Consider the following 54575-nt stretch of genomic DNA (forward strand, 5'->3'; position numbering starts at 1 on the left):
TGCCGCGCCGGCAAGCGCGAGCGACATGGGGCTGAGACCGGAAAGGGTAGCGGAAAGCGAGTCGGTGCTTGTTGTCATGATTGCACCATAGCAAAGTCGCGTGGCATTTCCAGATCAAAACGTGAACATCGTAAATGGTCTTTCCGACGATGCGTGATGCGGCATTCGAGCGCTAGCTAACAAATAACCCGATAATTTAACGCTTAAGAAACTATATTAGGGAAAAGCTGCGCGAAAATTGCCCTTCATCAAATGAAAAAGCAGAAATATATTATGAGCAGCCAGCAGCCTGAGAACGGTCTTAAGCAACGCCTCGATTTCATCGAGCTGGATGACAGCGCACGCCAGTCGCTGCGCCAGATGCGCCCGGCGATTTCGGAGCTGCTGAGCGGCGCGCTCGAACGATTCTACGGGAAGCTGGCGCGCACCCCCTCGGTCGCAAGCTTCTTCTCCGACAAATCGCATATGAATAGCGCCAAGACCCGGCAGGAAGCCCATTGGGCCAACCTCGCCGGCGGCAATTTCGACGAAGCCTACGTCAAGGGCGTGGTCGCGGTCGGCAAGACCCATGCGCGCATCGGCCTCGAGCCACGCTGGTACATCGGCGGTTACGCGCTTCTGATGAGCGATCTGATCAAGGGGTTGATGGCAAAGGAATGGCCGTCGCGCTTCGGCCGTGGCCAGGGCAAGCTGCTCGGCGAAAAGCTCACCGCCGTCGTCAAGGCCGCGATGCTGGATATGGATTATTCGATCTCGGTCTATCTGGAAGCGCTGGAAGAAAAGCGGCTGAAGCTCGAAGAGGAACGCCAAAAGGCGGAAGCCGATCAGGCAATGGCGCTGAGCCATCTCCGTCGCGGTCTCGAAGCGCTGTCGCGCGGCGATCTCGAAGCCACCTTGCCGGCTGATCTGCCGGGCAATTTCAAGGATATGGGCGACGACTACAACCGCGCGGTCGCAGCCCTTCGCGCCTCCTTCGCATCCGTTCGCGCCACATCCGGCGAAATCCTGCGCGGCACCGATGTGATCGCCAAGGGCTCGGACGATCTCGCGCTGCGCACCGCCCAGCAGGCCGCCGGCGTCGAGGAAAGCTCGGCCGCCCTGCAACAGCTCTCCGTCAGCGTCGGCCAGACGGCATCCAACGCCGAGAAGGCATCGGCAGCTGTCCGCGAAACGCAGCAGAAGGCCAAGAACTCCGGCGAGCTGGTCACCAGCGCCGTCTCCGCCATGGCCGGCATCGAGAAGTCATCGAGCGAGATCACCAAGATCATCGGCGTCATCGACGATATCGCTTTCCAGACCAACCTTCTCGCGCTGAACGCAGGCGTCGAAGCGGCCCGCGCAGGCGAAGCCGGCAAGGGCTTTGCCGTCGTCGCCCAGGAAGTCCGCCAGCTGGCGCAGCGCTCGGCTGATGCCGCCAAGGAGATCAAGAAGCTGATCTCCGAGAGCTCCGCGCAGGTGAACCAGGGCGTCGACATCGTCAGCAGCACCGGCGAATCGCTCAGCGACATGATCAACCGCATCGACAACATCAGCAGCTTCGTTGCCGATATCGCCGCTGCCGCGCGCGATCAGGCGACCGGCGTCAACGAGGTCAGCGTCGCCATCCGCAACATGGACACCATCACCCAGCAGAATTCGGGCATGGTGGAGCGCACCTCCTCGGAAACCCGGCGCCTGCGCAACGAGGTGGAAGGTCTGGTCGGCCTGCTCGAACGCTTCCGCACCGATGGTGCCAGCCACTCCGGCTATCAGGCCTCGCGCCGCGCCGCCTGAGGCAAAAGCGTCGAAATTGCGAAGGCGGCGTAAAAAAGCGCCGCCTCCGGCTATCGGATAATTCCATCCCGCAAAAAGATGGGTTATGGGAACGCCATGACCATCAAGCCACTCATCATTCTTCCCGATCCGCTGCTCCGTCAGGTTTCCAAGCCGATCGAGCGCGTCGACAGCGATCTGCAGCGTCTCGCCGACGACATGCTGGAGACCATGTACGATGCCCCTGGCATCGGGCTGGCCGCCATCCAGATCGGCGTTGCCCGCCGCATGCTCGTCATCGACGTTGCGCGCGAGGGCGAGGAAAAGCAGCCGCTCGTCTTCATCAATCCCGAAATCGTCTCGTCCTCCGACGAGCGCTCGGTCTATGAAGAGGGCTGCCTGTCCATCCCGGATTATTATGCCGAGGTCGAACGCCCGGCCACCGTCGGCGTCAAGTATCTCGACCGCGACGGCAAGGAGCAGACGATGGAAGCAGACAGCCTGCTCGCCACCTGCCTGCAGCACGAGATCGACCACCTGAACGGCGTGCTCTTCATCGACCACATCTCCCGCCTGAAGCGCGAGATGGTCATCAAGAAGTTCACCAAGGCCGCCAAGACCACCAAGGCGCTCTGAGCGATTGCTTGAAAATACCGCCCGGCCCTTCTATGATATCAGTGATATCAAATAGGAGGTGCCGATGGGTGATCTTCTGATCCGCAATATCTCGGACGCGTTGAAGCGCGATATTTCCGCGCGCGCCGAAAAGAACGGCAACAGCCTTTCCGATGAGGCGAAGAACCTCTTGCAGAAGGCCATAATCGATACTGCAAGGGCCGATGTGCCGACGAAGTCGGCATGGGAAACCATGCGCGAAATCCTTGCACCGAAAAACGAAGCGGAAGCTCGCGAGGCCGAGGAATACGCGAAGATCATGGACGAGATCGAGGCGAAGCGAAAGAAGGACTTCGGTCGCCCGTTCGAAGGTATGGAATGATTGTCCTGGATACCAACGTCATATCCGAGACGAGCAAACCAACGCCGAGCCTTTTAGTCGAAGCTTGGTTCGCGGCGCAAAGCATGTCGGATCTCTATCTGACCGACGTGACCATCATGGAGCAATCTTACGGAGCCGAACGCTTTTGGCTTCGGTCGGGCTCGCTGCGATACAAGGACAAGCTCGACGAGGTGTTGGCCGCCTACAGCGGCCGTATCCTTGCGCTTGAGCAACACATGGCAATTGAGACAGGCAAGCTCCTCGCCCGCCGCGAATCCGTCGGTCGGCCAATCTCTGTACAGGACGCCATGATCGCCTCAATCTGCCTCATCCACGGCGCCACGCTTGCGACGCGCAACACAAAAGACTTCGAAGGGCTTGATCTCAAGCTCGTAAACCCGTTTGAAGGCGGCTGATCTTCAAGATTGGCCTCGAGCCAGGAATTGGCGGCATAGAATGTCTCTTCGCATCATCTTCATGGGTACGCCCGACTTCTCCGTTCCGACGCTGCGCGCGTTGGTCGACGCTGGCCACACGATCCTGGCGGTCTACACGCAGCCACCGCGTCCGGGCGGCCGGCGCGGGCTGGATCTGCAGAAGTCGCCGGTCCACCAAGCCGCCGAGCTCCTGGGTCTGCCCGTCTTCACGCCCGTCAATTTCAAGGACCCGGAAGAGCGCGAACGCTTCGCTGCCCACAAGGCCGATGTCGCTGTGGTCGTCGCCTATGGGCTGCTGCTCCCCGAAGCGATCCTCAACGGCACGCGATATGGCTGCTACAACGGCCACGCCTCGCTGCTGCCGCGCTGGCGCGGCGCCGCCCCCATCCAGCGCGCGATCATGGCCGGCGACGAAAAGACCGGAATGATGGTGATGAAGATGGACAAGGGGCTGGACACGGGCGCCGTCGCCATCACCAGCGAAGTCGCGATCGGCGAAAACATGACGGCAGGCGAACTGCACGACAGGCTGATGCTTGCTGGCGCCAAGGCGATGGCCGAAGCGATGGTCAAGCTCGAGATGGGCGACCTGCCGCTGACGCCGCAGCCCGAGGACGGCGTGCTCTACGCATCGAAGATCGACAAGGCCGAAACCCGCATCGATTTTTCGCGCGATGCCGCCGATGTCCACAACCACATTCGCGGCCTGGCCCCGTTCCCGGGCGCCTGGTTCGAGCTTGAGCACGGCGGCAAGCCGGAGCGCGTCAAGGTGCTGGGCTCCGAGCGCGCCGAGGGATCGGGCGCAGCCGGTGAGTTGCTGAGCGATGATCTCGTCATTGCCTGCGGCACCGGCGCCGTTAGACTGACCAAGCTGCAGAAAGCCGGCGGCAAGCCGTTGGCCGCCGCCGACTTCCTGCGCGGCACGCCGCTTGCCAAGGGCACGAGGCTCGCCTGATGTTCCGCTACCGCATGATCGTCGAATATGACGGCTCGCAATATGTCGGCTGGCAGCGGCAGGACAATGGTCCCTCGGTGCAGGGCGCGATCGAGAAGGCCATCCTGTCGGCGAGCGGCGACGTCGTCTCGATCCGCGGTGCCGGCCGCACCGATTCCGGCGTGCATGCCATGGGCCAGGTCGTCCATGCCGATCTCTCGAAGGAGTGGTCACCTTTCAAGCTGCAGAACGCGCTGAATGCGCATCTGAGGCTATCAGGCGAACGCGTCGCGATCCTCGATGTCGAGAGTGCCAGCGAATTCTTCGACGCACGCTTCTCGGCGCTACGCCGGCATTATCTTTACCGCATCATCAGCCGCCGCGCGCCGCTGGCACTGGAAGCCGGCAAGGCCTGGTTCGTGGCAAAGACGCTCGATCACGAGGTCATGCACGCCGCCGCCCAGACCTTGGTTGGCAAGCACGATTTCACCACCTTCCGCTCCGCCCATTGCCAGGCGAACAGCCCGATCCGCACGCTCGATCGTCTGGATGTGACGCGATCAGGCGATCTCATCGAAATCCGCGCCACCGCCCAGAGCTTCCTGCACAACCAGATCCGCTCCTTCGCCGGCACGCTGAAGCTCGCGGGCGAAGGGCGCTGGACGCCGGATGATGTCCGCGCGGCGCTGGACGCTAGGGATCGCAAGGCCTGCGGCCCCGTCGCCCCGCCCGACGGTCTTTATTTCATGCAGGTCGATTATCCCGACGTGATCGTCGATCGCAGACAGGAAACGGAAACACCCGATGCCGACGACGATCTATCATAATCCCGCCTGCGGCACCTCGCGCAACACGCTGGCCATGATCCGCCAGTCGGGCGAGGAACCCGTCGTCATCGAATATCTGAAGACCCCGCCAAGCCGCGAGACGCTGGTCGCGCTGATCGCCGAAATGGGCATCTCCGTCCGCGCGCTCTTGAGAGAGAAGGGCACGCCCTACGGCGACCTCGGCCTCGCCGATCCTGCTCTTAGCGACGAGCACCTCCTCGACGCCATGCTCGCCCACCCGATCCTCATCAACCGCCCCATCGTCCAGACCCCTAAAGGCACCCGCCTCTGCCGCCCGTCGGAAGTCGTTCTGGAGATACTGGAGAACCCGATCGGCGTCTTCACCAAGGAAGACGGCGAGGTCGTCGGCAGTCGTTAAACCGGATAAATCCCCAGAAACCGCTGCATGAATTCCGACAGCATCAGCGCCGGCACGAAGAGCACCAGCGTCATCGCGCCGATCAAAAGGCCGTTGCCGTTGAAGATCATTCGCAGGATCCGCGCGATGGCGAAGACCTGGGCCAGCATGAAGGCAAGCAGCAGCAGCGAGACGATGCCGATCGTGCCGGGCAGGAAGAACACCAGCGCCAGCAGCAGGCCGTTGATATAGGAGAGCGGCACGCCCAGCCAGTTGACGCTGACGACGACGGCCGAGAAGCGCTCGCCTTTCTTCATGGCAAGCAGGAGCAAGCCGGCCAGCACCAGCGGTACGAACCAGTTGGCCGCCTCCACCAGGCCTAAGCGAACATAGAAGACCAGGCCGACATCGGTGTGCGGCGGCATCGTGCGCAGGAAGGATTCGCGCCACCAGAGCCAGGAAATCCCCATGGGCGGCAGGCACCAGACGAAGGCCCAGAAGGAGCGGTTGACGCCGCGGTCCGACATGTCGAGAAACCGGAAGCCGGCCGGATCCATTCGGATCAGCAACCAGAGACCGGCCAGATAGTACTGGACTTCCCTAAACCCCGGCATTCTCGAACCAGCGCGCGATGAAGGTTTCATAGACGACCGTCAGCCGCTCGAGGTCATCCACGGCGACGCGTTCGTCGACCATGTGCATGGTCTGCCCAACGAGGCCGAACTCGACGACGGGGCAATAATCCTTGATGAAGCGCGCGTCCGACGTGCCGCCCGTGGTCGACAGCGCCGGCGATTGGCCGGTCACGCTTTCGATGGCCGACGACAGCGAGGCGATCAGCGCGTTGTTACGGGTGAGGAAGACGTGGCTCGGGCGCTCGGCCCAGACGATATCGTATTTGAACGGCGCCCGGCCGGGCCGGAGCACGCCGTCGCTCGCGGCAGCGTCGAGGCGGCGGATGATCTCCTGTTGCAGCGTCTCGGCCGTCCAGGTGTCGTTGAAGCGGATGTTGAAGCTCGCCGTCGCCTTGGCCGGCACGACATTGGTCGCCGGATTGCCGACGTCGACGGTCGTCACTTCGAGATTGGACGGCTGGAAGTTTTCCGTGCCGGCATCGAAGGGTGGGTGCATCAGCGCCTGCGTCAGTTGCAGGATACCGCGCACGGCGTTGTCGGCGAGATGCGGGTAGGCGGCATGGCCCTGCACGCCATGGGCCGTGATCTTGCCCGACAGCGAGCCGCGGCGGCCGATCTTGATCATCTCGCCCAGCGTGTTCGGGTTGGTCGGCTCGCCGACAAGGCAGGCGTCCCAGCGTTCGCCGCGCTCGGCGGCCCATTGCAGCAGCTTGATCGTGCCGTTGACAGCGGGGCCTTCCTCGTCGCCGGTGATCAGGAAGGAGACAGAGCCCTTAGGCGCTCCATGCTTTTCGATATGGCGGGCGATGGCAGCCACGAAACAGGCGACGCCGCCTTTCATGTCGACCGCGCCGCGACCGAACAATTCGCCGCCCGCGATCTCGGCGGCAAAGGGCGGATGCGTCCACGCGCCTTCGTCGCCGACTGGCACGACATCGGTATGGCCGGCAAACATCAAATGCGGGCCGTCATTGCCGAGCCGGGCATAGAGGTTCTCGATATCCGGCGTGCCAGGTTCCGTCGCCTTCACCTTGTCCACCTTGAAGCCGAGCGGCGACAGCATCGCCTCCAGCGCCGAAAGCGCGCCACCCTCGGCGGGCGTAACGGATGGGCAGCGAATCAGGGTCTGGAGATTGGCGACGGGATCGGTAGCGGTCATGACAGTGGAACTATCCGGCGGTAATGGCAAAGAAAAGGCAAGGGAGAGTTGCATCAGGCGAAATGCGCCGTTCGCTTACGGCAGCCTGATATCGGGCAAGCAAGGGTGCGGTGCCGCGCATGAGTTCTGTCATGCGCGGCACCGGATCTGGTCCGAATTAGTCGCGCAGCAGTTCGTTGATGCCGGTCTTCGAGCGGGTCTTCTCATCGACCGTCTTGACGATCACGGCGCAGTAGAGATGCGGCGCGGCAAGGCCGTTCGGCATGGTGGCGTTGCCCGATGGCATCGAGCCCGCGACGACGACCGAGTAAGGCGGTACTTCGCCGTAGAACACTTCGCCGGTGGCGCGGTTGACGATCTTGGTCGACTTGCCGATGTAGACGCCCATGCCGAGAACCGAGCCCTCGCGGATGATGCAGCCTTCGACGACTTCCGAGCGGGCGCCGATGAAGCAATTGTCTTCGATGATGGTCGGGCCGGCCTGCATCGGCTCAAGCACGCCGCCGATGCCGACGCCGCCCGAGAGGTGCACATGCTTGCCGATCTGCGCGCAGGAGCCGACGGTTGCCCAGGTATCGACCATCGTGCCCTCGTCGACGAAGGCGCCGAGATTGACGAAGGACGGCATCAGCACGACGTTCTTGGCGATGTAGGCCGAGCGGCGCACGACGCAGTTCGGCACGGCGCGGAAGCCGGCGGCGCGGTATTCGTTCTCACCCCAGTTCTCGAACTTCGACGGCACCTTGTCCCACCATGTCGAGTTGCCCGAGCCGCCCTTGACGACTTCCATGTCGTTCAGGCGGAAGGAGAGGAGAACGGCCTTCTTCAGCCACTGGTTCACCTTCCACGCACCATCGGCGCCGCGTTCTGCAACGCGCACCTTGCCACCGTCGAGAAGCTCGAGCGCGGTTTCGACCGCGTCGCGTACTTCGCCCTTGGTCGAGGTGTTGACGCTGTCGCGGTTGTCGAAGGCGGCTTCGAGTGTCTTTTCGAGGGCGGAGAGGTCGGTGGCGCTCATGAGAATTCCTTAAACTTCGATCTTTATCGTTGGAGGCGGAGGCCTCCGGGAATTGTGATTGGCGGGATGCGATCTGCTCTATCGCATGCAAGGCTAAAATGGAATGATTTTTCGGGACCGGTTGGCTCCCGATCACTGCTACAAAACGACATACCGGCTGCACTGCCGGCAGGACTGAAAGGCATTGGAATGGCAAAGGCGAAAAACGGCAGACTGCGGCGCAAGGACGGCGTCTGGGATCCGTTGAAATCAAGCGAGACCGACAAGCAGCGCGCCGAAGCCGTGCCGAAAACGCCGCAGACCCTGTCGCCGGCCTATCGCCTTGCCTATGCCGACGAGGACTTCCTGTGCCGCGAGGAGTTGCGGCCCATCCGTCTGCAGCTGGAGCTGATGAAGCCGGAAATGCTGCTCACGGAGCGCGGCATCAAATCGACGGTTGTGATGTTCGGCGGCGCCCGCATTCCTGCCCCCGGCCAGAGCGCCTGGGCGGCCCGAAACGACACGCAACGCGCCAATCTGGAAGCGGCATCCGTCTATTACGACGAGGCGCGCAAGTTCGCCCGCCTGTGCTCGAAATACGCGGCCGGCTTCGATTTCCACGAATATGTCGTCGTCACCGGTGGCGGCCCGGGCGTGATGGAGGCAGGCAACCGGGGGGCGGCCGACGAGGGCGCACCCTCGATCGGCCTCAACATCGTGCTGCCGCACGAGCAGGCGCCGAATGTCTACGTGACGCCGGAGCTCAGCTTCAACTTCCACTACTTCGCCATCCGCAAGATGCATTTCATGGTGCGCGCCAAGGCGATCGCGGTCTTCCCCGGCGGCTTCGGCACGATGGACGAGTTCTTCGAATGCCTGACGCTGATCCAGACCGGCCGCATGGAAAAGATGCCGCTCATCCTCTTCGGCGAAAAATTCTGGAAGAGCATCATCAATTTCGAGGCTTTGGCCGAATTCGGCACGATCGCGCCCGATGACGTCAACCTGATCAGCTTCGTCGACACCGCCGACGCCGCCTGGAAGATCATTCAGGAATTCTACGAACACCCTGAATAGGGTGAGCTCACGGGGCGTCGCCGGCCTTCTTCGGCCGGCCGCCCTTGGCGCCGTTCGCCCGGCTGGCGGCGGCCTTCGCGGGCGAGCGGGATTGCCCGCCACGGCGTTGCGCTTCCATGAAGCTCCTGGTGCCGAACACGCCGTTCATCAAGCCTGAAATCGTGTAGTCGGCATCAAGGCTTTCCCAGTGAAGGCCGGTCTCTCCAAGCAGTTCGACTTCCGCAAGCTCCGCCACTGTCGCCTCTTCCAATCCCTGCAACGCGCGCGCGGGGAAGACAAACGATGCGCCATTGGTGAAATCCAGGATGACGCGCTCCGAAGCGACATCGAAGCGAACCGATGCGGGTATCGGCCGCTCGGCGCGCTCCACTTCCCAGCGTTGCTTTGCCTGCGCGAGTTCGGCGTCGGTGATCTTGTTCGTGACCATGCGTAAAAAAATAACCCAACAACTTGGGTATTTCAATTGCACGAAAAAGCCCGCCGCGATGGTCGCGGCGGGCTCGGATATTGGCGCTTCCCGTTTTTACAGGAATGGACGCTGCGGCATGTCGGCGATCGAGATGACGCCGTCCTTGTTGGTGTCCATCCGCGTGAAGAGCTTGTCGAAGGCGGCCTCTGCTTCCTGCTTGGAAATCTGGCCGTTCTCGTCGGTGTCGATGCGCTGCATGATCAGGAGTTCGCGGATCATGCCTGGGCCGCGCATGCCGTGTCGGCCTGGGCCACGACCGGCTTCGTCCTGCGGCGGTGCCGGCTGGCCTGCGTCCGCGTCAGCTGGCGGCGGGGCGGGCGGGGCTTCGTCATCGGCCGCCATGTCTTCGGCGGGCGCCTTCATCTTGGCCATCTGCGCTTCGTGATATTTGCGGATTTCGCCCGGTGTCAGCGAGCCGTCATTGTTGGTGTCGATCGCCGCGAAGATCGTCTCCATGCCCTTCTGGGCTTCGTCCTTGGAGATCTGTCCGTCCTTGTTCGTGTCGAACTGCTGCAGCATGCGCACGAAGACGACCTCACGCATGATCGGCCCGCGCATTCCGCCGCCCATCATCGCGTGGTGTGGCCTTGGCGGATGCTTGTGCTTGTCGCCGGGCGCGGCAAAACTGCTGCCGGCTGCGGCACCGACAATCAAGACGGAGGAAAGTGCGGCCAGTATCAGCTTGTTCCGAGACATTTGGGTTCCTTTCAGTGTGCAATCTCATTGGGGATCACAGACGAAAAGGTAGGGCGGACAAGCCCGATTACCCAGTTAAACATCGGTAAGCTGGATGAAACTTTCGTAACTTAGCCGGTAATCTTTCCAAGGAAATCAGTGAGATCGTCGGTCACGAAGTCGATGTGGTCGTCCTCGCCGCTGGTCTTTTCCCACCACTCGACAACCGTGTCCTCGAGATTGTTGGGCACCAGCAGAACGGTCTGCATGCCAAGTGCCTTCGGCGCGATCAGGTTACGCGGCAGGTCCTCGAACATCGCAGCCTTCTGCGTCTCGACGCGCTTCAGCTGGGTGAACTTGTCGTATGTCTGCTGCGCCGGCTTGGGCACGAACTCGGCGGCCACGATATCGAAGATGTCGTCGAAATGGTCGAGAATCCCAAGCGCGCCGGCTGCCATCTCCGCATGCTTGACGCTGCCGTTTGTGAAGATGAACTTGCGGCCGGGGAGTGCCTTGATCGCGGCCCCCAGTTCCGGTTGGGCGGTCAGGCTGGAATAATCGATCGCATGCGCCTTCTCGAGGAAGTCGTTGGGATCGACGCCATGGTGGATCATCAGCCCCTGCAGCGTCGTGCCGTGATCGTAATAATACTGCTTCTGCAGCTTGCGCGCCTCTTCCCGCTCCATCTGCAGCAGCGTCGAGACATAGGCCGTCATGTTCTTGTCGATCTGCGCGAACAGATTGACGTGATGCGGATAGAGTGTGTTGTCGAGGTCGAAGACCCACTCTGTCACATGCGAGAAGTCGGAATGGGTGGGCGTGCGATCGATCTTGCTCATCCTTGCCTTATGCCACGCGGCGCCTTCGATTGAAATCCGGAATGCGACCATTCACGCCGGCCGATTGATCGCCTGATGTGATCGCACTAGTTTTCCGGCACACGAAATGAGGAGGCGAAGATGAATCAGGCTGAGAAGGCAAAGGCATTCGGCGCGCTGCACCAGAGGGGCAATCCTGTCGTTCTCTACAATGTGTGGGATGCCGGCACGGCAAAGGCCGTGACCGAGGCCGGCGCCAAGGCGCTGGCGACGGGCAGCTGGTCGGTCGCCGCAGCACAGGGTTATGGCGATGGCGAGAAGATTCCGATGGAAGCGCTGGTCGCAACGACCTGCCAGATCACCGCGGTCAACGATCTGCCGCTCTCCGTCGATTTCGAGGGCGCCTATTCCACCGATCCCTTAGGCGCTGCCGCCAATGTCGAACAGCTGATCGATGCCGGCGCGATCGGTATCAATTTCGAGGATCAGGTTGTTGGCGGCGACGGGCTGCACCCGGTGGAGAAACAGGCCGTCCGCATTCGCGCCATCCGCGAGATGGCGGACCGTCGCGGCATTGCGTTCTTCATCAATGCGCGCACCGACCTGTTTTTGCGCGAAGGTGATCTTTCGAAGCATGGCGGTCTGGTCGAGGAGGCTCTGGAGCGCGGCAAGGCCTATGCTGCAGCCGGGGCGGATGGCTTTTTTGTGCCGTGGCTGATCGATGAGGGCTTGATCGAGAAGGTCTGCGCGGCGTCGCCGCTGCCGGTCAATATCATGATGCGGCCCGGCGCGCCTGATGTGAAGACGCTGGCGAAGCTTGGTGTCAGCCGTGTCAGCTATGGACCGGGACCCTATCGGGCGATGATGGAGAAGCTGAAGGAAGCGGCTGCGGCGGTTTACGGAGCGCTGTGAGGTAGACCCCTCCCCAACCCCTCCCCACAAGGGGGAGGGGCTTGCTGGGCGGACCCTCTCCGGGAAGCCGAAGCCTTTCAACCGATGCTGATGGCATGAAGTGGCACGGAGGGCGCAACGACTTAGCCCCTCCCCCTTGTGGGGAGGGGGTGGGGAGGGGACTTCACCCGTCTGAGAATGAAAAAGACCGCCCTTAAGGAACGATCAGCGTACCCGCGCCACGCTCGGTGAAGATCTCGAGCAGCACGGAATGCGCGGTCTTGCCGTTCAAGATGACGACGCCCTGGACGCCGGCCTTGATCGCGTCGATGCAGGTCTCGACCTTCGGGATCATGCCGCCGGAGATCGTGCCATCGGCGATCAGCTGGTGGGCCTGCGAGACCGAGAGTTCCTTGATCAGGTTGCCCTGCTTGTCGAGAACGCCGGGAACGTCGGTGAGGAACAGCAGACGTGTCGCGTTGAGCGCGCCGGCAATGGCGCCGGCGAATGTGTCGGCGTTGATGTTGTAAGTCGCGCCGTCGCGGCCCGGAGCAACCGGAGCGATGACGGGGATCATTTCCGAGCGGGCCAGAAGGTCGATCAGCGTGCGGTCGACTTCAACCACTTCGCCGACGAAGCCGAGGTCGAGAACGCGCTCGATGTTGCTGTCCGGGTCCTTGATCTTCTTCTGCGCCTTTTCGGCGAAGACCATGTTGCCGTCCTTGCCGCAAAGGCCGATCGCCCATTCGCCCGTCTGGTTGATCAGCGCGACGATTTCCTTGTTGATCGAGCCGGCGAGAACCATTTCGACGATCTCGACGGTCTTGGCGTCGGTGACGCGCAGGCCGCCTTCGAATTTCGATTCGATGCCCATCTTCGTCAGCATGGCGCCGATCTGCGGGCCGCCGCCGTGCACGACGATCGGGTTGACGCCCGACTGCTTCAGAAGCGCGATATCGCTGGCAAAGGCCTTGCCGAGCTCGGGATTGCCCATGGCATGGCCGCCGTATTTCACGACGATCGTCTTGTTTTCGTAACGCTGCATGAAGGGCAGCGCCTGTGCCAGCAGCCGTGCCTGGATTTCGCTTTCGGTCTCGGTCATCGGATACCCCGCAGAAAAATGGTTGCGGCCTTTTATCCCAAGTTTTTGACAGATGGAATAATCAATGACCCGATAGTTCGCGCAATTTGCCCACACGCCGCCGTCTTGCCAAGCGTGAGCGAACACCCATAGTTAGGGAAGGACATTGGGGAAGAGACACGGCATGACGAGCGAGGAAATCGCCGAACTGATCGGCCGGGTTGCAATGCGCGACCGCAAGGCTTTCGTGGCTCTGTACCGTGAAACAAGCCCGAAACTTTTTGCCATCTGCCTGCGTATCTTGAAGGACAAGACGGAGGGGGAGGAAGCATTGCAGGAGGTCTACATCAAGATCTGGCAGCGCGCTTCCGCCTTTGCGATCTCTTCGGGAACACCTTCGTCCTGGCTTGCGGCGATCGCGCGCAACCAGGCGATCGATACCCTGAGAAGCCGCAAGCCGGTAGCCGACGAATTGGACAGTGCCTATGATCTCGCAGACAGCCAACTTGATCCGGAAGCGACAACTGTGATCCGCGATGAAGGAAGGCGGATTGACACCTGCATGGAACAGTTGGAAGCTGATCGTGCGGTGGCGGTCAGACGGGCTTATGTCGAAGGGCTGAGCTATCAGGAACTGGCCGGTGAGTTCGGCGTGCCCCTGAACACGATGCGCACATGGCTGCGGCGCAGCCTATTGAAGCTGAGAGAGTGCCTGGAACGATGACATCGTCCGATCAAAGCAAGGGAGGTCGCTCCCGCGATGAGGTACTCGCCGGTGAGTATGTTCTCGGTGTTCTCTCTTTCCAGGATCGGCGTGTCGTAGAGGACCGCATGCGCGTCGACCGGCAGTTCGCGGCGATCGTTAGCCGCTGGGAGGCAAACCTCTCCACTTTCAACGACGATTATGACGCCGTTACCCCCGGCCAGGAAACCTTCAAGCAGGTCGAAGCCCGCCTGTTCGGCACCCCGCAGCAGGCAGCCGTGCCGGGCAGGGGCGTCTGGAATTCCCTTTTCTTCTGGCGCTGTCTCGCCGCCGTCTCGCTCGTCATCACGTCGGCTGCCCTGTCGCTGACGGTCGCGACGGTATCGCCGCTGAAGCCGACTGTCCCGCCGCTTGTCGCGCAATTGTCGGGACCCGCGAGCCAGGTCAATCTGCTGGCCTCTTATGAGGCGCAGACCGGCCGGATGCGGATCATTCCGGTGGCCGCGGGCAAGCCGGAGGAGAAGTCGCTCGAGCTGTGGCTGTTGCCCGAAGGCGGCACGCCGAAGTCGCTCGGCATCTTCGCGGCGGGAGAGGGCGGCGATGGCGAACTGGTGATCCCGGTCGACATGCGCTCCGCCATCGGCGAGGGCACGAGCTTCGCGGTCAGCCTCGAGCCCTTCGGTGGCTCGCCGACGGGCGCCCCGACCGGCCCCGTGGTTGCAAGCGGCGCCGCGCATCGGCCGTAAGATCGGCTGAAACTTTTTCCAGCCACCTTCCGTAGATCCTCATGTCCCAGCGACGCTGATGCATTCAGCCGGCGACCCGCGAGCGGACGGATGAGGAGAACAGTCATGATCAAGTCCGCACTGCGCACGACAGCCCTTGCAGTCGCCGTATCCGCAATCGCCTTTGCCGCGCAGGCCAAGAACCCGATGGTCGGTGGCGCCGCCATGTATCCGACCAAGAACATCGTCCAGAATGCCATGAAGTCGAAGGATCACACGACGCTGGTCGCCGCCGTCAAGGCAGCCGGTCTGGTCTCGACGCTCGAAGGCAAGGGCCCTTTCACGGTCTTCGCGCCGACCAACGAAGCCTTCGCGGCACTCCCCGCCGGCACCGTCGACACGCTGCTGAAACCTGAGAACAAGGCCAAGCTCACCAAGATCCTCACCTGCCACGTGGTGGCTGCCGATGCCATGGCCAAGACCGTCGCCAAGATGATCAAGGACGATGGCGGCGAGCATGACATCAAGACGGTCGGCGGCTGCGTGCTGAAGGCCAAGGAAGACATGGGCAAGATCACGCTGACCGACGAAAGCGGCGGCGTTGCCCATGTCACGATCGCCGACGTCAAGCAGTCGAACGGCGTTATTCACGTCATCGACAAGGTCTTGCTGCCGAAGATGTAATCTTGAGTTCAGGCAGCAAACGGGGGCGCCCTGTCAACACCACTGGGGCGCCTCCACTTCACTTCCAGTGATCGGCGCCCACGGTGAGCGCGATTGCCTCGCGCAGATCGTCCAGCCCTTCGCTCTTTTCCGAGGAAGTGGCGATGATTCCAGGATAAGCGGCGGGGCGCTTCTTGATCTTCTCGGCCGTCTCGGCGAGCAGCTTCACCACCGCCGGCGGCTTGATCTTGTCGGTCTTGGTCAGCACCACCTGATAGGAGACGGCGGCCTTGTCGAGCAGGTCGAGAACCTCGTCGTCGTTCTTCTTGATGCCGTGGCGGCTGTCGATCAGCACATAGACGCGCTTCAGCGTCGCGCGGCCGCGCAGATAATCGAATACCAGCTTGGTCCAGGCATCGACATGCTCCTTCGGCGCCTTGGCGTAGCCGTAGCCCGGCATGTCGACCAGCGCCATCGGCGGCAGATCGCCGGCCTCGCCGGAATAGCCATCGGGCACGAAATAGTTCAGCTCCTGCGTACGCCCCGGCGTGTTCGAGGTACGCGCCAGGCCATGCTGGCCGACGAGCGCGTTGATCAGCGACGACTTGCCGACATTCGAACGGCCGGCAAAGGCCACCTCGGCCGGCCCTTCCGGCGGCAGGAACTTCAGGGAAGGCACGCCACGGATGAAGATCCAGGGGCGGCCGAAGAGCGGCTTGTCTTTATTGTCGGTCATTCGGCCTTTTCCAGCGCGTCCAATTCCAGTGAACCTATGGCATTCAGGTTTCGGGCGATTTTGTCAACCGGCAGCCCCGATTGTCCTTGGAAGCATCCCGGTGCCACAAAAGAAAAAGCCCCGGCGAACCGGGGCTTTTTGCTATTTCTCTGTCGGCGCCGGCTTTCGCTTGAATAGCCCCTTCAGATTGTCGAAGAGCTCGATCTTCACGCCGTGGCGGCGCATGATCACGCCCTGCTGGATGACTGACAGCGTGTTGTTCCAGGCCCAGTAGATGACCAGACCGGCCGGGAAGCTTGCCAGCATGAAGGTGAAGACCAGCGGCATCCAGTTGAAGATCATCGCCTGCGTCGGATCCGGCGGGGTCGGGTTCATGCGCATCTGCAGGAACATCGTGACGCCCATGATCAGCGGCCAGACGCCGAGATGCAGGAAGGTCGGAGCCGCGAACGGCAGCAGGCCGAACAGGTTGATGAACGAGGTCGGATCGGGCGCCGAAAGGTCCTGGATCCAGCCGAAGAACGGCGCGTGGCGCATCTCGATGGTGATGTAGATCACCTTGTAGAGCGAGAAGAAGATCGGGATCTGCAGCGCGATCGGCCAGCAACCGGCGATCGGGTTGATCTTCTCTTCCTTGTAGAGCGCCATGGTCGCCTGCTGCAGGCCCATGCGGTCGTCGCCGAACTTCGCCTTCAGCTCTTCCATCTTCGGCTGCACGCGCTTCATGTTCGCCATCGAAGCGTACTGCTTGCTGGCGAGCGGGAAGAACAGCGCCTTGACGACGATCGTGGTCATCAGGATGGCGACACCGAAGTTGCCGAAGTAACGGAAGAAGAAGTCCATCAGTTTGAACATCGGCTTCGTCAGGAAGTAGAACCAGCCCCAGTCGATCAGGCGGTCGAAGCGCGGGATCTGGTAGGTAGCCTCATAGCCGTCGATGACGGGAACTTCCTTGGCGCCGGCAAACACGAGGTTCTTCAGTTCGAGCGACTGGCCGGGTGCGACGGTAACGGCGTTCTGCTTGTAGTCGGCCTGGAAGCGCGGCTGGCCATCCGTGAAGTGGCTGAAGCGGGCGTCGTAGGCGGTCGTCTGCGGCGGAATGATCGTCGCGGCCCAATACTTGTCGGTGATGCCGAGCCAGCCGCCGGTCGCCGTTGCCGGCGTCACGGCTTCCTTCTCGACGGAAGCATACTTGCTCTCGATCAGGCCGTCTTCGCCGATCACGCCGATGAAGCCTTCGTGCAGCACGTAGGTCGAGGCGACAGCGGGCTTGTTGTAGCGCGTCACGCGGCCGTAGGAGGAGAGGGCAGCAGGTGCCTGGCCGGCATTGGTGATCTTGTCGGTGATCGTGAACATGTAGCGTTCGTCGACCGAGATCGTGCGGGCGAATGTGATGCCCTTGTCATTGGTGTAGGTCAGCGTGACCGGGGTCTTCTCGGTCAGCTTCGCGCCTTCGGGGGCCGTCCAGAGCGTCGAGGGGCCTGGGACGTTGCCGGTCGCGGCGTCGCCGATATAGCCGAGTTCGGCGAAGTAGCCGTCCTTGGTTTCCGACGGGCTGAACAGCGTGATGATCGGGCTCGAGTCATCCACGGTCTCGTGGTAGCCCTTGAGCTTCAGGTCGTCGAGGCGGCCGCCGGCAAGGTTGATCGAGCCGGAAAGCGCTGCCGTGTCGATGATGACGCGCGGGTTCTTGGCAAGAGCGTCAGCCAGCGACGTGGTCGCGGGCGCCTGGCCGGTCGGAGCAGCGCCATTCGTCTGCGCGCCACCGGCTGCCCCATTGGCCGCCGGTGCTTGCGTCTGCTGCGTCTGCTGGGCTTGTTCGGCCTTGCGCTGCGCTTCGATGCGCGGGTTCATATAAAAGAATTGCCACCCGAGAACGATCAGCACGGAGAGAGCGATCGCAATGAAGTAGTTGCGGTTGTTTTGCATCATACGTTCCTGGGGCGGCCGTCTCCGGACCGCTTGTGTTTCGGCTTCGTCTCGACGCGAGCCGTAAGCTCAGCGGCTAATTGATGGAAGGATGCTTGGAGCACGTCCCTTCGCGCGACAACCACATAGTCGTGTCCGGGCTTCATTGCAAACCCTGCATGCAGCCGTACCGCCTCTTTCAGGCGCCGACGCATGCGGTTTCTTTCAACCGCGTTGCCATGCTTCTTGGTGACGGTGAAGCCGACGCGGGCTTCGGTATCGGGTTCCTTCCTGTCGAGCACCTCGAGAAGGAAGAATCCACCCCTGCGTTTTTCGCCATTGCGAACAGCAAGAAACTGCGGGCGGCTTTTCAGCCGCCCGGCAGTTATTTTGGGATCTTTGGTCGTCGGATCGCCCGTCATCTGATCGGGCACTTCCGGCCTTAGGCCGAAAGACGCTTGCGGCCGCGGCCGCGACGAGCAACGATGACCTTACGGCCGCCCTTGGTAGCCATACGTGCACGGAAACCGTGACGACGCTTGCGAACAAGCTTGGAAGGTTGGTAAGTACGCTTCATTTATTTTAATCACCGCGGAGTGCGGCCCTTCTTGAATTTGCATAATGCAAGGAGCGTTGTTTTTCGAACGGCGGGAGGCTCAAAAAGCCTTATATGACCGGACGTGCGGCGGCTTATACGGACGAAGGTCGCGAAAGTCAATTATCGCAGGGAGAATCCGCTCTGCTCGCCTTTTGAGTGTGAAAATTAGCAGATGCTGTTAATGATTGCGGCATCGGGCCCACATCGCGGCCGCTATCATTTTATTCCGTTTCCGCAGCCCAAACGTGCGCCTATCGAGCCTCTGTGCGTTTTTCGCGCAAAAAATCGCGCCGGCAACCATCGTTCATGGATGATTTTTTATAGTAGCCGGCGAAAATATCGGAAATTCAACATTAATTGTTTTAGCGCAATTTGATCTAACGGCCGGGCATCCAGTTTTCGGCCTCATGTCTTATTGGGGGGATCCTTTGAAAATTCGAGGCAAGATCAACATACTCGTATGCGCCATGTCCTGTGTCGCGCTGGTTATCGGCGCGACCGCACTTTGGGCCGTGCAGCGCTACAACAACAATCTCTCCGCCTATGAGGATGCCGCCAGCCGCGCCTATTCCGGCGAGCGCCTGAATCGCTACGTGACCGCAACCGTCATGGAAGCGCGCGGCATCTATGGCGCTGCCTCGACAAAGGACGCCGCAAGCTTCGCCAAGGGTCTACTCGCCGCACTCGACCAGATCGATGCCACCATTACATCCTGGACGCCGCTGGTTCCCGACAACCAGATGGATGCGTTCAACAAGCTCAAGGCCCGCTCGGCCGAATTCCGCACCTTCCGCGCCGAAACCGCGCGCCTCGGCACCGAGGTCAGCCCGCAGGCGGCCAACGAGCAGGGCAACAACGACGCCAACCGCGCCAACCGCAAGGCCTTCCAGGCCGAGATCGATGCGATCGTCGCCACCGACAAGGCCACGCTCGACGCCGTCAACCAGGAAGTCGAAAGCTTCCGCACCTCGGTCCTCTGGCTGGTTCTCGGCATCACCGGTTTCGGCATCGCTGCCGGCATCGGCATGGGCTTTTATGTCGGCACCATCCATCTCTCGCGCCCGATCAAGAAGGTCACCGAGGCGATCAAGAACGTCGCCGACGGCAACTTCGACACCGATGTTCCTTTCCCCGGCCGCAATGACGAGATCGGCGAAATGGCCGCGGCCGTCGCGGTGTTCAAGGAGAATGGCCTCGCCGTTCGCCGCATGAATGCCCAGGAAGCCGCGATGCGCGCCAAGAGCGACGACCTGCAGTCGAGCATGTCCGTCGTCGTGGCCGCCGCTGCCGCCGGCGATTTTTCGCGCCGGATCGACAAGGATTACCAGGACGACAACCTCAACCAGTTCGCCAGCAACATCAATCAGCTGCTCTCGGGCGTCGATGGTGGCGTCGGCGAAACCCGTCGTGTTATCGCGAGCCTGTCTGAGGGCGATCTGACGCAGACCATGCGCGGCAATTTCCAGGGCGCCTTCGCCGAGCTGCAGAAAAACGTCAACAGCACCTTCGCCACGCTGCAATCGACCATGCGCGAGGTGCGCGAGACCGCCGAGGGCTTCCACGGCAACACCAACGAGCTGCGCGCCGCCAGCGACGACCTCTCCAAGCGCACGGAACAGCAGGCGGCTGCGCTTGAGGAAACCTCGGCCGCGCTGGACGAGATCACCGCCGTCGTCAACAACTCGACCGACCGCGCCCAGGAAGCCAGCGTCATGGTCTCCGAGGCCAAGGACGATGCCGGCAAGTCGGGCGTTGTCGTTCGCAACGCCGTCGATGCCATGGGCCGCATCGAGCAGGCGTCGCGCGAAATCAGCCAGATCATCAACGTCATCGACGAGATCGCCTTCCAGACCAACCTGCTGGCGCTCAACGCCGGTGTCGAGGCCGCGCGCGCCGGCGAAGCGGGCAAGGGCTTTGCCGTCGTCGCACAGGAAGTCCGTGAACTTGCGCAGCGTTCGGCAACGGCCGCCAAGGATATCAAGGGCCTGATCACCAAGTCCGGCAGCGAAGTCCAGATTGGCGTCAAGCTGGTGCAGGAAACCGGCGAGGCCCTCTCGCAGATTGAGCGTCGCGTCAACGCCATCAACGACCACATCCACTCGATCGCCACGGCCGCCAAGGAGCAGTCGACCGGTCTCAAGGAGGTCAACACCGCCGTCAACCAGATGGACCAGGTCACGCAGCAGAATGCCGCCATGGTCGAGGAAACCTCGGCGGCGACCCACAAGCTGTCGTCGGAAGCAGACAGCCTCGTGCGCCTGATCTCCCGCTTCAAGGTGTCGAACGCGCAGCATGCCGCGCCCGTGGCCGTCGCACGCTACGAGGAGCACCGCCCGGTTGCCTCGCCTGCCCGCCGCGCGATCGGAAGCGTTGCCCGTGCCTTCAACGGCAACGCCGCGGTCGACCAGAGCTGGGAAGAGTTCTGATCTCTCGGTCTGTAATATAATTAAGAGCGCCGCCTTCGGGCGGCGTTCGCGTTTCGGCATTATGTCGCACCGCTCGCAAAGATTTGAAAGCGACGCGGTTTCGTCTAATATAGAGATTGAATCCGTGGCGCGTGGCGCCGATTGGACGAGAAGCGATGCCCGCCCCTGATCAAGGCCAAACTGTTCCCGAAGCACTCACGACGGCGACCGACGCCGCCCGGCCCGCTGGCATGTTCGGCGGCATCTCCGGCAAGCTCCTGTGGCTGACCGTTGTCTGCATCATGCTCGCAGAAGTGCTGATTTTCTTTCCCTCGGTGGCCTCCATGCGCCTTCGCTGGCTGGACGAGCGGCTGAACGCCGCCGCCGCCGCAGCCATCGCTATCGATGGCCTGCAGCCGGTGGAACTGCCGCGCGACCTGCAGCGGCAGACATTGGAAGCGACGGGCACCAAGGCGATCGTGCTGCGCAAGGATGGCACCTCGCGCCTGCTCGCCACCTGGGACATGCCGGCATCCGTCGATGCACAATATGATCTGACCAGCGTGCCGGCCGTTACCGCCATGCGCGATGCGCTCGACACGCTCGTCTTCGGCGGCGACCGGATGATCCGCGTCTACGGGCCGGTGCAGGACACCAATATCGGTGTCGAGGTGCTGATGAAGGACAAGCATCTGCGCAATGCGATGCTGCTCTATTCCCGCAACGTCTTCCTGCTGTCGATCCTGATCTCGCTCTTTACCGCCACACTCGTCTTCTTCGCGATCAACCGCATTCTCATCCGGCCGATCCGCCGATTGACGGGCAGCATGCAGCAGTTTTCCGCCGATCCCGAAAATCCGCAGCATGTCTTCGTCGGCGATGGCGGGCGCGACGAGCTGGCGATCGCCGGCCGCCACCTGACCGCCATGCAGCTGCAGCTGCAAAAGACGCTAAAACAGCAGAGCAACCTCGCGGCCCTCGGCCTTGCCGTCTCCAAGATCAACCACGACATGCGCAACATCCTCGCCTCCGCGCAGCTGATGTCCGACCGTCTGGTTGATGTCGACGACCCCATGGTGAAGCGCTTTGCTCCGAAGCTGCTGCGCACCATCGACCGCGCCGTCGGCTACACGACCGAAGTTCTCTCCTACGGCCAGGCCAGCGAATCGGCCCCCCGCCGCCGGCTTGTGAGGGTGACGACGCTGGTCGAGGATGTCAGGGACATGCTGGCGATCGATCCGCAGAGCGACGTGGAGTTCGTCGAGCAGATCAACGCCGATCTCGAAGTGGATGCCGACAACGAACAGCTGTTCCGCGTCATCCACAATCTCTGCCGCAACGCTTTGCAGGCGCTGACCTCAAACAACGCAGGCGCAAGCCCACGGCGCATCACCGTGTCGGCCCACCGCATCGGCAGCGTCGTCAGCATCACCGTCGACGACACCGGCCCCGGCATGCCGCAGAAGGCCCGCCAGAACCTCTTCACCGCGTTTCGCGGCTCCGCCCGCTCCGGCGGTACGGGGCTCGGTCTGGCGATCGCCCGCGAACTGGTGCTCGCCCACGGCGGCACGATCGCGCTTGTGGAAAAACCATCGATCGGCACCCAGTTCCGCATCGAAATCCCCGATCGCCCTGTGTCGCTGGACGATTATCGCGGCCGCAGCCTCTTGGAAAAGTGACGCAATCCCGCGATCCCCAGGCCTTGAGAAGAAAGACGTCACTTTTTTTACAAACCCTATTGCATTCATCCAGATGACCCTTTAGAGAACCGCTCACGCCAGCGGGACACACCGCTGCAGACGCACCCGTAGCTCAGCTGGATAGAGCACCAGACTACGAATCTGGGGGTCAGGAGTTCGAATCTCTTCGGGTGCGCCACTTCTCTTTTCTCACGAAAATTTAGCCTGAGACCTCACGTGGGGTCGAATTCTGCTCGTCTAAATTTTTAAAGCCGATCTCCGCGATTCCCATCCTCTGCGAGTCGTGAGACACTTCCCCGGTACGAAATCCATACGATCACCAGAGCGTCGCACAGGCCGGCATTTCCTCACGGAAGCAGGGCAGGTGTGTCCGCGCATTCGTTGCGAGGTCAGGCCGATGGACTCAGATTTCTATGCGCAGCTAGCCACTGACGTTCTGACGAACCGCTCTCGTCATGTGGGGACATCTCTGCGAGATCGATTCGAGCGGGACCGGTGTGCGTCGGATGCGGCCTGCTATGCGCTTGCGGCCGCCGGTCTGATCGATTTCGATGAACTCACCACCCGCATGTTTGCGCAGGAGCGCGCGTTGCTTGATCGGCACGGGTTCCAACCTTGATGGCCCGCCGCAAGAAGAAGCGGGAAGCCCCTTTCACCCTGGAGATCGCCATGCTGCATTTGTCGGGCCTCGATTGGATCGAGACCTTCGAATATGTCTCGCGACGGCACGGGATCGGCATGACCAGCAGCGATATCAAGGTCTTTGCCGTGGCCGCCGAATATAGCTACGAGCTCGAGCTTATAGAGGCCGTCCGCAAAGGGTGGATCTATGTCTGAGGGGCGTGCCGAGTGCGCCTAACTATTCGTCCTAGCGCCGCCGACCAACCGACGAAATCAGATACCCCACGGCGAACGTCATCGCGGCTACGGCGAATCCGGTGCTGATGACACCGGCGGGCGTGATCCTGGCGCTGCCTTGCAGCGTGATGTGCTTTCCGACGCGCAGGTCGAAGACCGATTTCATCTCCTCCGGGTGAGTGGGGACGTCTTGTGCGCGTTCGTCCTGAAGAGCTGACACTGTCTAATCCTCCATCTTGATGTTGGCGCCTGCGCAATGCGGGCGTCGCGCTAGCTTGGCACAATGTTGCCAGACGATTGTCTCGGCAAGATGCCTTTTGGGGCAGGACATGCCGTGGCCGTGGGCCGGAGAGATTGAATGCTGAGCAATATGGTTCGTGGAATGGTGTTTCTGGCGTCGGTGGCGGCCCTGGCCGGTTGCGTCGATCATGCCAACGGCCCGATGCTGACGCCTGTCAACACGCTCGACCCGCCGCTCAATCCGCCCGGCATCGCCCACAACATCTGCGTCGCCGACGGCAACGTCATGTATAATGAGGCGCGCAAGCAATACGAGGCGCGGGCGCAGATGTCGCGCTATGCGATCGATCCCGCCAATGAAGAAGCGCAGGCGAGGGCGGCCGCGCGCCGTCAATATGTCACCTGCATCTCCAGCCAGGGCTATCGCGCCGTCTACGACCAGTAGCGCCAGGCCGACGTCACGCAGTGAGCATAAGCGACATCACGCCCTAACGCGTAGTCGGGATCACGCGCAATCGCCTGTGATCACGACTGTTGGAGCGCGCGTGCAGGCGCGGAACTTTGCAAGCTGAGACGGCATTTTCTTCATGTGAATCCTGAAGGAGGGTTTATCATGAAAATCTCCCGTTACATCCCGTCCGTCCTGTCGCTCGGCGTCATCGCCGCACTGTCGGCCGCGGTGCCTGTTCAGGCAGCACCTGCCGACCAGTCCATGCCGCAGGCTTCGGTCATTCAGGTGGCGCAGACCCAGCCGGGCTATTGGCACGGCTATCATGGCTCGCGCACCGAGCGGCCCGGCACCCGCCGCCACGACGGCTACTGGTATCCTGACGCCGCCTTCGGCGTCGATCGCCAGACCACCGGCTCGATCGGCGAGCGTCCGATGCAGCCGCAGATGCAGCAAATGCACAGGCAGGCCTATTGCCAGGGCACCTTCGGCGGCACCAATGGCGACGGCTCCATGCCATGCGGCAACGAGTGGTGAGTCAGTCTCGAAGGCGACGGCACAGGCCGCCGCCTTCGGCCCTCGACGGCTGAATTGCTTATATCTTGATAGATTTGATGAAATGATGTGCATAAAGTGAATGGGAATAGCGGCTTAAAGGGTCGCGTTATGCGTTCGGCGCATTGCTGCGTTGCGGTATTCCCCCTATTCCTGATCGAAACGATGGGCTATCTATCCCCTCGAAGGCAGCGCACTCCTCCTCCCAGCGCTCCTTCATCGGACTGACAACACTCCTCCTCCCAGTTGTCAGTCAGGATCAAGAGCCCGGTGCACCTCCTCCCGCACCGGGCTCTTTTCCATTCTGGCCTCCCCATCTTCTTCGCATCCTTTACCCGCATTTTTTCGGTGTGCGGCTGCATCGTCATGTCCAACGCAATGTGATGTCGCGGCGGCGGCACAGCCGAAAATTCAGATGGAAGTTGCCCCTGTTCTGATATATCACAGTGCGGTCGGTGGTGTGGTCCGCCGCGCGAATGGGCGGTGAGGGATGAACGAGAAGAAGCAGACGGTCGCGGTTGTCGGCGCAGGTGTCATCGGTGCGGCGATCGCGCTCGAATTGCAGCGTCGCGGCCTGCAGGTCACGCTGATCGACAAGGGCGAGCCCGGTCGCGGCACCTCTTATGGCAACATGGCCAGCATCGCGCTCGATTTCGCCGCCGGCTCCGGCCCCAATACCTGGCGCAAGATCCCCCGCTGGCTGCTCGATCCCGAAGGTCCCGTCTGGCTGCGTCCCGCCTACGCCTTGAAGATGGCGCCATGGTTCCTGCGCTTCATCGCTGCCGGTAGGCCCTCGCGGCTGCGTGACATCGAGGATGCGGGCATGAGCCTGTCGAACCCCGCTCTGGCCGATTTCCGCGCCATGCTGGATACGATCGCAGCCCCTGAGCTGATGACCGACGAAGGCTGCCTGGCGATCTACGAGACCGAGGCGGAATTCGCAGGCGATCGCGGCCACATCGATTTCATGCGCCGCTACGGCTTCGATTTCGACGTGCTCGAGGGTGCTGCCATCCGCGATCTGGAGCCCTCGCTCTCGCCTTCGATCGCCAAGGCGGTCCTGCTGCCCGACAACAAGACCATCCGCGATCCCTATCGCCTGGTGGTCAAGCTCGCCAACGCCGCCCGCGAACGCGGCGCGACCTTTGTGTCCGGCGCGGTGCGCACCGTCGAGAAGAACGCCGACGGCACCTCCGTTGTCATTCTCGAAAGCGGCGAGCCTATCGCGGCCGATTTCGTCGTGCTGGCGGCGGGCGTCCACACCCGGTTCCTGGCGGAAAAGCTCGGTGAGCCGATCCCGCTCGAGACCGAGCGCGGCTATCACACCCAGATCATGCAGCCCGGCGTCTCCATGCGCTATTCGGTGATCTGGCCGCACCGCGCCTTCATGATCACGCCGACGGCCGGCGGTATCCGCGTCGGCGGCAATGTCGAGCTGGCGGGGCTGGATGCCGCGCCCGATTTCCGCCGCGCCCGCGTCCTCGTTCGCCATGCCCAGCGCGCCGTGCCGGGCCTTGAGGTCAAGGACGCCAGCGAGTGGATGGGCCATCGCCCGGCGCTGCCCGATACGATCCCGATCATCTCGCCCTCTTCGAAAATGCGCGGCGTCTGGTACGCGACCGGTCACGGACATCTCGGCCTCACCTATTCGGCCACCACGGCCCAGCTGATCGCGGATATGGTGACGGGGGGCAAACCCGCCGTCGACATGACGCCGTTCCGCATTGACCGCTATTGAGACATAACAGAGTGCCGGCGGCGACGAGGTCGCTCTGCCGGCAAGGATGATGGGAGACACCAATGAGATGGAAGCGCACGATCCAGCTTCTGGATGTCCATGCCGAAGGTGAGATCGGAAAGGTCGCGATCGGCGGCGTTCCGAAGATCCCGGGCAACACGGTTGCCGAGCAGCTGCATTGGCTCAACACCGATCCGAAGGGCCAGGAGCTTCGCCGCTTCCTGTGCCTGGAGCCGCGCGGCGCGCCGATCGGCTCCGTCAATCTGCTGCTGCCGCCCAAGCATCCGGATGCCGATGCCGCCTTCATCATCCTGCAGCCCGATCAGGCGCATGCAAGCTCCGGCTCGAACTCGATCTGCGTCACCACGGCGCTGCTCGAATCCGGCATCGTCGAGATGCACGAGCCGGAAACGGTAGTCACGCTGGAAACGGCGGCCGGCCTCGTCAAGGCGACCGCCACCTGCCGCGATGGCCGCTGCGAGAAGGTCAAACTGACAATGGTGCCGTCCTTCGTGCACGAGCTTGATGTCTCGCTGGAGACCGAGCAGTGGGGCACCATCAAGCTCGACCTCTGCTATGGCGGCATCTTTTACGCGCTCGTCGATGTCGGCCAGATCGGCTTGACGATCGCCAAGTCCAATGCCGCCGCCCTCGTCAGCGCCGGCATGGTGATCAAGGAAAAGATCAACCGCGAGATTGAGGTGGTGCATCCGGAAATCCCGGCGATCTCCGGCGTCGCCTATGTGATGTTCCGCGATCTCGAAGCCGATGGCACGGTGCGCACCTGCACCACCATGTGGCCGGGCCGCGCCGATCGCTCGCCCTGCGGCACCGGCAACTCCGCCAACCTCGCGACGCTGCATGCGCGCGGCAAGGCCAAGGTCGGCGATGTCTTCAAGTCGCGCTCGATCATCGATTCCGAATTCGAGGTCGGGCTTCTGGCCGAGACCACCGTCGCCGGCCGCCCCGCCGTCATCCCGACGATCACGGGGCGCGGCTTCACCTTCGGCCTGTCGCAGGTGGCGCTCGATCCCTTCGATCCACACCCCGGCGGCTTCGCGCTGACGGATGTCTGGGGGCCGCTCGCCGGCGAAATCTGATCGCCGGCTGATCCTTTAGTAGGGAAACGGGTCGACCTGAGCCTTGCTCTTGTCGCCCGGCTTGCCCGGATGAATCACGCCCTTGCGCAGGATGATATTGCCGTAAAGGCGCGGCTCGCTGGTCTGGATCAGCGCATGCGCCGCCTTCACCCTGTTGTAGAAATCCGGCCCCACCAGAGGCACGACCTGCCGGTGCGGCTCGTAATGCGCGCAGCAGTCGATCATCTCCTCATGAACGGGGTCGAGCTTGTCTCGCTCGCCTTTCACGGTGGCGCGGAAGATCGCCTCCGGTACGAACTCGTCGATCGGCAACACGCTCAACACGGCATCGAGCACGGGGATGATGCCGTGCCCATCGAGCCGGATCAGCCGACGCGCATCTTCGAGGCCCGGATAGTTGCCATCGACGATGGCGATCTCGTCGCCATGGCCCATGGCGCGCAGCGTCGAGAGCAGCTCGGGGCTCAGGATCGGGTTAAGTCCCTTCAGCATTCTCCACCTCCTTGAAGAGCACGTTCTGGTCCGTGAGATAGCGGGCGAAGATCGGCAGGCTTGCACCGCCGATGGCGCGCGCATGCGCCCCCACCGCCCCCTCGCTGATATCGGGCATCACGACGCCCTGCAGGTCGAGCCTGTCCGCTTCGTAGATCGTCGCCTGCACGATCCGCTCGCGGACCCAGCCCGGAAAGCCGCCATCGATGACGGCGGCGCTGAAATCGATGATGGAGGCGGCCGCGACGATGCCCTGCGCCAGGGCCTTGGCGGTGTCCTGGATCCACAACTCAAGCGGCTCGCCGAAATCGATCCAGTCGTCGGCCGAATACCAGAGCGGCTCCGGATCGATGCCACGCTCGCGCAGCATGTTTTCGAGCACGAAGATCGAGGCGACCTCGAGCAACTGCAGCGTCTCGCCATTCTTGCCGCGCACAGGTAGGGGACCGATCGCGCCGGCCGTGCCGGTGCGGCCGGAAAAGATCGCCGAGTTCAAGACGATGCCGCCGCCGATGAAGGAGCCGATGAAGAAATAGACGAAATCGGGATGTTGCGGGCCGATGCCGAAGACGAGTTCCGCGCCACAGGCGCTGGTCGCGTCGTTCTGCAGGTAGACGGGGTAGGGGAGGCTCGCCGCCACCTCGGCATGCAGGTCGTAATCGCGCCAGACGTCCATCGCGCCTTTGGGCGAGCCCACTTCCTCTTCCCAGTTCCACAATTCGAACGGTGCCGCGATGCCGACGCCGGCGATCCGGCTGCGTTCGTCATCACTGAGCCGGCTTTCCAGCTCCTGTATGCCGGACACGATGAAGTCGAGAAACAGGTCGGGCAGGGGGTAGGCGTAGGTGACATGCAGCTGCATGCGGATCTTGCCGACGAAATCCATCAGCACCAGATCGGCGCTGCGTCGTCCCATCTTCACGCCGAAGGAATAGACGGCATCGGGATTGAGCCGCATCGGCACCGAGGGCTGGCCCACGCGTCCACGGATCGGCTCGCCGCGCGAAAGCAGCCCTTCCTTTTCAAGCACGCGCATGATCACGGACACGGTTTGCGCCGAAAGGCCCGTGCGGCGCGCGATATCGGCCTTCGACTGGGCACCATGCAGGCGCACCAGCGAAAGCACCAATCTTTCATTGTATGCGCGAACCCGAACCTGGTTCGCACCGCCTGCCGGACTGACGCCTGGCAGCTGGGCCGGCAAGTGAACCGGACCTCTCATCGACGACATTGGCCATTCCTCCCTTGATCGGCCTATGCGTTATTTTCGCCGAGCATGCCACAAGGAATTAATAATTCAATTGGATTTATTTATTGACAAGCCAAATTCTTTCGCCCTTAATTAGCACCGTAAACAGCACGAAACGGCTTGGAGGAAGCCATCGGCGGTATTCGAAGGCGGTGTTCGTGCTTTAAAATTCCGGCCAGCCATGGGGCGGTCCGGCTACACTCTGGGAGGAGTAAATGAAGAAATCAGTGCTTTCCGCAGCGCTCGCCGCGCTGGCCCTCGGCGTCGCCTTCTCGGCGCCCGCAAAGGCTGCGGATGTCTCCGCCTGCCTGATCACCAAGACCGACACCAACCCCTTCTTCGTCAAGATGAAGGAAGGCGCGACCGCCAAGGCCAAGGAACTCGGCGTCAACCTGAAGTCCTATGCCGGCAAGATCGATGGTGACTCTGAAAGCCAGGTAGCCGCGATCGAGACCTGCATCGCCGACGGCGCCAAGGGTATCCTGATTGCCGCTTCCGACACCAAGGGCATCGTGCCGAACGTGAAGAAGGCCCGCGACGCCGGCCTGCTTGTCATCGCGCTCGACACCCCGCTTGAGCCGATCGACAGCGCCGACATGACCTTTGCCACCGACAACCTGCTCGCCGGCAAGCTTATCGGCCAGTGGGCCAAGGAAACGCTGGGCGACAAGGCCGCGGACGCCAAGGTTGCTTTCCTCGACCTGACGCCGTCGCAGCCGTCGGTCGACGTGCTCCGCGACCAGGGCTTCATGATGGGCTTCGGCATCGACCCGAAGGACCCGAACAAGATCGGCGACGAGGATGACAAGCGCATCGTCGGCCACGACATCACCAACGGCAACGAAGAAGGCGGCCGTACCGCGATGGAAAACCTTCTCCAGAAGGATCCGACCATCAACGTCGTCCACACCATCAACGAACCGGCTGCAGCCGGCGCCTATGAAGCGCTGAAGGCTGTCGGTCGTGAGAAGGACGTGCTGATCGTCTCCGTCGACGGCGGTTGCCCTGGTGTCAAGAACGTTGCTGATGGCGTCATCGGTGCCACCTCGCAGCAGTATCCGCTGCAGATGGCGGCGCTTGGCATCGAGGCGATCAAGAAGTTCGCCGACAGCGGCGAAAAGCCGAAGCCGACCGAAGGCAAGAACTTCTTCGATACCGGCGTGACGCTCGTCACCGACAAGCCGGTCTCTGGCGTCAAGTCGATCGACACCAAGGAAGGCCTTGGCAAGTGCTGGGGCTGATGCCCTGACCGCCTGACAACGAAAGCGGGGATGCGCCAAGCGCGTCCCCGCACCCTGCTCATCTTTGACAGCGCACCGAATTGAGTGCAGCCTACCCACGTCTCGCCTGCATCGGCGGGATGCCCTTCGGGAGTGGGGCCACGCGGAGGATTTCCATGAGCGAGCCGACAACAGCCGCACCGCATCACGATTACGAAAAAGTCCTCAAGGACAGTTCGACCGACGTCGCCTCGTTCGACACGGACGACAAGAGTTTTCTTCAGAAATTCCGGCATTTCCTGCATTCGAGCCCATCGGCGGTATCGCTGATCGTGCTCGTGCTGTCGCTGGTCATCTTCGGCGCCTTGTTGGGCACCAAGTTCTTCTCCGCCTTCTCGCTGACGCTCATCCTTCAGCAGGTGGCGATCACAGGCATCGTCGGCGCCGCGCAGACGCTGGTCATCATGACGGCCGGTATCGATCTCTCGGTCGGCGCCATCATGGTGCTGTCCTCGGTCGTCATGGGCCAGTTTGTCTTCCGCTACGGCCTTCCGGTCGAGCTCGCCATCCTCTGCGGCTTTGCCGTCGGTGCGATCTGCGGCTTCATCAATGGCTGGCTCGTCGCCCGCATGAAGCTGCCGCCCTTCATCGTCACGCTCGGCATGTGGCAGATCGTTCTGGCGACGAACTTCCTCTATTCCGCCAACGAGACGATCCGCGCCCAGGAAATCGAAACCACGGCGCCGCTGCTGCAGCTCTTCGGTGACACCTTCCGCATCGGCGGCGCGGTCTTCACCTATGGCGTCATCGCCATGGTGCTGCTGGTGGCCTTCCTCTGGTATGTGCTCAACCACACGCCCTGGGGCCGCCATCTCTATGCCGTCGGTGACGATCCGGAGGCGGCCGAACTGTCGGGTGTCAACGTCAAGCGCATGCTGATCTCGGTCTATGTGCTCTCAGGCATCATTTGCGCGCTCGCCGGCTGGGCCCTTATCGGCCGCATCGGCTCGGTATCGCCCACCGCCGGCCAGTTCGCCAACATCGAAAGCATCACCGCGGTGGTGATCGGCGGCATCTCGCTCTTCGGCGGCCGCGGCTCCGTGCTCGGCATGATGTTCGGCGCGCTCATCGTCGGCGTCTTCTCGCTCGGTCTGCGCCTGCTCGGCACGGACGTGCAATGGACCTACCTCTTGATCGGCGTCCTCATCATCGTCGCCGTCGCAATCGACCAGTGGATCAGAAAGGCAGCAGGCTGATGGCTACCGAACCCCTTCTCATGGCGCGTGGTCTCGTCAAGCGCTACGGCCGCGTTACCGCCCTCGATCATGCCGACTTCGATCTCTACCCGGGCGAAATCCTGGCGGTGATCGGCGATAACGGCGCCGGCAAGTCCTCGCTCATTAAGGCGATTTCCGGCGCCATCCGCCCCGATGAAGGCGAGATCCGCCTCGAGGGCCAGCCGATCAACTTCCATTCGCCGATGGAAGCCAGAAAGGCCGGCATCGAGACCGTCTACCAGAACCTTGCCCTGTCGCCGGCGCTGTCGATTGCCGACAACATGTTCCTCGGCCGCGAAATCCGCAAACCGGGCTTCATGGGCAAGGTCATGCGCAAGCTCGATCATTCGGCGATGGAAAAGATGGCGCGGCAGAAGCTCACCGAGCTTGGCCTGATGACCATCCAGAACATCAACCAGGCGGTCGAGACCCTCTCCGGCGGTCAGCGCCAGGGTGTGGCGGTTGCCCGTGCGGCTGCCTTCGGCTCCAAGGTCATCATCCTCGACGAACCGACGGCGGCCTTGGGCGTCAAGGAGAGCCGGCGCGTGCTGGAACTCATCCTCGACGTCCGCTCTCGCGGCATCCCGATCGTGCTGATCTCGCACAACATGCCGCATGTCTTCGAGGTGGCCGATCGCATTCACATCCACCGCCTCGGGCGTCGCTTGACGGTGATCAATCCGAAGGAATACACAATGTCGGATGCCGTCGCCTTCATGACCGGCGCCAAGTCAGTTCCTACGGAGCCAGTTGCCGCATGACGATGACGATCGAGGATATCGCCGGCGAGGTTCTTGCCCGCGCCGGCGACGCGAAGCGCTTTCTGATCGCCATCGCCGGCCCGCCCGGCGCCGGCAAATCCACCATGGCAGACCACATCGCCGACGCCTTGCGCGCCGGCGGCGAAACGGCCGCGGTCTTGCCAATGGACGGCTTCCACATGGACAATGCCATCCTGATCGAGCGCGGCCAGCTTGCCCGCAAGGGCATCCCCGAGACCTTCGACGTGCGCGGCTTCCTCGATATCATCCGCGCCGTTCGCCTGGCCGATCAGGAAGTGCTTGTACCGGTGTTCGATCGCTCGCGTGAGCTCGCCATCGCCTCGGCGCGTCCCATCGGCCCGGAGCATCGCTTCATCATCGTCGAGGGCAACTATCTGCTCTTCAGCCTCGGTAAGTGGGCGGAGCTCGAAGGCGTGTTCGATTACTCGATCATGCTCGCCCCACCGATCGAGGTTCTGGAAGAGCGGCTGTGGGCGCGCTGGCGCGGCTACAAGCTCAGCGAGGAAGAGTCTGCTCGCAAGGTCTATGAGAACGATCTTCCGAACGGTCGCCTCATTCTCGGCAATCGCCGACGCGCCGACGTCACGCTCGAGATCGCCTGATCTCGAATTGCCCGGCTGCGACGGGCAAACCATTTGCCATCCCCCATGCTTGGATGTAATTCCCAAGGCTGAGCCCTAAAGCGCAGCCTTGCCGGAGTTACAGTCATGCAATCGATCACCATCCGCCGCCCCGATGATTGGCATCTTCACCTGCGTGATGGCGCCATGCTGGAAGGCGTGATCGCCGATTCAAGCCGCGACTTCGCCCGCGCCATCATCATGCCGAACCTCGTGCCCCCGGTCGTCACGACAGCGGATGCCGAGGCCTATCGCGGCCGCATCATGGCCGCACTGCCGAAGGGCGACCGCTTCGAGCCGCTGATGACGCTTTATCTGACCGAGCACACCGATCCGGATGATGTGGAGAAGGGCAAGGCCAGCGGCCTGATCACCGCCGTCAAGCTCTACCCCGCCGGCGCCACCACCAATTCGCATGGCGGCGTACGCGATATCGACAAGGCCATGCCGGTGCTGGAGCGTATGGCCAAGATCGGCCTGCCGCTCTGCGTCCATGGCGAAGTCACGACGTCGGACGTCGATATCTTCGACCGCGAAGCCGTCTTCATCGAAACCGTGCTTGATCCGTTGCGCAAGCGCCTGCCGGAGCTGAAGGTGACGATGGAACACGTCACCACCAAGGACGGCATCGATTACATCAAGTCGGCCGAGCGCAATCTCGCCGGCTCGATCACCACCCACCATCTGATCATCAACCGCAACGCCATCCTCGTCGGCGGCATTCGCCCGCACTATTACTGCCTGCCGGTCGCCAAGCGCGAACACCACCGTGTGGCGCTGCGCCAGGCAGCCACCAGCGGCGACGCCCGCTTCTTCCTCGGCACCGATTCCGCGCCGCATGTCGACCCGCTGAAGGAGTGCGGCTGCGGCTGCGCCGGCATCTATACGTCGATCAACACGATGAGCTGCCTTGCGCATGTCTTCGAGCAGGACAACGCCCTCGACAAACTGGAGGCCTTCTCCTCGCTGAACGGTCCGGCCTGGTACGGCCTTCCGATAAACGAGGAAGTAATAACGCTGGTGAAGCGCGCCGAACCCGTGTCGTTCCCGGCCAAGATCGAGACCGGAGCCGGTCCGGTCACGGTATTCGACCCCATGTTCCCGCTTCATTGGGATATCGAGCGCTAACGGCGCTCGTAAACCCATCATTTTTTACTGGAAGGAGAATGCATATCCGCGGGGATATGTTATTGCGCTAACATCTAAGCTTTAAATACATGTTTTTTTAACGAAATTGATAACACATTCGCTGTCGGGCGAATTCCATTTTCTGAAAACGAAAGCGCGGCAGAAGCCACGAAGTTCAAAGCATGACGCTTGACTATAATTCATTGCTGACCGCGTTGGCGGTCTCGGCGACTTGTCTCGCCATTACTTTATTGGCGAGCTGGATTGCCCGGCGGACCGAAACATTTCTGCTGGCCTGCGGCGTCGGCCTGATCCTGATCGTCAGCGGCATTGTTGCGTATGGAATCTATGTCGACACGCCTGATGCAATCGTCGGCACCATCTGTTTTGCACTTCTGTTCCCCGGCTTCGCGACGGTATGGGGCGCCGGCTTTCAGTTCCGGACAGGGGCATTGCCGCACGCGCGCATCGCGGCCTTCGGTGCTCTGGCGGCGGTGGCGACCTCGGTGCCGATATTGCTCGGCTATGACGGCCTGTCCTTCATCATTGACAATATCGCCATCGCCTCCTTCCTGTTCGCCACGGCCTACCAATACTGGCGGGCACGCGCCGAAGCGATCGTCCCGCTGACGGGGATCACCAGCCTCTACTGCCTGACCGCCTTCTCCTTCGTGCTTTGCGCCGCCGTCCTGATCTATCAGGGCAAGCTTGTGCTGGGTGCGGCACCCGACAACTGGTCGGAGGATTTGAGCCTCGCCGTCTGCATCGCCAGCATGACCGGCATCGGCGCGCTGTCTCTGGCGCTGCACCAATGGCGCATGGCCGCCCGCCACCGCATCGACGCGGCAACCGATCCGCTGACCGGCCTGCTCAATCGCCGTGCCCTGTTCGATCGCCACGGCGCCGGCGTCATGGGGCCGACCACGGCTGTGCTGGTCTTCGACATTGACCACTTCAAATCGATCAACGACAACTTCGGTCACACAGTCGGCGATCGCGTGCTGAAGGTCTTCGCGGCCGAATTGACCGCGAGCTGCCGGCTGAGCGACACGGTTGCGCGTCTCGGCGGTGAAGAGTTCGCGATGGTCCTACACGAGGTCATGCCCGGCCGCGCCGAAGTCGTGGCCGAGCGCATCCGCAAGGCCTTCGAGGGGCGCGAGCTCGATATCGACGGCGAGATCTGCAAATGCACCGTCAGCGTCGGCGTCGCTTCCGGCCGCACCAAGCCGCTGCCGTTCGACGCCATGCTGACTGCCGCCGACAAGGCGCTCTACGCCGCCAAGCGCGCCGGCCGCAACCGCGTCGAGCTTGCGAGCCACCTGCAGGCAGTCCCCACGGACACAGCCCGCACCGCCTCTTGATCGTCGGCAATTCCCTTCGTATGGTCGGGTTGGCCGGATGCAGCCAGCCGCCCCGCGGTGCGAAAGCACGATGGTGAATGCATCCAAGCATATCCTTCACATCCCTTGCCGTTTGGCGATTGATGGCGAACGGGTCAGCAGACGCGGGCACTGATCGTCCTGTTCGCCGCCAACGAAGGGAATGCAACATGCGTGATTTTCGCGATGCGAAACTGATGGCCAAGGCGTTGCGCCAGGCACTTGCCGACCGCGATGTCGATCTCTCTCACAGCGAGACGCTGGAGATCGTCGCCCGCCAGTTCGGCTTCGAACAATGGAACATCCTGTCTGCGAAACTCGAACAGACGACGGCATCGCCGCCTGCGGTCGGCATAGAGCCGCCGATCCCGATCTTTCGTATCTTCGACGTCGACAAGGCCAAGGAGTTCTACTGCGGCTTCCTGGGGTTTGAGCTCGATTGGGAGCACCGCTTCGGCGAACATTTCCCGCTCTATTGCCAGGTCTCGCGAAGCGGCATGGTCCTGCATCTTAGCGAGCACTCGGGAGACGCCAGCCCCGGCGCCAGGGCCTTCGTGCCGGTGAAAGGCGTTCGCGCCTATCAGGCGGAGCTCACGGCCAAGCATTACCGCTATATGAAGCCGGGGCTTCAGGAGGCGCCATGGGGATTGGAGATGGAGGTCATCGATCCCTTCAACAATCGCCTGACCTTCTGCGAGCGCAACGACGGATAAGGCGGGAAGGGCTGCGGCGGTATGCTGGGCAAGCCTGCCGCCTCAGACGGCCCAAATCCCGCGCGTAGACAGATATCCGACGGCGCCGAAAAGGATGGCGACCGCCGAGGCGAGGCCGAGCGTCACGGCATATTCGCGGCGGCCCGCCGTAAAGGCCAGCGCGACCTTGGTGACCATGTTGACGAAAACCGCGATCAGCGTCACATCGGCCGCCGTCGTGGCGCTGATCGCCGAGCCGACGAGGCGCACGGTGGAGAGCGTGATCGCATCGACATCGACAAGACCCGAGATGGCCGCGACGACATAGAGCGCCGATGCGCCGACATATTCGGTCGCCATCTTCGAGACGAGGCTGATCAGCCCGAGCAGCAGCGCAAAGGAAATCACCGTCTTGAGTTCGAACGGATTGGTGAGCCCGATCTCCGGCGCCTGCGTGCTTGAGCCTGATCGCCAGGCTAGAAACAGGCTGGTCGCCAGGAAGCCGATGATGGCGGGAACGAGCGCCGACGAGAGCGGCGCCAGCATGCTGAGCGAAAGGGCGCTCGCAATGACGAGAACGCGCGCGAAGGAAAGCGCGCCGGCAATCGCCGCGCCCGCCGCCAGATGCCGCGCTCCTTGCGGCGCTTCCATCGAGTAACGCGCGAAGGAGAGCGTCAGCGCGGTGGACGAGACAAGCCCGCCGGCCGCACCCGCAAGCAATATCCCGCGGCTCGATCCCATGAGCCGGATCGCCACATAGCCGGCGAAGGAGAGTGCGGCGATGGTAATCGTCAGAAGCCAGAGCGCGTAGGGATTGAGCGCGCCCCAGGGATCGAGCGGCTTGTCTGGCAGCAGAGGTAGCGCGATCACGGTCATCGCAAGCAGCATCAGCGCCGAGCGGAGCTCCACCCAAGTCAGCCCCTGCAGGAAACCGTGAAGGCTTGTGCGGGCCGCGAGCACGACTGTCACCACGACCGCGCCGGCTCCCGCCGTGATGAGATCGCCAAGCGTGGCGAGCATGCCGAGCGCGAAGACGCAAAGGGCGGCGATGATCGAGGTGATGCCGTAATCCTTGTCCTCGATCGCCTCCTGCCACTTCCCGGCGATATAGACGACGCCGAGAAGCACCGCGATCGTGGCCGGGAAGAACGGGCCGGTCAGCGGCTGCAGCGTGCCGACAATGCCGCCGAGGAAGCCGGTGAGGCCGAACGTCCGAAGCCCGGCGGTGCGTCCGCCGACGCGCACGTCGCGCTCGGTCCAGCCCCGCTCGACGCCGACGAGCAGACCGATGGCAAGTGCCACGCCAAGACGGCGGAAGACTTCGATATGTTCCATGTCCTGCACGATATCGCCGCCGCGCCGCTAAGCAAGCGCAAACATCTGAAACCATTGGCGCATTAGCGATACAGGCGCCGATTTCGCGATCAGATCAGCATCAATGCCCGGACGAACGCGGCCGATGCCAGCAGCGAGGCCACAGTCCTCACATGGTTCCACCACGTCCAGTCGCGAAGGTAGCCCTGCCACAGCGCGGAGGCCTCGGGGCCGTTGCCGGAAACCTGCCCCAGCGCATCGTTCATCGGCACGTTGAAGATGATGGTCGAGGCGAAGGAGGCGACGATGTAGATGATGGCGCCGGCGAGCATCCAGAGGCTCGCCCCCTCCCGCCAACTCATCACCGCGAGCACGCCGATCAACAGGCAGAGAATGGCCGTCGGCACGAACAGCATCATGAAAGGGGAGCGCAGGATGGTGACGTTGATCGAGTTCATCGCCGCGATCCCCTGTTCCGTCGGTATGCGCGAAAACGCCGGCATCACGAAGGTCGAGAACGCGAAGAACGTGCCGGCGACGAGCCCGCTGCCGATCGCGGCGGCGACAAGCGCCAATACGAGAATGATTGCCATGCCGATGACCTCCCACTTTGGCTGCCAAGCCAAAAGCCAATAACAGAGAAACTCTCTCATTTGCAAAATGAGATAAACTCTCTTATTTCTCCTGTCAACCGAAATGGAGTATCGGATGACGGACGAGACGGCGGCGGGATCGCGAACAAAGGTGGGCGCCACAAGGCAGCCCCGGCGTATTCCCCGTCAGCAGAGAGGCCGTGAGCGCTTCGAGAAGATACTGACCGTTGCCACGCAACTGATCGAGGCGAAGGGAAGCGATGCGTTGAAGATGAGCGAGATCGTTGAAAAGGCCGATCTCTCCTTTGGCGCGCTATACCAGTATTTCCCGGATAGGAGCTCGATCTTCGCGACGCTGGCCGAGCGCTTCAACGAGGAGGGGCGTGCCTGTGTAGTCGCGGCGCTTGCGGAGGCAACGGATGCCGCCACGCTGCGTATCGCGCTCTGCCGGATCGCCGACGAGTACCACGCCTTTTTCCGCAGCGAGCCCGTTATGCGCGACATATGGTTCGCCACCCAGGCGGATCGGCTGCTGCAGGAAATCGATGCCGACGATATGGAGTTTCACTCCCAGGCGCTGCTCTCGGTGCTGGAGCAGGTCTATTCGGATCGCCCGAAGCCAGCACTTCTCGCGCTGTCCAGGCTCGTCATGCAGCTCCTGGCAGCGGCGGTCAGATATGCCGCCGCGTTGAGCGAGGACGAGGGACGGGCAGCAATTGCGCTCTACAAGAAGATGCTGCCCGCCGATATCGGCGAATTGGTAGCGGAGTGATCAGGCACGGATCTTCGCGTCCCTGATCGACAACGAGACAGCCGAGCGAACCATGTTGCGACCACCATTCTTGGCGGCATAAAGCTCCCGGTCCGCAGCTGTCAGCATGGACTTCAGCGTTTCGCTGGCGGGATCGCCGCGATAGGCGCCGAAGCTTGCCGTAACGCGCTTGGCCGGCAGCGGGCCGACCGCCTTGCTTTCGAACTGCAAGCGCAGCCTGTTGGCAATGTTGACCGCGACGTCGATGTCCGTGCGTGGCAGCACCAGGCAGAACTCGTCGCCGCCGATGCGCGCGGCGATGTCATAGGGCCGCAGATTGTGCTGGATAGTCGCGCCGGCCATGACCAGCACCTGGTCGCCGACATCGTGGCCGAACTGGTCGTTGATCGACTTGAAGTGATCGAGATCGAAGACCACGACGGAGATCGGCGTGCGCTCGCGGGCGGCGCGGGCAATCTCCAGCGCCCCGATATCCTTCAGCCAGCGGCGGTTGCCGAGGCCGGTGAGAACGTCTGTCGTCGCCTGGCGGCGCAGCTGCGCCAGCGTCGCATCGAGTTCCTTGATCAGGATCGAGATCCCGTTGGTGACGATCCCGACCTCGTCCTTGCGCTTGCTGCGCACCGACTTCACGACGCCGGTGGAGCGGTAGGTCTCGACCACGCCGGCGATCTGGTGCAGCGGCCGGATGAACGCCCAGACGCAGGCCAGGCAAAAGGCAGTCCCGATCAGCGTCGCTCCCAGCACCAGGATAAGTACAGGCATCGCCTCGCTCCGAAAGCCGGTCACGAGATAGACGACGAGCGCCAAAAGCGGCACGTGCGTCGAGACAAAGCAAATGGAGAAGATCTTGAGGGTCAGCGATCGGTTGAACTGCTGGAACGGTGTGAACCTCGTGAGGCGCATTCTGGACTCCTTCATGGTGTCTTTGGGCGCTGGGAAAATGGCGCGGGAAGTTTCACCCCGTTGTTAATGAAATCATTCAAATTTGAGCGTTCTGGGCCTCATCAAGCATGGCGCTCCGTGCAAGTGCCTGCCGAACAATACGTATGACGAATGTCTAAAATTATGAATGGGTTGTGGAAATTTAAGTTGTCCGCAAAAGAAATACCAGCAAGGGTTTTTGCGACCCGGCGCGCCTCGCGCTTTTGGTGAATCATCGCGTGATGACGCAGCGATGTTAACAGAGCGAGAAGCGGCACCAACGGCAACGTAAGCGCGTGAAACTGCAATTCTTGCGTTTGACCCGCTCGCGTTCTGGAAACTTGTCCCACTTGCTGCTATTGGCCCATAAGTTTGAGCACCCGATAGAGGCGAAGGAGAGAACGATGATCCAGGCAACATTCACCGACCGCAAAGTCATGGCCGAGCTGGTGGCCAAGATGCTCTGGGAGATCAAGGCCGTTCACTTCAATGCCACCCAGCCCTACAAGTTCGCTTCCGGCATGGCGAGCCCCGTCTATATCGACTGCCGCAAGCTTCTCTCCTTCCCGCGCATCCGCTCGACGGTGATGGATTTCGCCGCCAGCGTCGTGCTGCGCGAAGCGGGCTTCGAGAAGTTCGATTGCATCGCCGGCGGCGAAACGGCTGGCATTCCCTTTGCGGCGCTGCTCGCCGATCGCCTCAGCCTGCCGATGATCTATGTCCGCAAGCAGCCGAAGGGCCACGGCCGCAACGCCCAGATCGAGGGCAACATGCCCGAGGGTTCGCGCGTACTCGTCATCGAGGACCTGACGACGGCGGGCGGCAGCATGTTCAAGTTCATCGATGCGGTTCGCGACGCCGGCGGCATTGTCGATCATGGCATCGCGCTCTTCTATTACGGCATCTTCGACGAAGGCGCGCTGCGCTTTGCCGATGGCAAGGTCAAGCTGCACTACATCGCCACATGGCGCGATGTTCTTGCCGTCGCCAAGGAGCAGCAGCTGTTCGATCAGAACACCTTGAACGAGGTGGAATCCTTCCTCGATGCGCCGCTCGCATGGTCTGGCCGCAACGGCGGTATTTCATCACTTTGAGTGAATAATTGCTCACGGCGCTTTGCTTTTGCCACGAAGTTATCTAATCCAGTTGGGCATCGACAGATCGTAATGCCCTTGGGAGATGGACATGATTTTGTGCTGTGGAGAAGCGTTGATCGACATGCTGCCGCGGGAGACGACGCTCGGCGAAAAGGGCTTCGCGCCCTATGCCGGCGGCGCCATCTTCAACACGGCGATCGCGCTCGGGCGCCTGGGCATTCAGACTTCTTTCTTCACGGGTCTCGCCGACGACATGATGGGCGAAATCCTCTGCGATACGCTGAAGGCGAGCAATGTCGACTTCAGCCTCTGCGCCATCGCGCAGCGCCCCTCGACGCTCGCCTTCGTCAAGTTGGTCAACGGCCAGGCAACCTACGCCTTCTATGACGAAGGCACCGCCGGCCGCATGATCACCACCGACGACCTGCCTGTCCTCGGCGACGATTGCGAGGCTCTGCACTTCGGCGCCATCAGCCTGATCCCCAGCCCCTGCGGGGAAACCTACGAGGCGCTGCTCGACCGCGAGGCGGCCAAGCGCGTCATCTCGCTCGACCCGAACATCCGCCCCGGCTTTATCAAGGACAAGCAGGCGCACATGGCGCGCATCAAGCGCATGGCCGCCAAGTCCGACATCCTGAAATTCTCCGACGAGGACCTGGATTGGTTCGGCATGGATGGCAGCCATGACGATCTCGCCGCCCACTGGCTGCAGCACGGCGCCAAGCTCGTCGTCATCACCAAGGGCGCCGAGGGCGCGACGGGCTACACGAGCCAGCGCAAGGTCACCGTTCCCAGCCAGCGCGTCACCGTGGTCGACACCGTCGGTGCCGGCGACACGTTCGATGCTGGCGTTCTCGCCTCGCTGAAGATGGATGGCCTGCTCACCAAGGCGCAGGTTGCCTCGCTCGACGAAAAGGCACTGCAGAACGCGCTCTCGCTCGGCGCCAAGGCCGCCGCCGTCACGGTCTCCCGCGCCGGCGCCAACCCGCCATGGGCCAAGGAAATCGGTCTCTAAGCATCACGGCAGCTGGTCGAGAAACGCGAGCACGGTCCGATTGAACTCATCGGGCCGCTGCAAGGGCGCGAAGTGGCTAACGCCCCCCAACGGAATGAAGGTCGCGCCGGGAATGCTGCGCACGAGATGCGCGGCATGCTCTGGCTTGATGAGCTCGTCCTTATCACCGAGCGCCACTGCCACCGGCACACGGATGCGGTTCAGGTCGGCGGCCGAATAGTTCGGCTCCGTCGACATCATCAGGCTCACATCCTCGACGAAGCGGTCGAACTGATCAGGCGTCGGCGACAGCGCCTCGTAATCCATCCGATGCCTGTTGAAGCAGCGGTCGATGACAGGCGTCGGCACGAAGGGCTTTACGCCTGACGGGTCCATGCTGCAGGCGAAGAAGAACACGCCGTTGACACGCTCAGGGTGCTTGTCGGCGAGAATGAGCGCCGTGCACGCCCCGTCGCTCCAGCCGACAAGCGCAGCCTTCTCGATCTCCAGATGATCCATCACCGCAAGCACGTCCGATGCCATCAGCTCGTATGTATAGGGCTTTCCGTCCCGCGTGCTGCGGCCATGTCCGCGGCTGTCGATCACCACCACGCGCCGGCCGGAGCGCAACAGCGCCGGCACTTGGTAGCCCCAGTTGCCGCTATTCCCGAGCCCGCCATGCAGCAGGATCACGGATGGTCCGGAGCCATAGGCGCTGTACCAGATATCGGCTCCATCATGCGCGACCATGCCGTCGTCACCATCAGGCAAGGCCTCCGCTCCCTGTGCTGCAAATCGCTCCAGTTCGTCGTCGGTCATGTCAGTCCTCCCAATCCCTCATTCTCTTTAGACGGATGACGCGGCGCCATCTCGACATCTCCTCCGAAATAATCGCCGCGCCGACCAAACTAAGCCTTCCCTCGCGCCGCCTTCATGGCTTCCCGCAACACCTCGAACACTCTTGGGTCTTCCGTCTGCGAAACATTGAACCGCATGAAATCCGTCGCCGTCTGCGACAGGCTGAACGCATTGCCCGGCGCCAGCACAACGTCCTTTTCCAGCGCCGCGCGCGCCACATCGGCGGCATCGATCCCGTCAGGCAACCGGCACCACAGAAACATCCCGGCCTGCGGCTCGAGCCAGGGCACGATGCCGAGGTTTTTCAGTCTCGCCGAGACATCGAACATCGTCTTCGACAGCCGGCTGCGCAGCGTCTCGATGTGCTTGCGATAGCTGCCGTCGCTGAGCACGCTCAAGACCAGCTGCGCCGCATGCCGCCCGCCGCCGAACGAGGTGGCGATCTTCAGGTCAGTAAGCCCGCCGATCCACTCCGGCTTGGCGGCGATGAAGCCGCAGCGCGCCGAGGCCGACAGCGTCTTCGAGAAACTGCCGATATGGATGACGCGATCGAGCCCGTCGAAGGCGGCAAGGCGTGGCGCCGTCACGTGCTCGAAATCGGCGAAGATGTCGTCCTCGATGATCGTCAGGTCGAACTGCTCGGCGATCTTCAGCACCCGATGCGCCGTCACCGGCGAGAGGATCGCGCCGGTCGGGTTATGCAGCGCCGAATTGGTCACGTAGAGCTTCGGCCGGTGCTCGGCCACCGTGCGGGCGAAGGCGTCGATATCCGGGCCGGACGGCGTGTAGGGCACGCTGACGATCTTGGCGCGGTGGGCGCGAAGCAGAGCGTGGAAATTGAAGTAGCAGGGATCGTCGACCATCACGGTATCACCCGGCTCGATCAGGAAGCGGCAGAGAAGGTCGATCGCCTGAATGCCTGACTCCGTGAGAATGATCTGGTCGGGCGAGGCGCCGATCCCCTTGTCGGCCATCCGTCGCGCGATCAGCTGTCTGAGCGGCGGCAATCCGAGCGGCGATCCATAGGCAAGCAGCACCGGCCCATCGGCCCGCGCCAGCGCCCGCAGGCCGCGGCGAACGCCGTCTTCCGGCAGCCAGGAGGGCGGCAGCCATCCGCAACCGGGTTTGAGGCCGATATCGCCGGCCTCCAGCGATTGCCGCGACACCCAGAACGGATCGATCTCGCGATCGAGCCGTGGCCCGACTTCCGACAGCGCGAAGGGCGCCGCCTGGTTGGCCACGTAAAAGCCGGAGCCCGGCCGCGACAGGATCGCGCCCTCGGCGACCAGCCGCTCATAGGCCTCGACGACGGTCGATGTCGATATCTTCAGCGACCCTGCGAGCGCCCGCACCGAGGGCAACTTCGCCCCGGCCGTCAGGCTGCGGCCGGCGATGCGCTGCTTGATCGTGTTCATCACCATCGCCACGCGGGTCGTCCCGACGGTCACGTTATCGGCCATCCGTACTGCTCTCCGATGCACAACAGTTTGGATAAACCGTACCATACCGTCACTGGCATGGCCACGCCGCCAGGGATCATAAGATGGCATTGATCATGAAGGAGTGTGCCATGGACCGCACGGCGGCCGGTTGGTTGAATGGTTTTATCGGCGTTCTGATTTTCAGCGGCTCGCTGCCCGCGACGCGTATGGCGGTGATGGGGTTCGATCCCGTGTTCCTGACCGTCGCCCGCGCTGCGATCGCCGGGCTGATCGCGCTGGCGCTGCTCGTGCTGTTTCGCGAGAAGCGGCCGGCGGCCAGCGATCTCCTGTCGCTTGTTATCGTCGCCTTCGGCGTCGTCATCGGCTTCCCATTGCTGACGGCGCTGGCGCTCACCCATATCACCTCGGCGCACTCCATCGTCTTCATCGGCCTGCTGCCGCTCTCGACCGCGATCTTCGGCGTCATCAGGGGTGGCGAGCGTCCGCAGCCGGCCTTCTGGATCTTCTCCTGCGTGGGGAGCGCGCTGGTCGCGGGTTTTGCCCTGTCACAGGGCGTGACCGCCGCCCCGCTCGGCGATCTCCTGATGCTCGCCGCCATCATCGCCTGTGGCCTCGGCTATGCCGAGGGCGCCAAGCTGTCGCGCAGGCTGGGCGGCTGGCAGGTCATCTCCTGGGCGCTGGTCCTCTCGCTGCCCGTCATGCTCGCGCTTGCGCTCTTCAATCTGCCGCCGTCCTTCGCGGCGATCGAAACGCCGGCCTGGGCGGGCCTTGTCTATGTCTCGCTGTTCAGCATGCTGATCGGCTTCTTCTTCTGGTATCGCGGCCTCGCGCAGGGCGGCATCGCCGGTGTCGGCCAGCTGCAGCTGCTGCAGCCTTTCTTCGGCCTGCTCCTGGCGGCAACGCTGCTGCATGAGCAGGTGAGCCCCATCATGCTCGTCGTCACCATCGCCATCGTAGGCTGCGTCGCCGGCGCCAAGAAGTTCGCTCGGTAGGTGCTTCCAGGTGACAATGGGTTTGCATTTTGCCGCGTAAGCGCGCCTGCTGTTTGGCGTCACATCGCTCGATGTGGCCCAACCAGGGAGCTTGAAATGGCAAAGGGTCAACTCCGCGGCACGCGTGAAGCGCGCAAGCCGAAAAAAGACAAGTCCGCTCCGGCAGTCGCCTCACAGCCGGGCTCGCAGGTCAAACAGGCCGCGAGCACCGTGCCATCAGGCAAGGGCGCCAGGCCCTGACCGCCGCCAAGGGGTGGTCCTGAGGGCAGTCATCTCAGCCAAATAGAAAACGCTCCCGCGGCGGTCACCACGGGAGCGTCTGTTGAATGTTGCGCTCGTTACTTCGCGAGCTTCGCCAGTTCGGCGACAAGGCCCTGCGTCGACGAATCGTGGCCCGCAGCGCTTTCCTTGCCTTCGATGACGGGCAGCAGGCCGGTCGCCAGTTCCTTGCCGAGCTCCACGCCCCACTGGTCGAAGGAGTTGATGCGGAACAGCACGCCTTCGACGAAGACGCGGTGTTCGTAAAGCGCCACGAGGCGGCCGAAGGCGAACGGCGTCAGCTTGTCATAGACGAAGGTGATCGACGGGCGGTTGCCGGTGAAGACGCGGTGCGGCGCGATGAAATCGGCCTGCTTGTCGTCCATGCCCTTGTCGGTCAACTGCTTCTTGGCTTCCTCAAAGGTGCGGCCCTTCATCAGCGCTTCCGACTGCGCGATGCAGTTTGCCATCAAGAGCTGGTGCTGGTGGCGCAGCTCCGGCTCGAAGCCGTTGGCGGCGATCATGAATTCCGCCGGGATCACGCTCGTGCCCTGGTGGATCAGCTGGTAGAAGGCGTGCTGGCCGTTGGTGCCGGGCTCGCCCCAGACGACAGGACCGGAATTGCCTTCGACCGGCGTGCCGTCGATGGTCACGCCTTTGCCGTTCGATTCCATGTCGAGCTGCTGCAGATAGGCAGGGAAGCGCGACAGGCGCTGGTCGTAGGGCAGGATCGCGCGGGTGGCGTAGCCGAGAACGTTGCGATTGTAGAAGCCAATGAGGCCAAGCAGGATCGGCAGGTTCTTGGCGATCGGCGCGGTGCGGAAGTGGTTGTCGATCGAATGCGCGCCATCGAGGAACTTGCCGAAGTTCTCAGGCCCAACGGCAATCATCAGCGGTAGGCCGATGGCCGACCAGATCGAGTAGCGGCCGCCGACCCAATCCCAGAAGCCGAACACGCGCTCGCTCTCGATGCCGAAGGCGGCAACCTTGTCGAGCGCGGTCGATACGGCTGCGAAGTGATGCTGGACGGCGGCTTCGCCGAGCGCATCAGCGACGAACTTGCGCGCCGTCTGGGCGTTCGTCATCGTCTCGATGGTGGTGAAGGTCTTGGACGCGACGATGAACAGCGTCGTTTCCGGCTGCACCAGCTTCAGGATGTCGGCGATATGCGCGCCGTCGATGTTGGAAACGAAGTGCGCGCGCGGGCCGTCATGATAAGGCGCCAGCGCCAGCGTCGCCATGACGGGGCCGAGGTCGGAGCCGCCGATGCCGATGTTGATGACGTCGGTGATCTTCTTGCCGGTCGCGCCCTTCAGCGCGCCCGAGCGAATGCCGTCGGCAAACTTGCCCATGGCGGCGAGCACGCCGTTGACGTCAGGCATCACGTCCTTGCCGTCGACGAGAACCGGGGTGTTCGAACGGTTGCGAAGGGCCGTGTGCAGGACGGCGCGGTTTTCGGTGAAGTTGATCGCCTTGCCCGAGAACATCTCGTCGCGCTTGGCTTCCACGCCGCCGGTTTCGGCGAGCTTGACCAGAAGGGCCAGCACTTCGTCGTTCACGGCCGTCTTCGAGAAATCCATCAGGAGGTCGTCGAGCGAGGCGGTGAAGCGCGAAAAGCGTTTCGGATCGGCCGCGAAGGCAGCACGGATATCGGTGGCCTTGGTGGCAGCCGCGGTGCTTTTCAGTTGGTCGACGATGGCATTCATGGGAGGCTCCTTTGCAGGGCGTGAGGGTCGCGGAAACTATTCGCTTTACCGGGTGCAAATCAAGTTCAACCACCTGCTTAAACGCAAAAAAGCCACCCGCGATTGCGGATGGCTTGGAATTTTCACGAAACATTCAAATCAGTTACGCAGATCCTTGCGCAGGATCTTGCCGACCGGCGATTTCGGCAGTTCGGTGCGGAACTCGATGAAGCGCGGCCGCTTGTAGTTGGTGAGGTTGGCCACGCAATGCGCCTTCACATCCGCTTCCGTCAGATCAGGATCCTTGCGCACCACGAAGAGCTTCACCGCCTCGCCGGAGTGCCCGTCGGCCACGCCGACGGCTGCGGCTTCCAGGATGCCCGGGTGCATGGCCGCCACTTCCTCGATCTCGTTTGGATAGACGTTGAAACCGGAGACGAGGATCATGTCCTTCTTGCGGTCGACGATCTTGGTGTAGCCGCGGGCGTCCATGAAGCCCATGTCGCCGGTGCGGAAATAGCCGTCGGGTGTCATGGCGCGCGCCGTCTCATCCGGCTTGTTCCAGTAACCGGCCATCACCTGCGGTCCGCGAATGCAGATCTCGCCAACCTCGCCAAGCGGCAGCGACGCGCCGTCCTCGTTGCGGATATCGAGATCCGTGGAGGAGATCGGCAGACCGATCGCGCCGGTGAATTCGGGCGAATCGAAGCGGTTGGCGGTGGCGACGGGCGATGTCTCGGAAAGCCCGTACCCTTCGGTGATGTGATTGCCGGTAATCGTCAGCCAGCGCTCGGCCACCGGCCGCTGCACGGCCATGCCGCCGCCCAGCGAAATCACCAGTGAGGAGAAATCGACCTTAGCGAATTCAGGGTTATTCATCAGCGCGTTGAACAGCGTGTTGAGCCCGGGGAAGACGTGGACGTTGGACTTGGCGAATTCGCGCACCAGGGCAGGGATGTCGCGCGGGTTGGCGACGAGGATGTTGTGCGCGCCGAGCGACATGCCCATCAGCGAGTTCACCGTCAGCGCGAAGATATGGTAGAGCGGCAGCGCGCAGAGGAAGTTCAGCACATCCGGCCGCTGGCGCTTCTCGAAGGCGGATTTCAGCCAGAGTTCCAGCTGCAGCTTGTTCGACAACAGGTTCTTGTGCGTCAGCACCGCACCCTTGGCAATGCCAGTCGTCCCGCCAGTATATTGCAGGAAGGCGATGTCGCTGCCGACAAGACCTGATGGTTTCAGCGCCGCGCCGTCACCCTCACCAAGCACCTGCTTGAAGGTCTTGTGCCGGGGGATAGACCAGGCGGGAACGAGCTTCTTCACCTTGCGCACGAGAAGATTGACGATCAGCCCCTTGGCGCCCAGCATTTCGCCGAGCGAGGTCACCACAACATGGCGCACATCGGTATGGCCAAGCACCTGCTGAACGGTGTGGGCGAAGTTTTCCAGAACGAAGATCGCCTTGGCGCCGGCATCGCGCAGCTGATGCTCCAGTTCGCGCGGCGTATAGAGCGGGTTGACGTTCACCACCACGAGCCCGGCGCGCAGGATGCCATAGACGGCGATCGGGTTCTGCAGAACGTTTGGCATCATCACCGCGACGCGATCGCCCTTCTGCAGACCGCTCGCCTGCAGCCATGCCGCGATCTTGCGCGTCTGGCTTTCAAGCTGGCGGTAGGTGAGCGTCTTGCCCATGCTGGAAAAGGCGATGCGGTCGGCATAGCGCGCGCAGGATTTCTCAAGCAGCTCCGCCAGCGATTCGTATTCCAGCGCCGGAAGCTCGGCCGGTACGATCGACGGATAGGTGGCGAGCCACGGCTTGTCGGGCCTTTCACCGCCAGGATGGGCGGAAATGCTGTTCATCGTGTCTCTCTCCCTGTCGCTGCCGGCGGGGCGCCCGTCGAAACTATTGGATGATCCTCCATCTTCCAATACGGCAGCTTATGTCATCGCTCGAATGGTTCAAGCAGCATGAAGCTACACTAACCTTGACGTAAACGTCAATATTGAGGCGCCCGCCAAAATTGCGTGGCAACTTCGGAACAACGGCCAGCGGGCGACGTTTTCAATTCATACGCTTGGCGCGAGGAGTAGAGGCCAGGCACGAGGAACCAACCGAAAGGGAGTAGAGACATGCTGCATCAGGACAACGACAAGACCCTCCGTGACCCGAACGTCAAGGATACGCACTCGCTGATCGCCAGCGACCGCGTGGAAGGCACCCGCGTTTACGGTGCCGATGGAAAGCACATCGGCTCGATCGAACGCCTGATCCTCGGCAAGAGGGATGGCCGCGTCGCCTATGCCGTGCTGAGCTTCGGCGGCTTCATGGGCATCGGCCACGATCACTACCCGCTGCCCTGGGATAAGCTGTCCTACGACACGCAGCTGGATGGTTACCGCATCGACCTGACCAAGGAACAGATCGAAGGCGCGCCAAGCTACGCGGATGATGACGACACCTGGTACAACGACAACGGCCGCCGGGTCTACGATTACTACGGCGTGCCGCCCTACTGGATGTAAGTCTCCCGCGAGGCCGGAACGGAAGGGTCCCGCCGCGTGCGGGACCCACCGACGGCCACAAAAACCTCCGGCGAAAGTCGGAGGTTTTTGCATGAGTGCATTGGCCTATCTCAACCCGCTGAAACGAGATCGTTGGCCGAGCGCAGCACCGTCCCTACCACGATATCGGCCACACCGATCGCCGCCTGCGTCTCCACTTCGAACACATGCGTCTCGCCCGGCAAGAGCGTGATCAGCATAGTATCCACCACCGCATCCGGATCGAGACGATCGGCCATCAGGCAGAGATCCTTCAGTAAGCTCACGGCGGTCACCGCGACCGCGTAACCGCCCTCACGTGGGCTGACCTCGATCCTCATCTCCGGCTTCGGCAGCTTGAGGTCGATGTCCTCGACGAAATAGTGAAACGCCCGCCGGTCCAGCATGTCGACCACGACCATTTCATTGCTGGGATCGTCGGCGGTGGCGATATCCTGAGGCAGCGTGAATGCCTTCGCCTCGAACCGGTCGCAAAGCAGCCGCCAGAATTCGAACTCGGCAAGCACGGTCCCATCAAGCCGCAGCCGCTTGCCCGATATCTTCGCCCGCCAGAACAGCGTCCGCTCGTTGACGGCAACGGCCGCAAGCCCGCCTTCGCGCGGCTGGATCGTCAGAAGCCGGGGATCGAAAGCCTGTCGCATCGCATACCACAGCGGCTTGCGCCGCCCGGCCGAATCCAGCGCCGCCCAGGAGGTGACCGGCCAGCAATCGTTGAACTGCCAGACGACGGCGCCCTTGCAGATATCGCGGTGCGAGCGCATGTGCTCGACCGCAAAGCGGATGGCGCGGGCCTGGTTCAGCTGCGTGGCGAAATGCCAGTCGTTCATCGTTTGCGGCTCGGGCAGATGGTCGGCCAGCCCACGGATCAGCTTGTCATTGCCTTGCGTCGCCTTCTGGTGATGGAAGACGCCGTTGGAGACGGGCGTCAGCGGCGCGTCGTGCACGCTCTCTTCCAGCGTCGCCCAGTTGGGCGGCGCCTGCCAGCCGAATTCGGAGCAGAAGCGCGGGATATAATTGCGGTAGACCTCGTAGCCCACGTCGTTCCACACATCCCAGATGTGCTTGCATCCATGCGCATCGGCGTTCGGCTCGATCTCCATCGTGCCGGAGTAGGGGCTGCCGGGATAGTATGGCCGGTCGGGATCAAGCTCGGCACAGAGCCTCGGCAGGATATCGAGATAATAGCCGAGCCCCCAGCTCTCGCCCTCCTTGATGATCGGCCGCCAGCCCCACTCGTCGAAGCCCCAGATATTCTCGTTATTGCCGTTCCAGACGATCAGTGAGGGATGCGGCATCAGCCGGGCGACGTTGTCGCGCACCTCCGCCTCGACCTCGCCACGGAGCGGCTCTTCTTCGGGATAGGAGGCGCAGGCAAACAGGAAGTCCTGCCACACCAGCATGCCCACGCGGTCGCATTCCTCGTAGAACTCGTCCCGCTCGAAGATACCGCCGCCCCATACCCGCAATAGGTTGATGTTGGCGGCCTTCGCCTCGTCGATCCGCGAGGCATAGCGCGCGGCCGTCACCCGCGATGGGAAGCAATCGTCGGGGATCCAGTTCGCGCCGCAGAGAAACAGCGGTACGTCGTTGATCACGAAGGTGAAGGCCGAGCCATGTTCGTCCGGGGAGGTGTCGAGCCGCACCGAGCGGAAGCCGACCTGCTTCGCATAGTCGTCGAGCGGCTCATCGCTCTCGCCGTTGCGCAGTTCGACCCGCAGCGGATAAAGCGGCTGCGCGCCGAGATGATGCGGCTACCAGATCTGCGGCGAGGGCACGCGCACCTGGAAACTGACCTCGTCGGTCCCGGCCTCGATGATCTCGCTATGCGTGACCCCGCCGATGCTGGCCGTGATGCGGCAGTCGCCGGCGTCACCCGCGCGCGTGATCTTTGCCCGCACCGTCACCAACCCGTCTCCACCCGCAAGCGTCGCCGAAACCAGCGTTTCGGCAAGTCGCGCCTTCGCCCAGCGCTCCAGCCGCACCGGCTTCCAGATCCCCGCCGTCACCAGCGTCGGTCCCCAGTCCCAGCCGAAATTGCAGGCCATCTTGCGCATCAGGTTGCCGGGGCCGGGATAGTTGTTCGGCCGGTAGCCGTAATGCGCTTCCATCTCCGCGCCATAGGCATAAGCCGAGCGGAAGGTCACGACCAGCTCGTTGCCCTCGGCCTTCAGGCGATCGGAAACGTCGAAGCGGTAGGTGCGGTGCATGTTGAACGTCTGGCCGATCTCTTCGCCATTGAGCGAGATCGTTGCCACCGTATCCAGCCCGTCAAAAACAAGCTCCTGCACGAAATCGGCATCGGGCGATGCGTCGAAGCGGCAGCGATAGGTCCAGTCCTCGCGGCCGATCCAGTCATTGGTGATTTCGTTGACGTCGACATAGGGATCGGGGATCAGCCGGCTTGCGAGAAGATCCAGATGCACGCATCCGGGCACATGCGCCGGCACCGTTTTTGGCAGGTTTGGCTTTCCTGCAACGTTACAGTTGAGGGTCCAGCCGGTATGCAGGTCTGTCTTGGAAATCATCGGGGTCTCTTAGAGATAGCGGCCGTGGCGCTGCAGGACTTCGATCTTGTAGCCGTCCGGATCGGTGATGAAGAAGAACAGGGCAAGCAGCTTGCCGTCGCGGTTGAGCTCCGTGAGCTTGCCGGGATTGAGCCCGGCTTCCGTCAGCCGCTTGTGCTCGACGGCGACCTCGTCGACCGACACCGCCAGATGCCCATAACCGTCACCGAGATTATAGGGCTCGATGCGGCCCTTGTTGATGGTCAGCTCCAGCTCGAAGCCGGTCTCGCTGTTGCTGAGATAGATCAGCGTGAAGGTGTCGAAATCGATGCGGTCGGCGACCTCGAGCCCGAAGACCTTGCCGTAGAATTCGACCGAGCGCGCTTCGTCGAGAACGCGGATCATCGAGTGAATCATCTTGGCCAAGGCTGCCTCCATCGTGCGTATCAGGCCGCTTTGGTAGCTGCTGCCTTAGGCGGTGCGCAAGCCCATTCTTCGCGTCATCGCGCTTTCCACCAATCCCACCGCGTCATAGATCAGCAGCGCCATCAGCCCGACGATCAGGCCGCCCTGCAGGATGAAGGCGGTGTTATCAGATATCAGCCCGGCGATGATCACTTCGCCCAGCCCCTTGGCGGCCACCGTCGAGCCGATCGTCGCCGTTCCGATGTTGATCACGGTTGCCACCTTCACGCCCTCGATGATCAGCGGCAGCGCCAGTGGCAGCTCCACCTGGAACAGCCGTTGCGTCGGGTTCATGCCCATGCCGTCGGCGGCATCGAGCACGGCGGGGGAGACCTGACGCAGGCCGGAGATGGTATTTTCGAAGATCGGCAGCAGCCCGTAGAGAAACAGCGCGACAAGCGTCGGCCCGGCGCCGAAGCCCATGGCCGGCACTGCCAGCGCCAGCACAGCGACCGGCGGAAAGGTCTGTCCGGCATTGGCGATGGCGCGCGACAGCGGCAGGAAATCGGCGCCGCTCCGCCGCGTCACGAAGACTCCGCCCAGAATGGCGACCACGGCGCTCCCGACAATCGAGATTAGCACCAATTGCAGATGCCCGAGCGCCAGAAGCGGTAGGCTGCTTTGCGTGTAGACGGCGGGCGCGTTGTTCTTGGTGAGTGGCGTCAGCAGGAAGGACAGCCACTCCGTCCGGAACAACAGGATTAGGAGCAGCGCCAGCGCCGCGACGCGAAAGAGGTTGGCGGTCAGCAGCTTCATTCCTTGCGGCCCAGCTCGAGGAGGTGCGACATCGAGATCGACCCGATCGCCGCCTTCTTCTCGTTCTCGACGGCGGCTTCGTCGATCCCCTGCCAGATCATCTCGGCCAGCGCATCGCGCAGGCTGAGCGATTGCGGCAGGCCGTGGTCGAGACCGGCCTTGGCCGGCGCCATGCCCGATGTCAGCGGCAGCAGCGACATGCGCTTCAGCGCCCGGTCGGTCGTGCCCGTCAGCTGTTGCACGAAGGGGTCGGCGGGCTCGGTGATGATCTTTTCCGGCGTCGAATATTGCAGCAGCCTGCCGCCGCGCATCACCGCGATCCGGTTGCCGAGGTGGAAGGCCTCGTCCATGTCGTGGGTGACGAGAATGATCGTCGTGCCGAACTGCTTCTGGATCGCCAGAAGGTCGTCCTGCGCCTTGCCGCGAATGACGGGATCGAGCGCGCCGAAGGGTTCGTCCATGATCAGCACCTCCGGCCCCGCCGCCAGCGCCCGCGCAACGCCGACGCGCTGCTGCTCGCCGCCGGAAAGCTGATGCGGATATTTCCTGGCGAAGGATTTGGGGTCGAGATTGAATAGGCCGAGCAGTTCGTCGACGCGGGCGTCGATCCTGCCACGCTCCCAGCCGAGCAGCTGCGGCACCGTCGCGATGTTCTGCGCCACCGTGCGGTGCGGAAAGAGCCCGTTGCCCTGGATCACGTAGCCGATGTTGCGACGCAGCTCCGTCTCCGGCACATCGGCCACGTTACGCCCGCCGACGCGGATTTCGCCAGACGTCATCGGCACCAGCCGGTTGATCATCCGGATCAATGTCGATTTGCCGGACCCTGAAGTTCCGACGATGACGGTGATCTCTCCCTTTTCGACCGCCATCGACACATTGTCGACCACGGTCGTATCGCCGTAGCGCTTGGTGACGTTGCGGATGTCGATCATGCTCATGCGGCAGGTCCCCGTATGCTGTCGGCGACCGCATCGAGAATGACGGCCGAAGAGAAGGCGAAGATGACGGTCGGCACAGCGCCGAGAAGAACGAGGTC

At 62.5% G+C, this 54575-nt stretch carries 58 protein-coding genes, 1 tRNA gene and 1 pseudogene (2 of these 60 running past the window's edge); 33 read left to right on the top strand and 27 right to left on the bottom strand.

Features of this window, described 5'->3' with window-relative positions:
- Positions 1–78 carry the 5' end (the start) of a DNA recombination protein RmuC gene (locus ACODTZ_RS09325; RefSeq protein ID WP_489025296.1) on the bottom strand. 1146 nt of this gene lie to the left of the window's left edge, so the window shows 78 of its 1224 coding nt (coding positions 1–78); its start codon is at positions 76–78; its stop codon lies beyond the left edge, outside the window.
- Positions 79–273: 195 nt separating this feature from the next.
- Here ACODTZ_RS09325 and ACODTZ_RS09330 point away from each other — a divergent pair, with 195 nt between their 5' ends.
- The 7 genes from ACODTZ_RS09330 (at position 274) to arsC (ending at position 5326) form a co-directional block, all read left to right on the top strand.
- Entirely contained in the window at positions 274–1773 is a 1500-nt protein-coding gene (locus ACODTZ_RS09330; protein ID WP_489025298.1) for a methyl-accepting chemotaxis protein, read from the top strand.
- Between the two features lie 96 nt (positions 1774–1869).
- A complete protein-coding gene (gene def, locus ACODTZ_RS09335; RefSeq protein ID WP_026282951.1) occupies positions 1870–2388 on the top strand; it encodes a peptide deformylase in 519 nt (172 codons plus the stop codon).
- Between the two features lie 64 nt (positions 2389–2452).
- The gene (locus tag ACODTZ_RS09340) at positions 2453–2749 is read left to right on the top strand and encodes a FitA-like ribbon-helix-helix domain-containing protein (protein WP_489025300.1); all 297 of its coding nucleotides are present in this window, start codon (positions 2453–2455) and stop codon (positions 2747–2749) included.
- On the top strand, positions 2746–3165 hold the full coding sequence (locus ACODTZ_RS09345; protein ID WP_113011005.1) for a type II toxin-antitoxin system VapC family toxin: 420 nt from the start codon (positions 2746–2748) through the stop codon (positions 3163–3165). Before ACODTZ_RS09340 ends, ACODTZ_RS09345 begins: the two co-directional genes overlap by 4 nt.
- 40 nt (positions 3166–3205) lie before the next feature.
- Positions 3206–4141 (top strand): methionyl-tRNA formyltransferase, encoded by a 936-nt coding sequence (gene fmt / locus ACODTZ_RS09350; protein WP_489025301.1) that lies wholly within the window; start codon positions 3206–3208, stop codon positions 4139–4141.
- Complete coding sequence (gene truA, locus ACODTZ_RS09355) at positions 4141–4947, top strand: tRNA pseudouridine(38-40) synthase TruA (RefSeq protein ID WP_489025303.1); 807 nt, start codon at positions 4141–4143, stop codon at positions 4945–4947. The genes fmt and truA overlap by 1 nt, the downstream gene beginning before the upstream one ends.
- Positions 4925–5326 carry an arsenate reductase (glutaredoxin) gene (arsC, locus tag ACODTZ_RS09360; RefSeq protein WP_489025305.1) on the top strand — a complete coding sequence of 134 codons (402 nt, stop codon included), beginning with the start codon at positions 4925–4927 and terminating at the stop codon, positions 5324–5326. The genes truA and arsC overlap by 23 nt, the downstream gene beginning before the upstream one ends.
- Here the strand turns inward: arsC and ACODTZ_RS09365 are convergent.
- The 3 genes from ACODTZ_RS09365 to dapD all read right to left on the bottom strand — a co-directional run bounded on the left by ACODTZ_RS09365 (position 5323) and on the right by dapD (position 8117).
- A complete protein-coding gene (locus ACODTZ_RS09365) occupies positions 5323–5919 on the bottom strand; it encodes a hypothetical protein (RefSeq protein ID WP_018898233.1) in 597 nt (198 codons plus the stop codon). The two genes, arsC and ACODTZ_RS09365, sit on opposite strands and share 4 nt — an antisense overlap.
- A complete protein-coding gene (gene dapE, locus ACODTZ_RS09370) occupies positions 5906–7099 on the bottom strand; it encodes a succinyl-diaminopimelate desuccinylase (RefSeq protein WP_489025307.1) in 1194 nt (397 codons plus the stop codon). The genes ACODTZ_RS09365 and dapE overlap by 14 nt, the downstream gene beginning before the upstream one ends.
- Positions 7100–7256: 157 nt before the next feature.
- Entirely contained in the window at positions 7257–8117 is an 861-nt protein-coding gene (gene dapD, locus ACODTZ_RS09375) for a 2,3,4,5-tetrahydropyridine-2,6-dicarboxylate N-succinyltransferase (protein WP_489025309.1), read from the bottom strand.
- Positions 8118–8306: 189 nt separating this feature from the next.
- Between dapD and ACODTZ_RS09380 the strand changes: the two genes are divergently transcribed.
- Positions 8307–9173, top strand: coding sequence for an LOG family protein (locus tag ACODTZ_RS09380; protein WP_047507119.1), 867 nt, complete (start codon positions 8307–8309; stop codon positions 9171–9173).
- 7 nt (positions 9174–9180) lie between these two features.
- On the opposite strand, the gene ACODTZ_RS09385 is transcribed toward ACODTZ_RS09380, so the two are convergent.
- The 3 genes from ACODTZ_RS09385 to ACODTZ_RS09395 all read right to left on the bottom strand — a co-directional run bounded on the left by ACODTZ_RS09385 (position 9181) and on the right by ACODTZ_RS09395 (position 11156).
- Positions 9181–9600, bottom strand: coding sequence for a DUF2442 domain-containing protein (locus tag ACODTZ_RS09385; RefSeq protein WP_489025311.1), 420 nt, complete (start codon positions 9598–9600; stop codon positions 9181–9183).
- A 96-nt stretch (positions 9601–9696) separates the two neighbouring features.
- Positions 9697–10338: an EF-hand domain-containing protein gene (locus ACODTZ_RS09390; protein ID WP_489025313.1), complete on the bottom strand. Its 642-nt coding sequence runs from the start codon at positions 10336–10338 to the stop codon at positions 9697–9699.
- Positions 10339–10448: 110 nt separating this feature from the next.
- Positions 10449–11156: a pyrimidine 5'-nucleotidase gene (locus ACODTZ_RS09395; protein WP_047507529.1), complete on the bottom strand. Its 708-nt coding sequence runs from the start codon at positions 11154–11156 to the stop codon at positions 10449–10451.
- A gap of 120 nt (positions 11157–11276) precedes the next feature.
- Between ACODTZ_RS09395 and ACODTZ_RS09400 the strand changes: the two genes are divergently transcribed.
- Complete coding sequence (locus ACODTZ_RS09400) at positions 11277–12047, top strand: isocitrate lyase/PEP mutase family protein (RefSeq protein WP_489025315.1); 771 nt, start codon at positions 11277–11279, stop codon at positions 12045–12047.
- A 193-nt stretch (positions 12048–12240) separates the two neighbouring features.
- Here ACODTZ_RS09400 and argB read toward each other — a convergent pair whose 3' ends face one another.
- On the bottom strand, positions 12241–13128 hold the full coding sequence (gene argB / locus ACODTZ_RS09405; RefSeq protein ID WP_111561606.1) for an acetylglutamate kinase: 888 nt from the start codon (positions 13126–13128) through the stop codon (positions 12241–12243).
- Between the two features lie 163 nt (positions 13129–13291).
- On the opposite strand from argB, the gene ACODTZ_RS09410 reads away from it, so the two are divergent.
- The 3 genes from ACODTZ_RS09410 to ACODTZ_RS09420 all read left to right on the top strand — a co-directional run bounded on the left by ACODTZ_RS09410 (position 13292) and on the right by ACODTZ_RS09420 (position 15219).
- Positions 13292–13831 carry a sigma-70 family RNA polymerase sigma factor gene (locus ACODTZ_RS09410; protein ID WP_489025317.1) on the top strand — a complete coding sequence of 180 codons (540 nt, stop codon included), beginning with the start codon at positions 13292–13294 and terminating at the stop codon, positions 13829–13831.
- Complete coding sequence (locus ACODTZ_RS09415) at positions 13828–14556, top strand: anti-sigma factor (protein WP_018898243.1); 729 nt, start codon at positions 13828–13830, stop codon at positions 14554–14556. The genes ACODTZ_RS09410 and ACODTZ_RS09415 overlap by 4 nt, the downstream gene beginning before the upstream one ends.
- A 105-nt stretch (positions 14557–14661) precedes the next feature.
- Positions 14662–15219, top strand: a complete 558-nt coding sequence (locus ACODTZ_RS09420; RefSeq protein ID WP_111561609.1) for a fasciclin domain-containing protein — start codon at positions 14662–14664, stop codon at positions 15217–15219.
- Between the two features lie 58 nt (positions 15220–15277).
- Here ACODTZ_RS09420 and yihA read toward each other — a convergent pair whose 3' ends face one another.
- The 4 genes from yihA to rpmH form a co-directional block, all read right to left on the bottom strand.
- The gene (gene yihA, locus ACODTZ_RS09425) at positions 15278–15934 is read right to left on the bottom strand and encodes a ribosome biogenesis GTP-binding protein YihA/YsxC (RefSeq protein ID WP_047507129.1); all 657 of its coding nucleotides are present in this window, start codon (positions 15932–15934) and stop codon (positions 15278–15280) included.
- 141 nt (positions 15935–16075) lie between these two features.
- Positions 16076–17863 (bottom strand): membrane protein insertase YidC, encoded by a 1788-nt coding sequence (gene yidC / locus ACODTZ_RS09430; RefSeq protein WP_489025321.1) that lies wholly within the window; start codon positions 17861–17863, stop codon positions 16076–16078.
- The gene (gene rnpA, locus ACODTZ_RS09435) at positions 17863–18264 is read right to left on the bottom strand and encodes a ribonuclease P protein component (RefSeq protein ID WP_081619887.1); all 402 of its coding nucleotides are present in this window, start codon (positions 18262–18264) and stop codon (positions 17863–17865) included. The genes yidC and rnpA overlap by 1 nt, the downstream gene beginning before the upstream one ends.
- 20 nt (positions 18265–18284) lie before the next feature.
- Entirely contained in the window at positions 18285–18419 is a 135-nt protein-coding gene (gene rpmH / locus ACODTZ_RS09440; protein WP_065689331.1) for a 50S ribosomal protein L34, read from the bottom strand.
- A gap of 449 nt (positions 18420–18868) precedes the next feature.
- On the opposite strand from rpmH, the gene ACODTZ_RS09445 reads away from it, so the two are divergent.
- From ACODTZ_RS09445 to ACODTZ_RS09460, 4 genes are all read left to right on the top strand, one after another.
- Positions 18869–20866, top strand: a complete 1998-nt coding sequence (locus tag ACODTZ_RS09445) for a methyl-accepting chemotaxis protein (protein WP_489025323.1) — start codon at positions 18869–18871, stop codon at positions 20864–20866.
- A gap of 155 nt (positions 20867–21021) precedes the next feature.
- Entirely contained in the window at positions 21022–22524 is a 1503-nt protein-coding gene (locus ACODTZ_RS09450) for an ATP-binding protein (RefSeq protein WP_047507136.1), read from the top strand.
- Positions 22525–22646: 122 nt separating this feature from the next.
- Positions 22647–22723, top strand: a tRNA-Arg gene (locus tag ACODTZ_RS09455).
- A 491-nt stretch (positions 22724–23214) separates the two neighbouring features.
- Positions 23215–23382: a hypothetical protein gene (locus ACODTZ_RS09460; RefSeq protein ID WP_018898251.1), complete on the top strand. Its 168-nt coding sequence runs from the start codon at positions 23215–23217 to the stop codon at positions 23380–23382.
- 31 nt (positions 23383–23413) lie between these two features.
- Here the strand turns inward: ACODTZ_RS09460 and ACODTZ_RS09465 are convergent, their stop codons facing one another.
- A complete protein-coding gene (locus tag ACODTZ_RS09465; RefSeq protein WP_489025325.1) occupies positions 23414–23623 on the bottom strand; it encodes a hypothetical protein in 210 nt (69 codons plus the stop codon).
- 138 nt (positions 23624–23761) lie between these two features.
- On the opposite strand from ACODTZ_RS09465, the gene ACODTZ_RS09470 reads away from it, so the two are divergent.
- From ACODTZ_RS09470 to ACODTZ_RS09485, 4 genes are all read left to right on the top strand, one after another.
- On the top strand, positions 23762–24088 hold the full coding sequence (locus tag ACODTZ_RS09470) for a hypothetical protein (RefSeq protein WP_018898253.1): 327 nt from the start codon (positions 23762–23764) through the stop codon (positions 24086–24088).
- A 168-nt stretch (positions 24089–24256) separates the two neighbouring features.
- Positions 24257–24628, top strand: a complete 372-nt coding sequence (locus ACODTZ_RS09475) for a surface protein (protein ID WP_489025327.1) — start codon at positions 24257–24259, stop codon at positions 24626–24628.
- 508 nt (positions 24629–25136) lie between these two features.
- Positions 25137–26384 carry an NAD(P)/FAD-dependent oxidoreductase gene (locus tag ACODTZ_RS09480; protein WP_489025329.1) on the top strand — a complete coding sequence of 416 codons (1248 nt, stop codon included), beginning with the start codon at positions 25137–25139 and terminating at the stop codon, positions 26382–26384.
- A 62-nt stretch (positions 26385–26446) separates the two neighbouring features.
- Positions 26447–27484 (top strand): proline racemase family protein, encoded by a 1038-nt coding sequence (locus tag ACODTZ_RS09485; protein ID WP_209189024.1) that lies wholly within the window; start codon positions 26447–26449, stop codon positions 27482–27484.
- 15 nt (positions 27485–27499) lie between these two features.
- On the opposite strand, the gene ACODTZ_RS09490 is transcribed toward ACODTZ_RS09485, so the two are convergent.
- Both ACODTZ_RS09490 and ACODTZ_RS09495 read right to left on the bottom strand, forming a co-directional pair.
- A complete protein-coding gene (locus ACODTZ_RS09490; RefSeq protein WP_018898258.1) occupies positions 27500–27976 on the bottom strand; it encodes an RbsD/FucU family protein in 477 nt (158 codons plus the stop codon).
- Positions 27960–29207, bottom strand: a complete 1248-nt coding sequence (locus tag ACODTZ_RS09495) for an ROK family transcriptional regulator (protein WP_489025331.1) — start codon at positions 29205–29207, stop codon at positions 27960–27962. The genes ACODTZ_RS09490 and ACODTZ_RS09495 overlap by 17 nt, the downstream gene beginning before the upstream one ends.
- Positions 29208–29440: 233 nt before the next feature.
- Here ACODTZ_RS09495 and ACODTZ_RS09500 point away from each other — a divergent pair, with 233 nt between their 5' ends.
- From ACODTZ_RS09500 to ACODTZ_RS09530, 7 genes are all read left to right on the top strand, one after another.
- Positions 29441–30466 (top strand): sugar ABC transporter substrate-binding protein, encoded by a 1026-nt coding sequence (locus tag ACODTZ_RS09500; protein ID WP_018898260.1) that lies wholly within the window; start codon positions 29441–29443, stop codon positions 30464–30466.
- A gap of 155 nt (positions 30467–30621) precedes the next feature.
- Positions 30622–31701 carry an ABC transporter permease gene (locus ACODTZ_RS09505; protein WP_489025332.1) on the top strand — a complete coding sequence of 360 codons (1080 nt, stop codon included), beginning with the start codon at positions 30622–30624 and terminating at the stop codon, positions 31699–31701.
- Complete coding sequence (locus ACODTZ_RS09510) at positions 31701–32483, top strand: ATP-binding cassette domain-containing protein (RefSeq protein ID WP_111561616.1); 783 nt, start codon at positions 31701–31703, stop codon at positions 32481–32483. Before ACODTZ_RS09505 ends, ACODTZ_RS09510 begins: the two co-directional genes overlap by 1 nt.
- Positions 32480–33106 carry a nucleoside triphosphate hydrolase gene (locus ACODTZ_RS09515; protein WP_111561617.1) on the top strand — a complete coding sequence of 209 codons (627 nt, stop codon included), beginning with the start codon at positions 32480–32482 and terminating at the stop codon, positions 33104–33106. The genes ACODTZ_RS09510 and ACODTZ_RS09515 overlap by 4 nt, the downstream gene beginning before the upstream one ends.
- Positions 33107–33211: 105 nt before the next feature.
- Positions 33212–34252, top strand: a complete 1041-nt coding sequence (pyrC, locus tag ACODTZ_RS09520) for a dihydroorotase (RefSeq protein WP_489025335.1) — start codon at positions 33212–33214, stop codon at positions 34250–34252.
- Positions 34253–34434: 182 nt separating this feature from the next.
- On the top strand, positions 34435–35613 hold the full coding sequence (locus ACODTZ_RS09525) for a GGDEF domain-containing protein (protein ID WP_489025337.1): 1179 nt from the start codon (positions 34435–34437) through the stop codon (positions 35611–35613).
- A 188-nt stretch (positions 35614–35801) separates the two neighbouring features.
- Entirely contained in the window at positions 35802–36344 is a 543-nt protein-coding gene (locus tag ACODTZ_RS09530; protein ID WP_489025339.1) for a glyoxalase superfamily protein, read from the top strand.
- 42 nt (positions 36345–36386) lie between these two features.
- On the opposite strand, the gene ACODTZ_RS09535 is transcribed toward ACODTZ_RS09530, so the two are convergent.
- Both ACODTZ_RS09535 and ACODTZ_RS09540 read right to left on the bottom strand, forming a co-directional pair.
- The gene (locus ACODTZ_RS09535) at positions 36387–37658 is read right to left on the bottom strand and encodes an MgtC/SapB family protein (RefSeq protein WP_489025459.1); all 1272 of its coding nucleotides are present in this window, start codon (positions 37656–37658) and stop codon (positions 36387–36389) included.
- A gap of 89 nt (positions 37659–37747) precedes the next feature.
- Positions 37748–38230, bottom strand: a complete 483-nt coding sequence (locus ACODTZ_RS09540) for an anthrone oxygenase family protein (protein ID WP_112981995.1) — start codon at positions 38228–38230, stop codon at positions 37748–37750.
- Positions 38231–38345: 115 nt separating this feature from the next.
- On the opposite strand from ACODTZ_RS09540, the gene ACODTZ_RS09545 reads away from it, so the two are divergent.
- Positions 38346–39002, top strand: a complete 657-nt coding sequence (locus tag ACODTZ_RS09545; protein ID WP_489025341.1) for a TetR/AcrR family transcriptional regulator — start codon at positions 38346–38348, stop codon at positions 39000–39002.
- Here the strand turns inward: ACODTZ_RS09545 and ACODTZ_RS09550 are convergent, their stop codons facing one another.
- Complete coding sequence (locus ACODTZ_RS09550; RefSeq protein ID WP_489025343.1) at positions 39003–39905, bottom strand: GGDEF domain-containing protein; 903 nt, start codon at positions 39903–39905, stop codon at positions 39003–39005.
- 422 nt (positions 39906–40327) lie between these two features.
- Here ACODTZ_RS09550 and ACODTZ_RS09555 point away from each other — a divergent pair, with 422 nt between their 5' ends.
- Together ACODTZ_RS09555 and ACODTZ_RS09560 are read left to right on the top strand one after the other, a co-directional pair.
- The gene (locus ACODTZ_RS09555) at positions 40328–41017 is read left to right on the top strand and encodes an orotate phosphoribosyltransferase (protein ID WP_047507167.1); all 690 of its coding nucleotides are present in this window, start codon (positions 40328–40330) and stop codon (positions 41015–41017) included.
- A gap of 91 nt (positions 41018–41108) precedes the next feature.
- Positions 41109–42035, top strand: coding sequence for a carbohydrate kinase family protein (locus ACODTZ_RS09560; RefSeq protein WP_489025345.1), 927 nt, complete (start codon positions 41109–41111; stop codon positions 42033–42035).
- A 3-nt stretch (positions 42036–42038) separates the two neighbouring features.
- Here ACODTZ_RS09560 and ACODTZ_RS09565 read toward each other — a convergent pair whose 3' ends face one another.
- Both ACODTZ_RS09565 and ACODTZ_RS09570 read right to left on the bottom strand, forming a co-directional pair.
- The gene (locus tag ACODTZ_RS09565) at positions 42039–42833 is read right to left on the bottom strand and encodes an alpha/beta fold hydrolase (protein ID WP_489025347.1); all 795 of its coding nucleotides are present in this window, start codon (positions 42831–42833) and stop codon (positions 42039–42041) included.
- 89 nt (positions 42834–42922) lie between these two features.
- Positions 42923–44332 carry an aminotransferase-like domain-containing protein gene (locus ACODTZ_RS09570; protein ID WP_489025348.1) on the bottom strand — a complete coding sequence of 470 codons (1410 nt, stop codon included), beginning with the start codon at positions 44330–44332 and terminating at the stop codon, positions 42923–42925.
- Between the two features lie 110 nt (positions 44333–44442).
- Between ACODTZ_RS09570 and ACODTZ_RS09575 the strand changes: the two genes are divergently transcribed.
- Positions 44443–45306, top strand: a complete 864-nt coding sequence (locus tag ACODTZ_RS09575) for a DMT family transporter (protein ID WP_018898275.1) — start codon at positions 44443–44445, stop codon at positions 45304–45306.
- Positions 45307–45402: 96 nt separating this feature from the next.
- Positions 45403–45546, top strand: a complete 144-nt coding sequence (locus tag ACODTZ_RS09580) for a hypothetical protein (RefSeq protein ID WP_181459210.1) — start codon at positions 45403–45405, stop codon at positions 45544–45546.
- Between the two features lie 98 nt (positions 45547–45644).
- Here the strand turns inward: ACODTZ_RS09580 and pgi are convergent, their stop codons facing one another.
- Together pgi and ACODTZ_RS09590 are read right to left on the bottom strand one after the other, a co-directional pair.
- Entirely contained in the window at positions 45645–47270 is a 1626-nt protein-coding gene (pgi, locus tag ACODTZ_RS09585) for a glucose-6-phosphate isomerase (protein WP_112940973.1), read from the bottom strand.
- A gap of 138 nt (positions 47271–47408) precedes the next feature.
- The gene (locus ACODTZ_RS09590; protein ID WP_489025351.1) at positions 47409–49109 is read right to left on the bottom strand and encodes a long-chain fatty acid--CoA ligase; all 1701 of its coding nucleotides are present in this window, start codon (positions 49107–49109) and stop codon (positions 47409–47411) included.
- Between the two features lie 270 nt (positions 49110–49379).
- On the opposite strand from ACODTZ_RS09590, the gene ACODTZ_RS09595 reads away from it, so the two are divergent.
- Entirely contained in the window at positions 49380–49772 is a 393-nt protein-coding gene (locus tag ACODTZ_RS09595; protein WP_489025353.1) for a PRC-barrel domain-containing protein, read from the top strand.
- Positions 49773–49882: 110 nt separating this feature from the next.
- On the opposite strand, the pseudogene ACODTZ_RS09600 reads toward ACODTZ_RS09595, so the two are convergent.
- The 5 genes and pseudogenes from ACODTZ_RS09600 to ACODTZ_RS09620 all read right to left on the bottom strand — a co-directional run.
- Positions 49883–52336, bottom strand: a pseudogene (locus ACODTZ_RS09600) (glycoside hydrolase family 2 protein).
- 9 nt (positions 52337–52345) lie between these two features.
- Positions 52346–52741, bottom strand: a complete 396-nt coding sequence (locus ACODTZ_RS09605; protein WP_489025355.1) for a VOC family protein — start codon at positions 52739–52741, stop codon at positions 52346–52348.
- Positions 52742–52786: 45 nt separating this feature from the next.
- Positions 52787–53536, bottom strand: coding sequence for an ABC transporter permease (locus tag ACODTZ_RS09610; RefSeq protein WP_018898282.1), 750 nt, complete (start codon positions 53534–53536; stop codon positions 52787–52789).
- Positions 53533–54477, bottom strand: coding sequence for an ABC transporter ATP-binding protein (locus tag ACODTZ_RS09615; RefSeq protein ID WP_047507184.1), 945 nt, complete (start codon positions 54475–54477; stop codon positions 53533–53535). The genes ACODTZ_RS09610 and ACODTZ_RS09615 overlap by 4 nt, the downstream gene beginning before the upstream one ends.
- A protein-coding gene (locus ACODTZ_RS09620; protein ID WP_489025356.1) for an ABC transporter permease crosses the window boundary here: on the bottom strand, positions 54474–54575 show its 3' end. It continues 1065 nt past the right edge of the window; the window shows 102 of its 1167 coding nt (coding positions 1066–1167); its start codon lies off the right edge, out of view; its stop codon occupies positions 54474–54476. The genes ACODTZ_RS09615 and ACODTZ_RS09620 overlap by 4 nt, the downstream gene beginning before the upstream one ends.

The sequence above is a fragment of the Rhizobium sp. FG113 genome (assembly GCF_057809895.1).

Excerpts from the sequence above, each read along its gene's own strand:
- ACODTZ_RS09330 (WP_489025298.1), top strand. The coding sequence starts at position 274 with ATGAGCAGCCAGCAGCCTGAGAACGGTCTTAAGCAACGCCTCGATTTC.
- def (WP_026282951.1), top strand. The coding sequence starts at position 1,870 with ATGACCATCAAGCCACTCATCATTCTTCCCGATCCGCTGCTCCGTCAG.
- ACODTZ_RS09340 (WP_489025300.1), top strand. The coding sequence starts at position 2,453 with ATGGGTGATCTTCTGATCCGCAATATCTCGGACGCGTTGAAGCGCGAT.
- ACODTZ_RS09345 (WP_113011005.1), top strand. The coding sequence starts at position 2,746 with ATGATTGTCCTGGATACCAACGTCATATCCGAGACGAGCAAACCAACG.
- fmt (WP_489025301.1), top strand. The coding sequence starts at position 3,206 with ATGTCTCTTCGCATCATCTTCATGGGTACGCCCGACTTCTCCGTTCCG.
- truA (WP_489025303.1), top strand. The coding sequence starts at position 4,141 with ATGTTCCGCTACCGCATGATCGTCGAATATGACGGCTCGCAATATGTC.
- arsC (WP_489025305.1), top strand. The coding sequence starts at position 4,925 with ATGCCGACGACGATCTATCATAATCCCGCCTGCGGCACCTCGCGCAAC.
- ACODTZ_RS09365 (WP_018898233.1), bottom strand. The coding sequence starts at position 5,919 with ATGCCGGGGTTTAGGGAAGTCCAGTACTATCTGGCCGGTCTCTGGTTG.
- dapE (WP_489025307.1), bottom strand. The coding sequence starts at position 7,099 with ATGACCGCTACCGATCCCGTCGCCAATCTCCAGACCCTGATTCGCTGC.
- dapD (WP_489025309.1), bottom strand. The coding sequence starts at position 8,117 with ATGAGCGCCACCGACCTCTCCGCCCTCGAAAAGACACTCGAAGCCGCC.
- ACODTZ_RS09380 (WP_047507119.1), top strand. The coding sequence starts at position 8,307 with ATGGCAAAGGCGAAAAACGGCAGACTGCGGCGCAAGGACGGCGTCTGG.
- ACODTZ_RS09385 (WP_489025311.1), bottom strand. The coding sequence starts at position 9,600 with ATGGTCACGAACAAGATCACCGACGCCGAACTCGCGCAGGCAAAGCAA.
- ACODTZ_RS09390 (WP_489025313.1), bottom strand. The coding sequence starts at position 10,338 with ATGTCTCGGAACAAGCTGATACTGGCCGCACTTTCCTCCGTCTTGATT.
- ACODTZ_RS09395 (WP_047507529.1), bottom strand. The coding sequence starts at position 11,156 with ATGAGCAAGATCGATCGCACGCCCACCCATTCCGACTTCTCGCATGTG.
- ACODTZ_RS09400 (WP_489025315.1), top strand. The coding sequence starts at position 11,277 with ATGAATCAGGCTGAGAAGGCAAAGGCATTCGGCGCGCTGCACCAGAGG.
- argB (WP_111561606.1), bottom strand. The coding sequence starts at position 13,128 with ATGACCGAGACCGAAAGCGAAATCCAGGCACGGCTGCTGGCACAGGCG.
- ACODTZ_RS09410 (WP_489025317.1), top strand. The coding sequence starts at position 13,292 with ATGACGAGCGAGGAAATCGCCGAACTGATCGGCCGGGTTGCAATGCGC.
- ACODTZ_RS09415 (WP_018898243.1), top strand. The coding sequence starts at position 13,828 with ATGACATCGTCCGATCAAAGCAAGGGAGGTCGCTCCCGCGATGAGGTA.
- ACODTZ_RS09420 (WP_111561609.1), top strand. The coding sequence starts at position 14,662 with ATGATCAAGTCCGCACTGCGCACGACAGCCCTTGCAGTCGCCGTATCC.
- yihA (WP_047507129.1), bottom strand. The coding sequence starts at position 15,934 with ATGACCGACAATAAAGACAAGCCGCTCTTCGGCCGCCCCTGGATCTTC.
- yidC (WP_489025321.1), bottom strand. The coding sequence starts at position 17,863 with ATGCAAAACAACCGCAACTACTTCATTGCGATCGCTCTCTCCGTGCTG.
- rnpA (WP_081619887.1), bottom strand. The coding sequence starts at position 18,264 with ATGACGGGCGATCCGACGACCAAAGATCCCAAAATAACTGCCGGGCGG.
- rpmH (WP_065689331.1), bottom strand. The coding sequence starts at position 18,419 with ATGAAGCGTACTTACCAACCTTCCAAGCTTGTTCGCAAGCGTCGTCAC.
- ACODTZ_RS09450 (WP_047507136.1), top strand. The coding sequence starts at position 21,022 with ATGCCCGCCCCTGATCAAGGCCAAACTGTTCCCGAAGCACTCACGACG.
- ACODTZ_RS09460 (WP_018898251.1), top strand. The coding sequence starts at position 23,215 with ATGCTGCATTTGTCGGGCCTCGATTGGATCGAGACCTTCGAATATGTC.
- ACODTZ_RS09470 (WP_018898253.1), top strand. The coding sequence starts at position 23,762 with ATGCTGAGCAATATGGTTCGTGGAATGGTGTTTCTGGCGTCGGTGGCG.
- ACODTZ_RS09475 (WP_489025327.1), top strand. The coding sequence starts at position 24,257 with ATGAAAATCTCCCGTTACATCCCGTCCGTCCTGTCGCTCGGCGTCATC.
- ACODTZ_RS09480 (WP_489025329.1), top strand. The coding sequence starts at position 25,137 with ATGAACGAGAAGAAGCAGACGGTCGCGGTTGTCGGCGCAGGTGTCATC.
- ACODTZ_RS09485 (WP_209189024.1), top strand. The coding sequence starts at position 26,447 with ATGAGATGGAAGCGCACGATCCAGCTTCTGGATGTCCATGCCGAAGGT.
- ACODTZ_RS09490 (WP_018898258.1), bottom strand. The coding sequence starts at position 27,976 with ATGCTGAAGGGACTTAACCCGATCCTGAGCCCCGAGCTGCTCTCGACG.
- ACODTZ_RS09495 (WP_489025331.1), bottom strand. The coding sequence starts at position 29,207 with ATGTCGTCGATGAGAGGTCCGGTTCACTTGCCGGCCCAGCTGCCAGGC.
- ACODTZ_RS09500 (WP_018898260.1), top strand. The coding sequence starts at position 29,441 with ATGAAGAAATCAGTGCTTTCCGCAGCGCTCGCCGCGCTGGCCCTCGGC.
- ACODTZ_RS09505 (WP_489025332.1), top strand. The coding sequence starts at position 30,622 with ATGAGCGAGCCGACAACAGCCGCACCGCATCACGATTACGAAAAAGTC.
- ACODTZ_RS09510 (WP_111561616.1), top strand. The coding sequence starts at position 31,701 with ATGGCTACCGAACCCCTTCTCATGGCGCGTGGTCTCGTCAAGCGCTAC.
- ACODTZ_RS09515 (WP_111561617.1), top strand. The coding sequence starts at position 32,480 with ATGACGATGACGATCGAGGATATCGCCGGCGAGGTTCTTGCCCGCGCC.
- pyrC (WP_489025335.1), top strand. The coding sequence starts at position 33,212 with ATGCAATCGATCACCATCCGCCGCCCCGATGATTGGCATCTTCACCTG.
- ACODTZ_RS09525 (WP_489025337.1), top strand. The coding sequence starts at position 34,435 with ATGACGCTTGACTATAATTCATTGCTGACCGCGTTGGCGGTCTCGGCG.
- ACODTZ_RS09530 (WP_489025339.1), top strand. The coding sequence starts at position 35,802 with ATGCGTGATTTTCGCGATGCGAAACTGATGGCCAAGGCGTTGCGCCAG.
- ACODTZ_RS09535 (WP_489025459.1), bottom strand. The coding sequence starts at position 37,658 with ATGGAACATATCGAAGTCTTCCGCCGTCTTGGCGTGGCACTTGCCATC.
- ACODTZ_RS09540 (WP_112981995.1), bottom strand. The coding sequence starts at position 38,230 with ATGGCAATCATTCTCGTATTGGCGCTTGTCGCCGCCGCGATCGGCAGC.
- ACODTZ_RS09545 (WP_489025341.1), top strand. The coding sequence starts at position 38,346 with ATGACGGACGAGACGGCGGCGGGATCGCGAACAAAGGTGGGCGCCACA.
- ACODTZ_RS09550 (WP_489025343.1), bottom strand. The coding sequence starts at position 39,905 with ATGCGCCTCACGAGGTTCACACCGTTCCAGCAGTTCAACCGATCGCTG.
- ACODTZ_RS09555 (WP_047507167.1), top strand. The coding sequence starts at position 40,328 with ATGATCCAGGCAACATTCACCGACCGCAAAGTCATGGCCGAGCTGGTG.
- ACODTZ_RS09560 (WP_489025345.1), top strand. The coding sequence starts at position 41,109 with ATGATTTTGTGCTGTGGAGAAGCGTTGATCGACATGCTGCCGCGGGAG.
- ACODTZ_RS09565 (WP_489025347.1), bottom strand. The coding sequence starts at position 42,833 with ATGACCGACGACGAACTGGAGCGATTTGCAGCACAGGGAGCGGAGGCC.
- ACODTZ_RS09570 (WP_489025348.1), bottom strand. The coding sequence starts at position 44,332 with ATGGCCGATAACGTGACCGTCGGGACGACCCGCGTGGCGATGGTGATG.
- ACODTZ_RS09575 (WP_018898275.1), top strand. The coding sequence starts at position 44,443 with ATGGACCGCACGGCGGCCGGTTGGTTGAATGGTTTTATCGGCGTTCTG.
- ACODTZ_RS09580 (WP_181459210.1), top strand. The coding sequence starts at position 45,403 with ATGGCAAAGGGTCAACTCCGCGGCACGCGTGAAGCGCGCAAGCCGAAA.
- pgi (WP_112940973.1), bottom strand. The coding sequence starts at position 47,270 with ATGAATGCCATCGTCGACCAACTGAAAAGCACCGCGGCTGCCACCAAG.
- ACODTZ_RS09590 (WP_489025351.1), bottom strand. The coding sequence starts at position 49,109 with ATGAACAGCATTTCCGCCCATCCTGGCGGTGAAAGGCCCGACAAGCCG.
- ACODTZ_RS09595 (WP_489025353.1), top strand. The coding sequence starts at position 49,380 with ATGCTGCATCAGGACAACGACAAGACCCTCCGTGACCCGAACGTCAAG.
- ACODTZ_RS09610 (WP_018898282.1), bottom strand. The coding sequence starts at position 53,536 with ATGAAGCTGCTGACCGCCAACCTCTTTCGCGTCGCGGCGCTGGCGCTG.
- ACODTZ_RS09615 (WP_047507184.1), bottom strand. The coding sequence starts at position 54,477 with ATGAGCATGATCGACATCCGCAACGTCACCAAGCGCTACGGCGATACG.